This window comes from Agrobacterium sp. OT33 (assembly GCF_017313365.1).
GTDB classification, from domain to species: domain Bacteria; phylum Pseudomonadota; class Alphaproteobacteria; order Rhizobiales; family Rhizobiaceae; genus Agrobacterium; species Agrobacterium rhizogenes_A.
Map to the genome: position 1 here is coordinate 56,716 of NZ_JAFLMZ010000012.1, position 57,671 is coordinate 114,386.

General features: G+C 60.0%; 49 protein-coding genes (1 of these 49 running past the window's edge). 30 read left to right on the forward strand and 19 right to left on the reverse strand.

The window, feature by feature from the left end; translation table 11 throughout:
* The 4 genes from JZX88_RS24085 to JZX88_RS24100 all read left to right on the forward strand — a co-directional run.
* Positions 1-470 carry the 3' portion of an ABC transporter substrate-binding protein gene (locus JZX88_RS24085; protein ID WP_206914976.1) on the forward strand. Its footprint begins 820 nt before the window's first position, so 470 of the gene's 1,290 nt are visible here — the last part of the coding sequence; the start codon falls outside the window, past its left edge; it ends in the stop codon at positions 468-470.
* Between the two features lie 6 nt (positions 471-476).
* Positions 477-1,430 (forward strand): carbohydrate ABC transporter permease, encoded by a 954-nt coding sequence (locus JZX88_RS24090; RefSeq protein WP_161991849.1) that lies wholly within the window; start codon positions 477-479, stop codon positions 1,428-1,430.
* The gene (locus JZX88_RS24095; protein ID WP_206914977.1) at positions 1,423-2,298 is read left to right on the forward strand and encodes a carbohydrate ABC transporter permease; all 876 of its coding nucleotides are present in this window, start codon (positions 1,423-1,425) and stop codon (positions 2,296-2,298) included. The genes JZX88_RS24090 and JZX88_RS24095 overlap by 8 nt, the downstream gene beginning before the upstream one ends.
* Positions 2,299-2,389: 91 nt before the next feature.
* Entirely contained in the window at positions 2,390-3,463 is a 1,074-nt protein-coding gene (locus JZX88_RS24100; RefSeq protein WP_065116511.1) for an ABC transporter ATP-binding protein, read from the forward strand.
* 175 nt (positions 3,464-3,638) lie between these two features.
* Here JZX88_RS24100 and JZX88_RS24105 read toward each other — a convergent pair whose 3' ends face one another.
* From JZX88_RS24105 to JZX88_RS24120, 4 genes are read right to left on the reverse strand one after another with little or no spacing between them, the layout of a single operon-like run.
* The gene (locus JZX88_RS24105) at positions 3,639-4,427 is read right to left on the reverse strand and encodes a sugar phosphate isomerase/epimerase (protein WP_142859457.1); all 789 of its coding nucleotides are present in this window, start codon (positions 4,425-4,427) and stop codon (positions 3,639-3,641) included.
* Positions 4,424-5,440: a hydroxyacid dehydrogenase gene (locus tag JZX88_RS24110; protein WP_206914978.1), complete on the reverse strand. Its 1,017-nt coding sequence runs from the start codon at positions 5,438-5,440 to the stop codon at positions 4,424-4,426. Before JZX88_RS24110 ends, JZX88_RS24105 begins: the two co-directional genes overlap by 4 nt.
* A complete protein-coding gene (locus JZX88_RS24115) occupies positions 5,437-7,314 on the reverse strand; it encodes a DUF2264 domain-containing protein (protein WP_206914979.1) in 1,878 nt (625 codons plus the stop codon). Before JZX88_RS24115 ends, JZX88_RS24110 begins: the two co-directional genes overlap by 4 nt.
* Positions 7,307-8,371 carry a LacI family DNA-binding transcriptional regulator gene (locus JZX88_RS24120; RefSeq protein WP_110760064.1) on the reverse strand — a complete coding sequence of 355 codons (1,065 nt, stop codon included), beginning with the start codon at positions 8,369-8,371 and terminating at the stop codon, positions 7,307-7,309. The genes JZX88_RS24115 and JZX88_RS24120 overlap by 8 nt, the downstream gene beginning before the upstream one ends.
* 111 nt (positions 8,372-8,482) lie before the next feature.
* On the opposite strand from JZX88_RS24120, the gene JZX88_RS24125 reads away from it, so the two are divergent.
* The 7 genes from JZX88_RS24125 (at position 8,483) to JZX88_RS24155 (ending at position 16,700) form a co-directional block, all read left to right on the forward strand.
* A complete protein-coding gene (locus tag JZX88_RS24125; protein ID WP_174029564.1) occupies positions 8,483-9,775 on the forward strand; it encodes an ABC transporter substrate-binding protein in 1,293 nt (430 codons plus the stop codon).
* A gap of 157 nt (positions 9,776-9,932) precedes the next feature.
* Positions 9,933-10,862: a transcriptional regulator gene (locus JZX88_RS24130; protein ID WP_110760066.1), complete on the forward strand. Its 930-nt coding sequence runs from the start codon at positions 9,933-9,935 to the stop codon at positions 10,860-10,862.
* Positions 10,863-10,982: 120 nt separating this feature from the next.
* The gene (locus JZX88_RS24135; RefSeq protein ID WP_206914980.1) at positions 10,983-12,494 is read left to right on the forward strand and encodes an alpha-N-arabinofuranosidase; all 1,512 of its coding nucleotides are present in this window, start codon (positions 10,983-10,985) and stop codon (positions 12,492-12,494) included.
* 7 nt (positions 12,495-12,501) lie between these two features.
* Entirely contained in the window at positions 12,502-13,575 is a 1,074-nt protein-coding gene (locus JZX88_RS24140; RefSeq protein WP_174030946.1) for an ABC transporter ATP-binding protein, read from the forward strand.
* 72 nt (positions 13,576-13,647) lie between these two features.
* Complete coding sequence (locus tag JZX88_RS24145) at positions 13,648-14,922, forward strand: extracellular solute-binding protein (RefSeq protein WP_206914981.1); 1,275 nt, start codon at positions 13,648-13,650, stop codon at positions 14,920-14,922.
* A 69-nt stretch (positions 14,923-14,991) separates the two neighbouring features.
* A complete protein-coding gene (locus JZX88_RS24150) occupies positions 14,992-15,876 on the forward strand; it encodes a carbohydrate ABC transporter permease (protein WP_161991467.1) in 885 nt (294 codons plus the stop codon).
* Positions 15,873-16,700 (forward strand): carbohydrate ABC transporter permease, encoded by an 828-nt coding sequence (locus tag JZX88_RS24155; RefSeq protein WP_046800433.1) that lies wholly within the window; start codon positions 15,873-15,875, stop codon positions 16,698-16,700. Before JZX88_RS24150 ends, JZX88_RS24155 begins: the two co-directional genes overlap by 4 nt.
* Positions 16,701-16,718: 18 nt before the next feature.
* On the opposite strand, the gene JZX88_RS24160 is transcribed toward JZX88_RS24155, so the two are convergent.
* The 6 genes from JZX88_RS24160 to JZX88_RS24185 form a co-directional block, all read right to left on the reverse strand.
* Positions 16,719-17,843, reverse strand: a complete 1,125-nt coding sequence (locus JZX88_RS24160) for a sn-glycerol-3-phosphate import ATP-binding protein UgpC (protein WP_206914982.1) — start codon at positions 17,841-17,843, stop codon at positions 16,719-16,721.
* A 34-nt stretch (positions 17,844-17,877) separates the two neighbouring features.
* Entirely contained in the window at positions 17,878-18,762 is an 885-nt protein-coding gene (locus JZX88_RS24165) for an ABC transporter permease subunit (protein ID WP_174029572.1), read from the reverse strand.
* Positions 18,763-18,769: 7 nt separating this feature from the next.
* Positions 18,770-19,660 (reverse strand): carbohydrate ABC transporter permease, encoded by an 891-nt coding sequence (locus JZX88_RS24170; RefSeq protein WP_046800436.1) that lies wholly within the window; start codon positions 19,658-19,660, stop codon positions 18,770-18,772.
* 87 nt (positions 19,661-19,747) lie between these two features.
* Positions 19,748-21,091 carry an extracellular solute-binding protein gene (locus JZX88_RS24175; protein WP_206914983.1) on the reverse strand — a complete coding sequence of 448 codons (1,344 nt, stop codon included), beginning with the start codon at positions 21,089-21,091 and terminating at the stop codon, positions 19,748-19,750.
* 260 nt (positions 21,092-21,351) lie between these two features.
* Positions 21,352-21,825, reverse strand: a complete 474-nt coding sequence (locus JZX88_RS24180) for a VOC family protein (protein WP_065116496.1) — start codon at positions 21,823-21,825, stop codon at positions 21,352-21,354.
* A gap of 160 nt (positions 21,826-21,985) precedes the next feature.
* The gene (locus tag JZX88_RS24185) at positions 21,986-22,576 is read right to left on the reverse strand and encodes an isoprenylcysteine carboxylmethyltransferase family protein (RefSeq protein ID WP_206914984.1); all 591 of its coding nucleotides are present in this window, start codon (positions 22,574-22,576) and stop codon (positions 21,986-21,988) included.
* A gap of 299 nt (positions 22,577-22,875) precedes the next feature.
* On the opposite strand from JZX88_RS24185, the gene JZX88_RS24190 reads away from it, so the two are divergent.
* From JZX88_RS24190 to JZX88_RS24200, 3 genes are all read left to right on the forward strand, one after another.
* On the forward strand, positions 22,876-24,660 hold the full coding sequence (locus JZX88_RS24190) for a methyl-accepting chemotaxis protein (RefSeq protein WP_206914985.1): 1,785 nt from the start codon (positions 22,876-22,878) through the stop codon (positions 24,658-24,660).
* A gap of 214 nt (positions 24,661-24,874) precedes the next feature.
* Complete coding sequence (locus tag JZX88_RS24195) at positions 24,875-25,792, forward strand: lytic transglycosylase domain-containing protein (protein WP_206914986.1); 918 nt, start codon at positions 24,875-24,877, stop codon at positions 25,790-25,792.
* Positions 25,793-25,966: 174 nt separating this feature from the next.
* Positions 25,967-26,380 (forward strand): hypothetical protein, encoded by a 414-nt coding sequence (locus JZX88_RS24200; RefSeq protein WP_142859478.1) that lies wholly within the window; start codon positions 25,967-25,969, stop codon positions 26,378-26,380.
* Between the two features lie 75 nt (positions 26,381-26,455).
* Here JZX88_RS24200 and JZX88_RS24205 read toward each other — a convergent pair whose 3' ends face one another.
* The 4 genes from JZX88_RS24205 to JZX88_RS24220 form a co-directional block, all read right to left on the reverse strand.
* Positions 26,456-30,034: a TonB-dependent receptor domain-containing protein gene (locus tag JZX88_RS24205; protein ID WP_246753544.1), complete on the reverse strand. Its 3,579-nt coding sequence runs from the start codon at positions 30,032-30,034 to the stop codon at positions 26,456-26,458.
* Positions 30,035-30,190: 156 nt separating this feature from the next.
* Positions 30,191-31,117: a FecR domain-containing protein gene (locus JZX88_RS24210; RefSeq protein ID WP_206914987.1), complete on the reverse strand. Its 927-nt coding sequence runs from the start codon at positions 31,115-31,117 to the stop codon at positions 30,191-30,193.
* Positions 31,118-31,203: 86 nt separating this feature from the next.
* Positions 31,204-31,713: an RNA polymerase sigma factor gene (locus JZX88_RS24215; protein ID WP_065116490.1), complete on the reverse strand. Its 510-nt coding sequence runs from the start codon at positions 31,711-31,713 to the stop codon at positions 31,204-31,206.
* Between the two features lie 160 nt (positions 31,714-31,873).
* A complete protein-coding gene (locus tag JZX88_RS24220) occupies positions 31,874-32,776 on the reverse strand; it encodes a hypothetical protein (RefSeq protein ID WP_206914988.1) in 903 nt (300 codons plus the stop codon).
* 183 nt (positions 32,777-32,959) lie between these two features.
* Between JZX88_RS24220 and JZX88_RS24225 the strand changes: the two genes are divergently transcribed.
* On the forward strand, positions 32,960-33,940 hold the full coding sequence (locus JZX88_RS24225; protein WP_206914989.1) for a 3'-5' exonuclease: 981 nt from the start codon (positions 32,960-32,962) through the stop codon (positions 33,938-33,940).
* Positions 33,941-34,006: 66 nt separating this feature from the next.
* On the opposite strand, the gene JZX88_RS24230 is transcribed toward JZX88_RS24225, so the two are convergent.
* Entirely contained in the window at positions 34,007-34,726 is a 720-nt protein-coding gene (locus JZX88_RS24230) for a GntR family transcriptional regulator (protein ID WP_206914990.1), read from the reverse strand.
* Between the two features lie 235 nt (positions 34,727-34,961).
* Here JZX88_RS24230 and JZX88_RS24235 point away from each other — a divergent pair, with 235 nt between their 5' ends.
* The 6 genes from JZX88_RS24235 (at position 34,962) to chrA (ending at position 41,715) form a co-directional block, all read left to right on the forward strand.
* On the forward strand, positions 34,962-36,047 hold the full coding sequence (locus JZX88_RS24235; protein WP_206914991.1) for an ABC transporter ATP-binding protein: 1,086 nt from the start codon (positions 34,962-34,964) through the stop codon (positions 36,045-36,047).
* A gap of 29 nt (positions 36,048-36,076) precedes the next feature.
* Positions 36,077-37,366 carry a PotD/PotF family extracellular solute-binding protein gene (locus JZX88_RS24240; RefSeq protein WP_206914992.1) on the forward strand — a complete coding sequence of 430 codons (1,290 nt, stop codon included), beginning with the start codon at positions 36,077-36,079 and terminating at the stop codon, positions 37,364-37,366.
* Between the two features lie 67 nt (positions 37,367-37,433).
* Complete coding sequence (locus tag JZX88_RS24245) at positions 37,434-38,345, forward strand: ABC transporter permease (protein ID WP_142859490.1); 912 nt, start codon at positions 37,434-37,436, stop codon at positions 38,343-38,345.
* Between the two features lie 3 nt (positions 38,346-38,348).
* The gene (locus JZX88_RS24250) at positions 38,349-39,167 is read left to right on the forward strand and encodes an ABC transporter permease (protein ID WP_206914993.1); all 819 of its coding nucleotides are present in this window, start codon (positions 38,349-38,351) and stop codon (positions 39,165-39,167) included.
* An 11-nt stretch (positions 39,168-39,178) separates the two neighbouring features.
* Positions 39,179-39,937 carry an aspartate/glutamate racemase family protein gene (locus JZX88_RS24255; RefSeq protein ID WP_110760080.1) on the forward strand — a complete coding sequence of 253 codons (759 nt, stop codon included), beginning with the start codon at positions 39,179-39,181 and terminating at the stop codon, positions 39,935-39,937.
* A gap of 548 nt (positions 39,938-40,485) precedes the next feature.
* On the forward strand, positions 40,486-41,715 hold the full coding sequence (chrA, locus tag JZX88_RS24260; protein ID WP_371741253.1) for a chromate efflux transporter: 1,230 nt from the start codon (positions 40,486-40,488) through the stop codon (positions 41,713-41,715).
* Between the two features lie 6 nt (positions 41,716-41,721).
* On the opposite strand, the gene JZX88_RS24265 is transcribed toward chrA, so the two are convergent.
* Positions 41,722-42,600, reverse strand: coding sequence for a LysR substrate-binding domain-containing protein (locus tag JZX88_RS24265; RefSeq protein WP_174029591.1), 879 nt, complete (start codon positions 42,598-42,600; stop codon positions 41,722-41,724).
* A gap of 133 nt (positions 42,601-42,733) precedes the next feature.
* Between JZX88_RS24265 and ampC the strand changes: the two genes are divergently transcribed.
* The 3 genes from ampC to JZX88_RS24280 all read left to right on the forward strand — a co-directional run bounded on the left by ampC (position 42,734) and on the right by JZX88_RS24280 (position 47,028).
* Complete coding sequence (gene ampC / locus JZX88_RS24270) at positions 42,734-43,891, forward strand: class C beta-lactamase (protein WP_206914994.1); 1,158 nt, start codon at positions 42,734-42,736, stop codon at positions 43,889-43,891.
* Positions 43,892-44,093: 202 nt separating this feature from the next.
* Positions 44,094-45,503, forward strand: a complete 1,410-nt coding sequence (locus JZX88_RS24275; RefSeq protein ID WP_206914995.1) for a diguanylate cyclase domain-containing protein — start codon at positions 44,094-44,096, stop codon at positions 45,501-45,503.
* A 196-nt stretch (positions 45,504-45,699) separates the two neighbouring features.
* Complete coding sequence (locus tag JZX88_RS24280) at positions 45,700-47,028, forward strand: solute carrier family 23 protein (protein WP_206914996.1); 1,329 nt, start codon at positions 45,700-45,702, stop codon at positions 47,026-47,028.
* Here the strand turns inward: JZX88_RS24280 and JZX88_RS24285 are convergent.
* The gene (locus tag JZX88_RS24285) at positions 47,025-47,873 is read right to left on the reverse strand and encodes a LysR family transcriptional regulator (protein ID WP_206914997.1); all 849 of its coding nucleotides are present in this window, start codon (positions 47,871-47,873) and stop codon (positions 47,025-47,027) included. The genes JZX88_RS24280 and JZX88_RS24285 overlap by 4 nt on opposite strands.
* 104 nt (positions 47,874-47,977) lie before the next feature.
* On the opposite strand from JZX88_RS24285, the gene JZX88_RS24290 reads away from it, so the two are divergent.
* Both JZX88_RS24290 and JZX88_RS24295 read left to right on the forward strand, forming a co-directional pair.
* Positions 47,978-49,312, forward strand: coding sequence for an aspartate aminotransferase family protein (locus JZX88_RS24290; RefSeq protein ID WP_206914998.1), 1,335 nt, complete (start codon positions 47,978-47,980; stop codon positions 49,310-49,312).
* A 661-nt stretch (positions 49,313-49,973) separates the two neighbouring features.
* Complete coding sequence (locus tag JZX88_RS24295; RefSeq protein ID WP_206914999.1) at positions 49,974-51,821, forward strand: hypothetical protein; 1,848 nt, start codon at positions 49,974-49,976, stop codon at positions 51,819-51,821.
* 35 nt (positions 51,822-51,856) lie between these two features.
* Here JZX88_RS24295 and JZX88_RS24300 read toward each other — a convergent pair whose 3' ends face one another.
* Entirely contained in the window at positions 51,857-52,753 is an 897-nt protein-coding gene (locus JZX88_RS24300) for a LysR family transcriptional regulator (protein ID WP_206915000.1), read from the reverse strand.
* A gap of 105 nt (positions 52,754-52,858) precedes the next feature.
* Between JZX88_RS24300 and JZX88_RS24305 the strand changes: the two genes are divergently transcribed.
* From JZX88_RS24305 to JZX88_RS24320, 4 genes are all read left to right on the forward strand, one after another.
* Entirely contained in the window at positions 52,859-53,941 is a 1,083-nt protein-coding gene (locus JZX88_RS24305; RefSeq protein WP_206915001.1) for a 4-oxalomesaconate tautomerase, read from the forward strand.
* A gap of 46 nt (positions 53,942-53,987) precedes the next feature.
* Positions 53,988-54,989 carry an ABC transporter substrate-binding protein gene (locus JZX88_RS24310; RefSeq protein ID WP_206915002.1) on the forward strand — a complete coding sequence of 334 codons (1,002 nt, stop codon included), beginning with the start codon at positions 53,988-53,990 and terminating at the stop codon, positions 54,987-54,989.
* 64 nt (positions 54,990-55,053) lie between these two features.
* A complete protein-coding gene (locus JZX88_RS24315; protein WP_161991858.1) occupies positions 55,054-55,821 on the forward strand; it encodes an ABC transporter ATP-binding protein in 768 nt (255 codons plus the stop codon).
* Positions 55,808-56,584, forward strand: a complete 777-nt coding sequence (locus JZX88_RS24320; protein ID WP_052820062.1) for an ABC transporter permease — start codon at positions 55,808-55,810, stop codon at positions 56,582-56,584. The genes JZX88_RS24315 and JZX88_RS24320 overlap by 14 nt, the downstream gene beginning before the upstream one ends.
* 114 nt (positions 56,585-56,698) lie before the next feature.
* Here JZX88_RS24320 and JZX88_RS24325 read toward each other — a convergent pair whose 3' ends face one another.
* Positions 56,699-57,610 (reverse strand): 2-dehydro-3-deoxygalactonokinase, encoded by a 912-nt coding sequence (locus JZX88_RS24325; RefSeq protein WP_206915003.1) that lies wholly within the window; start codon positions 57,608-57,610, stop codon positions 56,699-56,701.
* Positions 57,611-57,671: the final 61 nt, after the last annotated feature.

The following is a 57,671-nucleotide window of genomic DNA, read 5'->3' on the forward strand; positions in this document are numbered from 1 at the left end:
CCAACCAGTTCGTCGGTTATCAGAAGCTCAACAAGGCCAAGCTTGCCATAAGCTCCTATCCGAAGAGCACGAAGGACGGCCCTTCCGGCCACTATCTGAAACCTTCCATGCTCATCAGCGTCGCCAATGGCAGCGCCGGCATCGAGCAGGCGGTTGGGTTCATCAACTTCCTCGTCGCCGAACCACAGGGCATCGATATCCTCGGTGTCGAACGCGGCGTTCCGGCCTCGGAGTCCATGCGTAATGCGCTTACCCCCAAGCTCGATGAGGTCAGCAAGAGCATGGTGGAATATATTGCCGAGATTACCCCCGGCGTCGGCGATCTGCCGCCGGCGCCGCCTCCGGGCGCTGGCGAGTTCGCCTTTGTCCTGAAACGCACGGCGGAGGAAGTCGGCTTCGGCAAAATTTCGCCTGAAGAGGGCGGTGACCGCCTCGTCAAGGAATCTGAAACCGTTATCAAACGGAAGTGATGGCGTATGGCCTTTCGATCTGAAACTCTTGTGGGGGAGAGCCGTGGCGCGGCTCTCCCGAAGCGGGGCAGCGTGAAGCGGATCTTCGACCGCAATATTCACGCCTACCTGTTTCTTCTGCCCTGGCTGATAGGCTTTTTCGGCCTCACGCTGGGCCCGGCGCTCGCGTCGCTTTACCTGTCCTTCACCAATTATGACCTGTTGCAGTCGCCTGACTGGGTGGGGGCGGCAAACTATGTGCGCATCGCCACCAATGATCCGAAATTTGCAGCCGCCATGCAGGTGACGTTTACCTATGTGCTGCTGTCGGTGCCGCTGAAGCTCATCTTCGCCCTGCTGGTGGCGCTTGCCTTCAATCGCGGCATCAAGGGTTTGACGCTCTACCGGGCGATCTTCTATCTGCCGTCGCTGCTGGGTTCCAGCGTGGCCATTGCCGTGCTCTGGCGCCAGCTTTTCGCCTCCGACGGTCTCGTCAACATGATCCTGTGGCAGGCTTTCGGTTATGAAGGACCAAGCTGGATTTCCAACCCGGATTATTCGATCTATACGCTGGTCATCCTGTCGGTCTGGCAGTTCGGTTCGCCGATGATCATCTTCCTCGCGGGTCTGAGACAAATCCCGCAGGATATGTATGAAGCCGCCGAAATCGATGGCGCAAGCAAGGTGCGGCAGTTCTTCCGCATTACCCTGCCGCTCCTGACGCCGGTGATCTTCTTCAACGCCGTGATCCAGACGATCGACGCCTTCAAGGCCTTCACGCCCGCCTTCATCATTTCCGAAGGCACCGGCGGGCCGATCAACTCGACACTGTTCTACACGCTCTACCTCTATCAGGAAGCCTTTGGTTTCTTCCGCATGGGCTATGCCTCGGCGCTTGCCTGGATTTTGGTGATCATCATCTCGCTGTTCACGGCCTTCTCGTTCCTCAGCGCGAAATACTGGGTGCATTACGATGACTGACGCTGTTACCGCCCCTCGGCCCGGACAAGGCCCGCAACGCACGCCGCTGAAATCGGTGATGCTCCACACCGCGCTGATCGTTGCTTCCTTTGCGATGCTCTATCCGATCCTGTGGATGATTTCAGGTTCGTTCCGGCCACAGGATGAGCTGTTCGGTTCTTCCTCGCTCATTCCCTCGTCGGTCGATATTGGCGGTTACATCCGTGGCTGGACCGGGCTGCAGGTGAGTTTCGGGCAGTTCTTCTGGAACTCCTTCTTCATCTCGGTGCTCGCCACCATCGGCAATGTGGTCGGCTGCTCGCTCACCGCGTTCGCCTTTGCAAGGCTGCGGTTCGGTGGGCGCAATTTCTGGTTCGCGCTGATGCTCGGCACCTTGATGTTGCCCTATCATGTCGTGCTCATCCCGCAATATATCCTGTTTCTGGAAATGGGTTGGGTGAACACCTCGCTGCCGCTGATCGTGCCGAAATATCTCGCGACGGATGCCTTCTTCATCTTCCTGATGGTGCAGTTCTTCCGCGGTATCCCGCGTGAACTGGACGAGGCGGCTGTCATGGATGGCTGCTCGCCCTTCCGCATCTACTGGAAGATCATGTTGCCCCTGTCGCTGCCGGTGCTGGCGACGGCCGCCATCTTTTCCTTCATCTGGACCTGGGACGATTTCTTCGGTCCGCTGATCTATCTGAACGACATCAACACCTACACCGTGCAGCTCGGCCTCAGATCCTTCGTGGATTCCACCGGCAGCTCGGACTGGACCTCGCTTTTCGCCATGTCCAACCTGTCACTGGTGCCGGTCTTCCTGTTCTTCCTGTTTTTCCAGCGGCTGCTGATCGAAGGCATCGCCACGACGGGAATGAAACGCTGAACCGAGGAAACCGGACCGAGAACGCATTTTATAAGACCATCAACACTGTCGCGGCCGCCCTTGGCGCGGCGCGACAGTCGGGAGAAACAGCATGGCAAGCAGCATTACTCTGGAAAAAATCGTCAAGCGGTTCGGCGCTTTTCCGGTCGTTCACGGCATTGATCTCAAGATCGAGCCGGGTGAATTCACCGTTTTTGTCGGCCCCTCGGGCTGTGGCAAATCCACGCTTTTGCGCATGATTGCCGGGCTGGAGGAAATCTCCGAGGGCGATCTTCGCATCGATGGCGAAAGGGTCAACGAAACAGCCGCCTCCAAGCGCGGCATCGCCATGGTTTTCCAGTCCTATGCGCTTTATCCGCATATGAGCGTCTACAAGAACCTCGCATTCGGTCTGGAAACGGCGGGCTACAAAAAACCGGAAGTTGAGGCGCGGGTGCAGAAGGCCGCCGACATTCTTCAGATCGGCCCGCTGTTGCAGCGCAAGCCGAAGGCGCTTTCCGGCGGCCAGCGCCAGCGTGTCGCCATCGGCCGGGCCATCGTGCGCGAGCCGAAAATCTTCCTCTTCGACGAGCCTCTGTCCAACCTCGATGCCGAACTGCGCGTGCAGATGCGCGTCGAAATCGCCAAGCTGCACCAGACGCTCGGCAGCACCATGATCTATGTGACGCATGACCAGGTGGAAGCCATGACCATGGCCGACAAGATCGTCGTGCTGCGTGACGGCCGCATCATGCAGGTCGGCCGCCCGCTCGATCTTTACAATAATCCCGCCAACCAGTTCGTGGCCGGTTTCATCGGCTCGCCGAAGATGAACTTCCTCTCCGCCAAAGTGGTTTCAGGCGACAGTTCCAACCGCACCATCGAGGTGGCCGGCCAGCGCATCGTGCTGGAAAAACCGGTTGCGGCCGGCGAAGGCGAACCATTGACCTTCGGCGTGCGTCCCGAACACGTCAACCCGCAGGCGCAATCCTCGCTCGGCGAGGCTTCCATCCAGCTCGTGGAACATCTGGGCGGCTCGACGGTGGTTTACACCAACACCCCGGACGGCCAACCGGCCACCGTTCTGCTGGACGGCCAGCGCCCAATCCGCATCGGCGAGACCATTCCCTTTGCGTTCGATCTGGCGAAAACGCACCTGTTCGGGGCGGATGGGCGGCGGATATGAGAACGAGTGGGGTGGGAACTGCCTCACCACAGGGCGGCTAACGAAGTCCGCAAAGCTTGCGTTCGTCATCCTCGGGCTTGTCCCGAGGATCTGCAACATGTTGATTTTGTTCAACGTGATTAGATCCCCGGCAGAGGGCCGGGGATTACGTCGCGTGTGAGGTTGCAATCGTGCACTAATCGGCCACTCTGTGGCCGGCGAGTATCTCGCTTAGCGTTACCGAATCTTCAGCAAACTGACTGACATCGTCACCTTTGACGAATTCCAGCATCGCATAAGCCCGTTTCGTCCATTCGCTCTGCGGTAACGCCTCGACACACGACCGCCAATAATCCGCGCGGTCGGCAAGCGGCAGGCGGCTGGTGTCGGCAAGCCATGCAAAGACGTGCAGATGGCAGATGCGTGAGCCGATTTCCGATATTTCAGCGAGAGCCTTTTCGAGCGGCAGGCCGGGTGCCGGCTGCCAGTAGAAGAAGAGGTTTGGCATGGCCAAATCCTGCGCCAGTTGCAGTGCCGAGGGCAGGGTGTCCGTCAGTGAGTTGGGGTGATATTCAAGGCCGATCGTCATGCCGTAATCTTGCGCATGGCGGGCGATCTCTGCCAGCGCCTCGGTGGCCCTGCGGCGCTCGGCGGGAGAGTAGTCGGTGGAGGGCCTTTTGCGTTGGCCCGGCCAGATGCGGATATGGCCGGTGCCGAGCGCTTTGGCGGTTTCGAGAACGGCGGTCAAATCTTCCCGCGTAAAATCCGGCGCGAAGATGTAGGAACCGTAGGAAGAGACGGTCAGGCCCGCTTTGGCGGTTCGCTCGGCCACATCCCTTGCATTTTCGAGATCGCCCGGCGGCACATGGATATCTGCGCCCCACTCTATTGCCTTGATGCCGTTTGCGACGGCAAGGTCGATAACGGCCTGCGGCGACAGGGAGCGGAAGGTGACGGAGCAGAGGCCCGGCTCGAAAATTCTCATGCGATCAGTTCCAGATGTTCCGGCCGCACCTGCTGTTCAAGTGCCGCGCCCTGGCAAAAGCGTTCGATTTCCGCGATTGCCATGTCGCCCAGCCTGGCGCGTTCGAGGCCTACGGCGCCGGCGATGTGCGGTGTCAGGAAGACGTTGGGCAGGCTGTAGAAGGCAGAGTCCGGCGGCGGCACTTCCGGATCGGTCACATCGATGACGGCTTCGATACGCCCGGTTTTCAGTTCCGCCAGCAGCGCCTCTTCATCGACGAGCGCACCGCGCGCCGTGTTGATCAGGGTTGCGCCGTCCTTCATCCGGGCAAGCGCTTCCGCGCCGATCATATGCCGGGTCTGCGGCAGCGACGGCGCATGCAGCGAAATGACGTCGCTGATTGCCATCAGCGCATCAAGCGTTACCAGTCGCACACCAAGGCGCTCCGCCTCCGCTGCGCTTAAAAACGGGTCGAAAAGGATGATGTCGAGATCGAAGGGTTTCAGCAGATTGATGACCCGACGCCCGATGCGCGATGCGCCGACCACCCCGACCGTCCGTCCGAGATTGCCGATGGCCTGCGATTGCAGGCGATCGACGTTTTCCCGCACGCGATCGTTTCCATAAAGCCGTCGGAAGCTGAATACGCGCTTGCCGGCAAGCAGGATCATCGCCTGCGTAAATTCGGCAACCGGCTGCGCATTGGCTTCCGCCGCGCTGCACACGGTGATGCCGCGCTCAAAGACCGCCTGCGAGAGGAAATATTTCACCGTGCCGGCGGCATGGGAAATCAGCTTGAGCCGTGGCATCAAAGCCAGTTCCCGCGCGCCGATATCGGGACAGCCCCAGCCGGTCAGGAGAATATCCGTCCGTTCCAGCTGGTCTTTTACCGATGGATCGTGAAAGTCGCGGATCCGGTTGATATCGATGATTTCAACGCTCTGCGACAGCCTTTCGAGCGCCTGTGGTGTCAGCACATGCTGTGTCCGCTCCGGGTCCATGGCAAGGCTGAGACGCGGAAGCGGGCTCGTCATCGTGGCTCTCCCGTCGCCGCCATGCTGCTGACCGGGACGCCGTGCTCTGCAAACAGGCGGTCGAGCGCCTTGATATCCGGGAGCGCTGGAACAGCTGCCAGGGCTTTTTTGCTTTCTGGCCCGGCCAGCCCCACAAAGACGGCGCAGACAAGCAGAGTTTCGCCAGCTGGAATGTCCCCGCGCAATTGTGGCACCGTGGTTTTGGCATTGACGAGGTTGGTATTGGGCAGCGCCTTCAGTGCGATGCCCTGGCGGGATATGACGGAGCCGAGATCGATGATCGCGGAAATGTCGGTGCCGCAATCCACCGATGCATGGCCGGCTGTCTCGGTTACGGCATCGCTGTCGCCGTCGTTGCGATGGATGGCGAAGCCGCCTTCGGTGACGGAAAGCGGCCGGGCGCTGGTGATCCGATGCAGCCGGATGTGCCAGTCGCCGGCGGCAACCAGCGTCGTTTCAACCTCGACATCGGGGAATGGTTTCCATGTCGCCCGCAGATTGTCCCCGGCCAGCAGAACCTTTTCGTTGGTTTCGCGCACGCGGTAATGCAGGCCGTCGTCAGAGAAGGCCAGCATATTGTCAAAACCATTGGTCTTGAAGCCGCGCTCATCCACTTCCACACCAAAACCATAACGGGAGGAATAGGCGAATTTGGCATATTTCTCCGACCCGCCGCGCATGGACAGGGTTTCCTGCCCGCTGGAAAGTGCCGTGACGTTGCCTTTGGTCCGCATTATCACCATGCCGGGGTGAATGAGCGGCCGTGGTTTGGTGGAGGTTTCGGGCAGCTTTTCTTCCGCCTGCCAAAAGGGGTGGCTTTCCGGCAAGGCGAGCGGCAGGAAGGCCTTGAAGGCCCAATAGGGCGAACCGGCCGAATTGTAACTTTCCGACATGGTCAGCTGCGGATAGGCGTAACCGATGGAGAGAACGCCGTCGCGATCGGCGATCGGCTTTTGCGCCCACCAGCGCAGATGCTGCAGATAAAGGCCCTTGATCTCGCCCCAGGGCAGGGCCTCTTCACCGGCAAAGGCAAGGCCGGCCCAGAAGCCGCCGCAGGCGAAACGATAGGTCATGGACCGGCCGAAGGCGAGCGCCCCGCCATCCTCATCGAACCAGCTGGCAAAATCGCCGGCAAACAGTCGGGCGCGTTCACGGTAACGTTCGGCATAAGCGTCGTCAGGCTTGCTGAGTTTCGCGTAGATCAGGCCGTAAAAATGCATGGCGAAGGCGATATAGTGGTCGATGCGGCGATAATCGCCGTCCCGATACCAGCCGTCGGCAATGTAGAAGCCGTCCAGCTCCGCCTTGAAGGTTTCCGTCAGGCTGCGGTCGAAATCTATGCCGAGATGATCGAGCGCCATGTCGACCATCACCCGGAAGAACTTCCAGTTATTATCGGCATAATTGCGCTCGCGCGCCGTCAGCAGATAGCGGCGGACATTGTCTTTCTGCGCGTCGGAGAGAGGTTCCCAAAGATGTTGTGGCGCAAGCCGAAGCGCGAAGCCCAGAGCCGCAAGTTCCACCAGCCGCTGATCCTTCTGGCGCACGTCGCCCCAATAATCGGGATGGGCGGGATCGGTGCCGTTGGCGATGCCTTTCGCCAGAAGCGGCCAATGCTCAAAGCTGTCGCCGCTGAGCGCAAGCGGCGCGATGCCCCAGAGCGGCCGGGCAAATCCTTCCAGATCGGCCGCTGCCCGGTCAAAATGCGCGGCAGTGCCGCTAAGTGTCACCCTTGCGCCGCTTTGCGAAAAATAGGGCAGAAGCGGTGCGAAACTATCATCCAGCGCCTTCCTGACATCGGCGCGGGTTTTGAGCGGATTACCATAGAGCGGATTGAAACGGGTCATTGGATCATTGTTTGCCGCATCATGCATTACGTATCGCCTTTCCCGTCTTTTTCGCCTGTCCGGCGGTCTGTCCTTCCACCAGCTGCACACCCAGCTGCACCTGCCGGGCATTGGCGGAAGGTTCCGTCAGCCGGCGGCGCATCAGTTCCACGGCCTCGCGGGCAATTTCGCGGCGGTCGACGCGGATGGTGCTGAGGCGAGGGGTGGAGAGTTCGGCAAAGGGCAGATCATCGAAACCGATGATGGAAAGATCATCCGGTACGCCAAGGCCAAGCTCCTGCGCTGCCCCCAGCGCGCCGAGCGCAATCGCATCATTCATGCAGAAAATGCCTGTCAGGTCAGGGTTTTTGGCCAGTAGCTGGCGAACCGCGTCGCCCGCCTGTCCAAAGCCGCTATCCACCGTCGTCAGCAGGAACTCCTCATAAATGGCTCCCTCCTGTTCGAGGATGGTGTGGCGGAAGCCGCGCATGCGTTCGCGTATGGTGTGGCGGTGGTGCGGGCCGATATAGGCGACCTTGCGGTGGCCGAGTTCCAGAAGCCGCCGCGCCGCCATCGCACCGCCGTAAAAATTGGAGGGCGAAACACAATCCAGCGTCATCGAGGGGTCGGCGCTATTGACCAGAACCGGCTGCAACACACCCTGCGTGATGCGGTGGATGATTTCCTCTTCAGGGTCGAGGCCGATGGCAAGAAGGCCGTCCGCCTCGCAGACCCGCTGTGTCAGCGCGTCATCCACCTGTTTCTGGTGCAGCAGCCGGATATCGAGTTCAAACCCGTCCGTCTGGGCGAGGCTGCGTAGCATGTCGAAAATATCGTGATAAAAAGCGCCGATATCGCCGGTTGCCCTCTCAGCGGACATCAAGGCGAGAACCTTCTTGCCCTCCAGCGGCACGCCGCCGGCCTGGCTGATGACCGGCCGCAGCGGATAACCGAGTTCCGCCGCAACCCCCAGAACCTTTGTCTGGATCGAAGCGCTGATGCCTTTTTCCCCGGCGAGAACACGAGAGACGGTGCTGATGGAAACACCGGCGCGCTGGGCGATATCCGACTGGCGCGGGCGGCTGATGTCGGGCGTATCGTTCATGTCGTCTCCTGCGCTTGCAAAAAAATCTATTATGATGCAAATATTGCAAATACGGAAAATTTGCAAGAATTAAGTAGTCAGTGAAAAATTTGCAAAACGCGGGAGGAGCAGATGCAAACTATCGACAGACGTGGATTTTTGGTGACGGCGGCGCTGGCCGGTCTTGGGGTTGCGGCGGGCGGTTTTAGCGCGCTGGCGGCCGAGACGCGGCTTCGTTGCGTGTGGTGGGGATCAGCCGATCGCAACAAGCGCACCAATGACGTTATCGCCCTTTACCAGAAGGCCGATCCGCAAACGGTGGTCAGCGGCGAAATGATCGCCGGCTCCGACTACTGGACCAAGCTTGCGACCTCGATGGCCGGACGCAATGTCGCCGATATCTTCCAGCTCGAACCATCCACCATCGCCGATTATTCCGGCCGTGGCGCCTGCATGGAACTGGACAAGTTCGTTGGCTCGGCGCTTGATCTTTCCAGCTTCGGCAAGAGCGAGATCGATCTTTGCCGCATTGACGGTAAGCTTTACGGCGTCGGTCTGGGGCTCAATTCCTTCTGCATGATGTATGATGCCGAGACGCTGAAGGAAGCCGGCGTTTCCATGCCGGAAGGGCAGATCACCTGGACGGCGCTTGCGGAACTGGCGCGCGATTTCAAGAAGAACGGCCCGGCGCGGCGCAATTACTGGGCGGTGCCCTATGGTGCGCGTTACCACTATGTCTTCGATGTCTGGCTTCGCCAGCGCGGCAAGCTGCTGTTTCAGGATGGCACCATCGGCTTCAACAAGGAAGACGCCAAGGAATGGTTCGCCTATTGGGAGAAGCTGCGCGAGGACAAGCTCTGCGTTTCCGCCGATATCCAGACACGTGATGACAACACCATCGAATCCAACGCCTTGACGCTTGGCAATTCCGCCATCGGTTTTGCCTATTCCAACCAGCTTGTGGGTTATCAGGCGCTGAACAAGAAGACGCTGTCCATCGGCATGCTCCCGGGTGAGGGGGCTGGCAAGCCGACCGGGCATTATTACCGGCCGGGGCTCATCTGGTGCATTTCGTCCACCTCCACCAATCCGGAAGCGGCGGCGAAGTTTATCAACTTCTTCGTCAATGATCTCGATGCCGGCAAGGTGCTGGGTGTCGAACGCGGCGTGCCGCCTGCAAAGAAGGTGCGTGAGGCGGTGTTGCCAAGCCTCAACGAGACCGAACGCAAGACGGTGGATTATATCGAGAGCCTGTCCGGCAAACTCGATCCCTATCCCGAGCCCGCCCCCATCGGCGCCAATGAGTTCGACCGCGGCGTGATGCGTCCGATTGCCGATTCGCTCGCCTTTGGTCGCGCCAGCGTGGATGAAGCGGCGCAGAATCTTGTCGACACCGGCACGCGGACCCTGCGCAAGCGCGGTTGACGACAAAGGGGCATCGCCACGCGGTCAAGGCTGCGTGGCGATGCCTTTTTCATGTCTTTAACCTTCAGATATGCCCGAACGATAAACAACACTGGACAAGTATAGGGTATTTAAGCCAGAAATCCTGATCTGGATCGATAAATCTGAAGATTAGAGAATGGCGCCCAATTTCCTCCTGGTTGATGCTGAAAAAGAATTCGATGTCCTGAAAGCGGCCGCATCTTTGATCCGCGTGCAGATATTGAAGCTGCTGCACGAGACGAGCGGTCTGAATGTCAACGAGATCGCGCAGCGGCTGGATCTGCCGCAATCAACGGTATCCGCCGGCGTGGCCGTTCTTGAAGAGGCGGGGCTGCTGCGAACCGAGACGCGCAAGGCGCGCAAGGGCAGCCAGAAAGTCTGCTTTGCCACCTGCGACGAACTCATCGTTTCCTTCCGAAAACCCGAGACGCCGGCGGCCTCCAATTACATTGCGGTGGCCATGCCGCTTGGTCTTTACACCCAGAGTTCGGTAACGGCACCCTGCGGCATCTGTTCGCCTGAGGGTATTATCGGGCTTCTGGATGTGCCCGATACCTTCATGGATCCTGACCGCATGAAGACAGCGCTCTTGTGGCTGACGTCGGGCTTCGTGGAATATCAATTCCCCAATAATGCCAAGATTCAGGGCCGAAACGTCGAAGAAATCGAGTTTTCCATGGAGGTGAGTTCCGAGGTGCCGGGAACGCATAGCAACTGGCCGTCGGACATAACCCTTTCCGTCAATGGCAGGGAGATCGGCGTGTGGACCTCTCCGGGCGACTTCGGGGACAAGCGGGGTGTGTTTACGCCCGATTGGTGGAAACTCTCCGGTTCCCAATATGGCATGCTCAAAACCTGGCGCATCACCGCGCAGGGAACCTATGTCGATGGCACCCGCATTTCGGATGTGACGCTGGCGGATATCGATCTGGTGAGCCATCGTTCCATCCGCCTGCGCATCGAGGTCAAGGCGGATGCGAAACATCCGGGCGGGCTGAATATCTTCGGCCGGGGTTTCGGAAATTACGATCAGGACATTGTCCTGCGCCTGCGCACGGCAGACTGAGCCTTCAAATTTTAAAAGTATGATTTTCGCGGTTGACAGGCGCGGATTCCCTCGGCAACTATATTATCAAATATGGTTCATACCATATTTTAAGATACAAATGCGCAGGGAGGAGAACCTATGAAAGCGCGGGTTTCAGTCCACCGGGACTTCCGGATTGGGCGTATCGACGATCGCCTGTATTCCGCCTTCATCGAACATATGGGGCGTGCGATCTATGGCGGGATTTACGAGCCCGGCCATCCGCAGGCGGATGAGAACGGCTTTCGCAGGGATGTCCTGAAATTCGTGCAGGACCTGAAAATTCCCGCCATCCGTTATCCCGGCGGCAATTTCGTTTCGGCCTATCGCTGGGAAGACGGCATCGGCCCGCGCGACAAGCGGCCTATTCGTCTGGATCTTGCCTGGCGGTCGAAGGAAACCAACCAGATCGGCATCAATGAATTCGCAGACTGGGCCTCGATGGCCGGCATCGAGATGATGCTTGCGGTCAATCTCGGCTCCCGTGGTCTGGATGATGCCCGCAACTTCCTTGAATATGTGAATTTTCCTGGCGGCACCGAGCTTAGCGATCTGCGCCGCAGCCACGGCACCGAGCAACCGCATGGCGTGAAGATGTGGTGCCTCGGCAACGAGATGGACGGCCCCTGGCAGATCGGCCACAAGACGGCGGTGGAATATGGCCGGCTCGCCAATGAAACCGCCAAGGCTTTCAAGGGCTTCGACCCGACAATTGAAGCAATCGTCTGCGGCAGTTCGAATGACGGCATGCCGACCTATCCCGAATGGGAACGCGAGGTGCTGGAGGAATGCTACGAGAATGTCGATCATATCTCGCTGCACAAATATTTCGGCAATAACAGCCGCGACACGCTGAATTATTTCGGCAAGATCGAAGAGACCGGTCGTTATATCCAGACGATTGCCGGCGTCATCGATTATGTGAAAGCCAAGAAGCGCGCCAAGAATGATGTTTCCATCTGCTTTGACGAATGGAACGTCTGGTATCACATCCGCGAAGACGACAGCAAACGCATCAAGAGCTGGGACTGGCCGGAAGCGCCGGCCCTGCTGGAAGAGACCTATAATTTCGAGGATGCGCTTTTCGTTGCCGGTCTGCTCAATGAGTTCATTCGCCGCTCAGACCGGGTGCGCATCGCCTGTATCGCCCAGCTCGTCAACGTCATCGCCCCCATCCGGGCGGAAAAGAACGGGCCGGCCTGGCGCCAGACGATCTATTACCCCTATCAGTTCGCCTCGCTTTATGGCCGTGGCGTTGCGCTGAATGTCGCGGTCGATTGCCCGACCTACGATTGCAACGCGGCTGACGACGTCAAATATCTCGATGTTGCCGGGGTCTTCAGCGAGGAAGAAGGCGTGGTGACGCTGTTTGTCCTCAACCGCCATCTCACCGAGGCGGCGGAGATCAATGTCCGCCTCACCGGATTTTCATCCGCCACCCTCAGCCTGCATCTTGCGATGGCGGGATATGACCTGCGGGTCGGAAACGGCCCCGACCAGCCAGACCGCGTCGTGCCGGTGCCGGGCAGTGGCGTCGCTGTCGAGGATGGGGCACTCAAAGGCTCCGTGCCGGCCCTGTCCTACCATGTGCTGCGCCTGAAGGTTCAGTGAGGCGGCGATGGGTGTCCGTCTCAACAATATCGCCAAGTCCTTCGGATCGTTCGCAGCGATCCGGGACGTCTCGATGGAAATCCCGACCGGCAGCTTCGCGGTGTTCGTGGGGCCTTCCGGTTGCGGAAAATCCACCCTGTTGCGCATGATCGCCGGGCTTGAGGAAACCAGTGGCGGCCGCATCGCCATTGACGACCGTGATGTCACCGCGGTCGAACCGGCCGATCGCGGCGTGGCCATGGTCTTCCAGAATTATGCGCTCTATCCGCATCTGACGGTGTTCGAGAACATGGCTTTCAGCCTGCGGCTTGCCCGCCGGCCGAAGGCGGAGGTGAATGAGAGGGTGGGTGAGGCCTCCCGTATCCTGCAGCTTGACGAGCATCTGCACAAAAGGCCCTCGCAGCTTTCGGGCGGCCAGAGACAGCGTGTCGCCATCGGCCGCGCCATCGTGCGGCAGCCGAAGGTGTTCCTGTTCGACGAACCCCTGTCCAATCTGGACGCCGAGTTGCGCGTGCAGATGCGGCTGGAACTGACGCGGCTTCACCGCAAGCTTGGCGCGACCATGATCTATGTCACGCATGATCAGGTGGAGGCGATGACGCTTGCCGACAGGATTTTCGTGCTGAAGGGCGGCATCGTGCAGCAGGCGGGCGCACCGCTCACGCTTTATGACGATCCCGACAATCGTTTCGTGGCGGGCTTTATCGGATCGCCGGCGATGAATTTCCTGCAGGCCGATGTGGTGGAGCAGCGTGATGGCCGCGTGACGCTTGCGCTCGAAGGCGGCGAGCGGCCTCTCGAAGCGCGGTTGTCGCAGCCGGTGTCGCCCGGCCAGCGGCTGGAGATCGGCATCAGGCCCGAACATCTGGCGATCACGGATGAAGGCGTCTTGCCTGTCATCGTCGAGGTGGCCGAGGAGCTTGGCGATCTGTCTTACCTCTACACCCGCACCGGGGCGGGAAAGGAGCTAATCGTGCAGCGGCAGGGCTCCCGCGAGCAGCTGGATGGCCGCTCCGTCTCGCTCAGCGCCTCGCCCGACCGGATTCTGGTTTTCGACAGCGACGGCAAAAGGTTGCGATAGGCGCGAGGAGGCGCCTTTCGATGCAGCAAACCATCCCCTGACGGGGTGTTTCAAGAAACGGGAGGAATGACGATGCGATTGATCAAGACATTGCTTATCGGCACGGTTCTGGGTTTGACCGCCATGCCGGCGCTTGCCAAGCAGGATATCATCTGGTGGGACTTTCTGGCCGGTGGTGACGGCGTGCGCATGAAAGCGCTGATCGAGGCCTTCAACAAGGAACATCCCGATATCCAGATCAAGGGCACGACGCTGGAATGGGGCGTTCCCTTTTACACCAAGGTCAGAACGGCCTCTGCGGTGGGTTCAGGGCCGGATATCATGACCTATCACCTGTCGCGCGCGCCGCTTGGCCTTGAAGAAAAAGTGCTGAGCGAAATCACCGCGAAGGATCTTGAGGATGCCGGGCTGAAGACGGAAGACTTCTTCAGCGCGCCGGTGGAGGCGGCCACCCAGGATGGCAAGCTTTATGCCGTGCCGTTCGATATTCACGCGCTTGTTCTGTATTACAACGCCGATCTTCTGAAGGGCTCTCCCTATCTCGATGCCGAAGGCAAGCTGACGGGCATCGAGACGATTGAGGATTTCGAAAAGGCGCTCGCCTGGGCGAAGGAAAATGGCGTTGAGACGCCGATCACCTATCAGTCGGGCGGTGAGGGCGGGGTCTGGCGGGTGTTTTACACGCTGCTGTCGCAGCAGGGTGGCGAACTCGTCACCGGCAAGGAGGTTCTGGCCGGCGACAATGCCGAAAAGGCCGCCAAAGCCATCGACACAATGTCCAGATGGCGGGAAAACGGCTGGGCGCCGGAACAGGCGGAATATGAGGCCTCGGTGGCGCTGTTTTCCGCCGGCAAATCCGCTTTCCAGCTGAATGGCGTCTGGGAAGTGCCGACCTACAAGGATCTGGAAAAGAACGGCAAGCTCGGTTTCAAATGGAGTGCGGTGGAAGTGCCGCCTTTGATGGGCAAACGCGCCACCTGGGCGGATTCCCACGCTTTCGCCATCCCCAATGAAGGCGACAAAACGGTTTCCGGCGAAAAACGCGCCGCCGTCATGACGGTGATCGGCTGGATGGAAAAACACGCCATCAGCTGGGCCGATGCCGGGCATATTCCAGCCTATAAATCGATTACCGAAAGTCCCGAATATAAGGCCATGCAGCCCAACGCCACCTATGCCACGCTGGCGGAGGCGGCGGTGTTTGACCCCAAGACGACGATTACCGGGGTTGCCTCTCCGGCCTATGACGCGGCACTCAACGTCATCGCGCCGGCCATCCAGGGTTTTGTCGGCAGCGCGGAAGCCGTCGAGCAGATCCAGTCCGAACTTCAGGGCAAACTCAAATAATCCACGCCTGCCCTCCGGCCCCAATGGCTGGAGGGCATCGCGCAATGCGCAGAGGCCCGGAGGCATTCCATGGCAATGATTGAAAACCGGCGGAAGAAGTCGCTGATCGCGCTGTCGATGGTGACGCCATTCATCGTCGTCTTCGCCACCTTCTTCCTTTATCCGCTGATCGAGATGGTGCGCATCAGCTTTACCGATGCGCCGCTGATCGGTGAGGGAAACTGGGTCGGGTTTGAAAACTACGCGAAACTGCTGGGCGACCGGCTGTTTGTCACCTCGCTGAAGAACAACGGTTATTTCGTCCTTTTGACCGTGGTGCCGACCACCATCATCGCGCTGATGATTTCGCTCGCCGTCAGCCGGCTGTCGGGCATCGGGCAGACAATCGCCATGAGCCTGTTTTTCCTGCCTTACGTGCTGCCGGTTTCTGTGGTGACGGAGATCTGGGCCTGGATGCTCGATCTGCAGTTCGGTGTTCTGCAGCCGGTCATTTCGCTGCTGGCGGGCAAGCCGGTCGCCGTCTTCAAGAACCCCTATTGGGTGATGCCGATGGTCGCTGTCGTCACCATCTGGTGGACCAACGGTTTTAACGTGCTGCTGTTCATTGCCGGCCTGCGCAATATTCCGGCCGAGCTCTATGAAGCGGCGGCGCTGGATGGCGCGACGACCTGGCAACGTTTCCGCCGCGTCACCTGGCCGCTTCTGTGGCCCGTGACAGCCCTTGTCCTGACGCTGCAACTGATCCTGCAACTGAAGATATTCGACCAGATTTATCTTCTAAGCGGCGGCGGCCCGTTCAATTCCAGCTTCGTGCTTCTCCTCAAGGTTTATCGGGAAGCGTTTCAGATGAATAATGGCGGTTATGCCTCGGCCGTCGCGACCGTGCTTTTCCTGTTGATCGTCATCGTTTCCGTTCTTCAGTTCCAGCTGCTGCGCATCCGGAGGAACTCATGAGCCCGACCCGAAAACTCGAGAATATCGTTCTCACCCTTTTGACCTTTTCGGCAGCGCTGGTGTGGATTTTTCCGCTCTACTGGAGTTTCGTCACGTCGCTTCGCTCTGATGAAAATGTTGCCGGCAACACATCGCTGCTGCCGGATGAGTTCCAGCTGGGCGCCTATGTGAATGCCATCTTCAACACGCGGCTGCTGACCTGGTATGTCAATTCCATCGGTACCGCTGTCATCGTCACGGTCTCCGTCCTGTTCATTTCGATGCTGTGCGCCTATGCGCTGTCGCAAATCCGCTTTCCCGGCCGGCGGCTGCTCTATGGCATCGTGCTGGCAAGTTTCATGGTGCCGGCACAAACGCTTGTCGTCACGCAGTTCATCCTGATGAAGAACCTCAACCTCATCAACACCTGGGCCGGCATCATCCTGCCGCAACTCATCACCCCCATCGTCATCATCGTCTACAAGCAGTTCTTCGACAGCGTGCCGAAGGAGATGCGCGAAGCGGTGGTGCTGGATGGCGGCGGCGAATACACGATCCTGTTCCGGGTCTATCTGCCGCTCAACTGGGGGATCACGACCGCCATGGCGATCGTGACCTTCATTTCAGTGTGGAACGCCTTCTTCTGGCCTTTCCTCGTCGTCACCTCGGAAAACATGATGACGATCCCCGTCGGCATCACCCAGGTCAATGACGCCTTCGGTGTCGCTTATGCGCGCCTGATGGCCGTTGCAATGCTCGCAGCACTACCGGTCATCATCGCTTACGTCATCTTCCAGCGCCGCGTGACGGAGGCCATCATGATTTCGTCAGGCGTGAAGGGGTAAGCCGAAAGGCCTTGTCTTTTAGACCGCCAGCAATGCCTCCTTGCCGACGTTATTGGCCTCGGCTGCTCCTTCTGTTTCGATCCGCTTACCGGTGGCCGGGTCGAAGAAATGCAGGTGCGCAGGCGGCATGGTGAGGTGGATACGCTGGCCGGGTTTGACCGAAAGGTCTTCGCCGATTGCGGCGGAGAAGGTTTCGCCGGCGATCTCGGCATGCACGATGCGGCCGGAGCCGAGCTCTTCGACGAAATCGACGATCGCCGGTACGCCCGTGCCTTCTTCCGTGCTGACAAGGCACTGTTCCGGGCGAATGCCCACCGTCACGTCGCGGCCGCGCAGTTCGAGACCGGTCTCCGGGAAGAGCCTAACCGCCGCGCCGCCCAGCATCACGGCTGGTGATTCAACTTCGACCCTTGTCGTGAACAGGTTCATCGCCGGGGAGCCGATGAAGGATGCGACGAAGGTGGTGGCCGGGCGATGATAGATGTCGAGCGGATGGCCGACCTGTTCGACATTGCCCTTGTTCATCACCACCAGCCGGTCGGCCAGCGTCATCGCCTCCACCTGGTCATGGGTGACGAAAACGGAGGTGGCGGACAGGCGCTGATGCAGCTTGCGGATCTCGGCGCGCATGGTGACACGCAGCTTGGCATCGAGGTTGGAGAGCGGCTCGTCGAACAGGAACACCTGCGGTTCGCGGATGATCGCGCGGGCCATGGCGACGCGCTGGCGCTGGCCACCGGAAAGGGCGGCGGGTTTGCGCTCCAGATAGTCGGAAAGGCCGACGATCTTTGCGGTTTCCTCGATGCGGCGCAGGCGCTCGGCCTTGGCGACGCCGGCAACCTTCAGCGCATAACCGATATTGCCGGCGACCGACATATGCGGATAAAGCGCATAATTCTGGAACACCATGGCGCAGCCGCGTTCACGCGGCTCGAGCCTGTTGACGACGCGCCCGCCAATGGCGATTTCACCTGATGTAATGTCTTCCAGCCCGGCGATCATGCGCAGAAGTGTGGATTTGCCGCAGCCCGAGGGGCCGAGGATGACGACGAATTCGCCGGATTGGAAAGAGAGATCCACGCCATGCAGGGTGGGTGTCTTGCCGTAGGATTTGCGGACCTGGCGGATATCGATCTGAGCCATGATGGGAAACCTTGTTGTTGAAAACCGCGCGCCGTCACTTGTCGGACGAAACGAGACCGCGGACGAACCAGCGTTGCAGGAAGGCCACGACGAGAAGCGGCGGTGTGATGATGATGAGCGAGCCGGCGAGCGTGACGTTCCAGTCCGGTGTGCCGTCTTCGGCGGGCAACAGCGCCCGCAGCGACATCATCACCGTCTTGTAGGAAGGGTCGGTGACCATCAGCAGCGGCCAGAGATACTGGTTCCAGGCATAAACGAACATGATGGTGGTGAGCGCCGCCATGTTGGTGCGTGACAATGGCAGGAGCATTTCCACGAAGAAACGTATCGCGCCCGAGCCGTCCATGCGTGCGGCTTCCGCCAGCTCGTCCGGGATGGTCATGAAGAACTGCCGGTAGAGGAAGGTGCCGGTGGCGGTGGCGACCAGCGGCAGGGTGAGCCCGGCATAGGAGTTGAGAAGGTTCCACTCCACCGTCACCTCGATGCCGAACAGGCCGAGAATGGAACGGAACGGCTGGAACAGATCGGCGGCCACCGAATAGGTCGGCACGACGCGCACTTCGAGCGGCAGCATCAGGGTGATGAACACCGTCCAGAAGAACAGATGTTTGAGCGGCGAACGGAAAAAGACAATGGCGAAGGCGGTACACGCCGAAAGGGCTACCTTGCCGATCGTGACGAGCGTTGCCATGATCATGCTGTTCCACAACGCGTTGCCGAGATTGGCACGTTTCCAGGCCGTCTCGGCATTGGCGAAAAACTCGCCCTGCGGCATGAAGTTGAACGGTACGCTGTTGACCTGGGTTATCGTCTGGCTCGCTCCGGCGATGATGACGACGAAGGGGCCGATGAGCAGAAGGAAACCGGCGACCATCAGGATATAGGTCAGGGCGTCGGCATAGGGGGTGCGCTGGATCATCGCCGCCTCACTTGTAATGGACCTGCCGCTCGACGAAGCGGAACTGGATGAAGGTGAAAACCATGATGAGGCCGATGAGGACGAGGCTCTGCGCCGAAGCGCCGGAATAGTTCAGCCCCTCGAAGGCTTCGCTGACGATGCGGTAGACCATCACTTCCGTGGCGCGGTTGGGGCCGCCCTCGGTGGTGGTGGCGACGATGCCGAACGTATCCGCCCCGACAAAGCCTTCGGTCATCATGATCACGGTCAAAAAGAACAGTGTGGGCGCAAGCAGCGGCACCTGGATATCGATGGCGCGGCGGATGGGGCCGGAACCGTCCATGGCGGCGGCTTCCGTCAGCGAGCGTGGCACGGATTGCAGGCCGGCAAACAGGAAGATGAAGGTGTATCCGGCCCATTTCCAGATGAAGATGACGATGACGAGGATCAGCGCATGTTCGCCGTATTTGGCCGGGTTCCAGATATCCGGCCACCAGGCGTTGAGGGAGGCGGCGAGACCACGCTCCGGTGACAGGATGAAGCGGAAGGCCATGCCGGCGGCAGGACCCGCGATGGCATAGGGCAGGATATAAAGCACCCGGAAGAAACCGGAGCCGGGCAGGGCGCGGTCGACGCAGAGCGCCAGCACGAGGCCGATGAGGATGGTGAAGAACGGGCCGGCAATGGCGAAAACCATGCTGACGAGCACCGATTGCCAATAAAGCGGATCGAGGAAGGTCTCCTCGAAATTGGCGAGACCGACGAATTCCGCGGCGCCGCCAAAGGGCGGTTCGAGCGTGAAGGCCCAGTTGATGACCGCCGCCACGGGCCAATAGAAGAACAGGAAGATCAGCAGAAGCTGCGGCAGGGCGAACAGCACGGGCAACCACGTGCTTTTGAAGACGGCGCGCTTTTCCATGAAAAAACCGGCAATACTGGAGAGATGGGCGAACTTGCCCGCAATGCGCGAGGCAGTGCGGGCAAGTCCCTCGAAGGCGACGCGAGCTTAGTTCAGCTTGGCGCCGGCATAGGTCTTTTCGAAGCGGCGCAGGCCGGCATTGGAGCGCTCGACAGCCTTGTCGAGTTCAGCCTGAACATCGGCATTCTGCATGAAGATGGCTTCGAGCGAGGTGGCGACTTCCTTGCGGATCTGCGTGAAACCGCCAAGGCGGATACCGCGGGTATATTCCGAAGGCGGCGTGAAGGTCAGGCTTTCGATCGCCTTTTCGCGGCCCTTATAGGGAGCCTTGTCGTAGAAACCGTTGGCCTTCATGGCGTCGAAGCCGGTCTTGGTGACCGGGATGTAACCGGTGACCGTCGACCACCACTGAACCATCTCCGGCTGGGCGATGAAGTTCAGGAACGCGGCTGCACCCTTGTATTCGGCGTCCGGACGACCGGCCATGACCCACAGCGACGCGCCGCCGACCAGCGAGTTATGACGTTCGGTGCCCTTCCAGACCGGCAGCATGGCGACATCCCACTTCACGCCTTCCGGCATGGTCTTGGCGACGGTGCCGTGATTGGCGATCGAGGTCATGAACATCTGGCAGGTCTGTGAGGTGAAGGCGGGCAGGATGTCCATGCCGAGCTGCTTGGTCTTGACGACGAACAGCTTCTCGTCCTGCATCTTCTTGAAGAATTTCACGTGATCGACGAATTTCGTCTTGTTGATCGTCAGTTCGGCGTCGAGGCCCTGGTAACCGTTGCCCTTGGTGGCGATCGGCTGGTTGTGGATGGCGGAGAACTGCTCCATCAGCATCCAGGTGTCGAAGTTGAAGGCCAGCGGGCATTCAAAGCCGGCGGCCTTGAGCTTCGTGGCGGCTTCCTGAACCTGTTCCCAGGTGTCGGGCTTGAAGGTGATGCCGGCCTTCTCGAAAGCGTCGACATTATAATAGAACATCGCGGTGGAGGAGTTATAGGGGAAGGAGTTCAGCTCGCCCGAAGCGGTGGCATAATAATTGGCGATGCCGGGGAAATAATTGTCCCAGTCGATCTTGTAGCCGTTGTCGGCCATCAGCTTCTTGGCGGGAACGAAAGCCTTGGACAGCATCATGTCCAGCGTGCCGGCATCATAGATCTGGGTGATGGCGGGCTGCTTCTTGGCGCGATAGGCGGCAATGGTGTTCTGCAGCGTGGCGTCGTAATCGTTCTGCGAGGTGCAGACGATCTCGAATTCGGCCTGCGAGTCGTTGAACTTCTTGCAGGTATCCTGAACGCGGTCGCCAAGGTCGCCGGAAAGGCCGTACCAGAATTCGAACTTGGTCTTTTCTGCGTGGGCGGCTGTTGCGCCGAGAGCGGCGGCAATGGCGACGCCGGCCGCGAAAGAAGTCAGAGCGGAAGATTTCATGAGTTGAGCCCCGTTGATGGAATGATGGCCTGACCGGCAGGGACGTCATATCCTCAGCACGAAGCCACGGGCTCTGCTAACAGCCGTCTTTGACGGATGGCTTACACTTTGTTGAACGTTTTATGATGACTGGCCGCGCAGGACGATCTGCGCGGCAAAGCGAAAGGCAGAAAGGCTGAGAACCGGAATTTCTCTTTATCTTTCAGGTTATTACGGGGTTTCGACCGTTTCTCTACTTGCTGCTGAACAGCCTGCCCGCATCAACCTCGACGTGCTGCCTCGATGGTGGCGACGTCGATCTTCTTCATGTCCATCATCGCGTCGAAGGCGCGTTTGGCCTCCGCGCCGCCGGCCGCCATGGCATCCATCAGCACGCGCGGGGTGATCTGCCAGGAGACACCCCACTTGTCCTTGCACCAGCCGCAGGCGCTTTCCTCTCCGCCATTGCCGACGATGGCGTTCCAGTAACGGTCGGTTTCTTCCTGGTCTTCGGTCGATATCTGGAACGAGAAAGCCTCGGTCTGCTTGAAGACCGGGCCGCCATTGAGGCCGATGCACGACACGCCGGCAACAGTGAACTGCACCGTCAGCACATCGCCCTTCTTGCCGGAGGGATAGTCGCTCGGCGCGTGGTGAACCGCGGTCACGGCGCTGTCGGGAAAGGTCTCGGCGTAAAATCTGGCGGCGGCCTCGGCGTCCTTGTCGTACCAGATACAGATCGTGTTCTTTTTCATCTGCGTGCTCCTCCACGTTGGAACTGATTTTCGTATTGCCCCCGAAAGGGCAAGAAAATTCGCCAGTCACGGCCGGCCCCCCATCCGGCATAAAATGCCTGCGGGGGATGAATGTTCCGAAAAAGCCGAAGAGCCGCGGTCGGTCCCGGTCAGACGGCCGCTACAGCCAGCGCCTTACCCTGCGCCGATAGGCGTCATATTCCGGGCCAAGCTCTTTCGTCAGCACCCGTTCTTCAATAGTCACCTGCAGCGACACCGCGATGACAAGGGCGATGGCGACGGCAAGCTGCAGAACCGATGGAAACACCAGCACCAGCCCGGCAAACAGCACGATCTGGCCGACAAAGACCGGATTTCTGGAGAAGCCGAAAGGACCGCTATCCACGATCGTGCCGAGATGGCCCTCGGCCGCCCCGATGCGCCATGACCTGCCCATATGGTTCTGCGCATAAAGTGCGATCAGGCCGCCCGCCAGCACCATTACCATGCCGCCGATACGGATTGTCGCGCCGGGATTGCCGCGGCTCAGAAGCCAGACCGTCCCCTGCGGCTCCAGCCACAGGGTAACGAGAGGCAGAAGAGCGCCGAGCAGAAAGGCAAGGCGAAAGAGCGTGGCGGGCAGGGTTTGCCGCTCGCGGCCTTTTGCGAAAAGCCAGATCGGCTCTCCCGTCTTTCTTGCCAGCCGCGCCGTCAGAAACAGAAATCCGGCAATATAGGCCCACACGGCAAGCGCGGTCGCGGCATCAATCATGGTTCCTCCCGAAGATAATGACAGGCCGGATCGTCTCGACGAAGGACAGCCCTATCCGATTCGTCCGGCGCCTGAAGTATAAACAGCAATAATGCGTGATTGTTACGCTGCGTCTTCGCGCTTTATGCCGGCTGGATAAAACTGCGGAAAGAAATGCAATACGGTTTGACACTGGAACTCGTCTGTCGAACAAGTTTGCGAATGTCAACTTTGTCATTAAATATTGTTTAACGATGTAATCGTAATATTATTGAATGATTTTCAACAGAAATCATTTATATGTCATCGGAGAATTGCTCGTGAGTTTCATTGATCGTGGTGCCAATGCTTTTGCGGTTCTTGCCGCGCTTTCCAAGTCGCAAGCCATCATAGAATTTGACCTTTCGGGGAAAATTCTCACCGCCAACGAGAATTTCTGTCGCGCACTCGGTTATGAGCTTTCGGAAATCGTCGGCAGGCATCACAGCATGTTCGTTGAACCTGCTGTTGTGTCTTCGCAGGATTACAAGGCCTTCTGGGCAAAGCTTTCGGCCGGTCAGTTCGATCAGCAGCAATACAAGCGCATCGGCAAGGGCGGCAGGGAAGTCTGGATCGAGGCTTCCTATAATCCGGTATTTCGCCGTGGCAAGCCGGTAAAGGTCATCAAGATCGCCACCGATATCACCGGGCGCAAGCTGAAGGCGGCGGAAGATGCGGGCAAGATCGACGCCCTCTCGCGGGCGCAGGCCATCATTGAATTTTCTCCCGATGGCGAGGTCCTGACGGCCAACGAGAATTTTCTGGCGGCGCTGGGTTATTCGCTGGCGGAAGTGCAGGGCAGGCACCATTCGATGTTCTGCGAACCGGCCTATACGCAGTCCGTGCAATACAGGCAGTTCTGGGAAAGGCTCGCCGGCGGCGATCTCGTGGCAGATGAATTCATGCGTCTGGGCAAGGGCGGCCGCAAGGTCTTCATCCAGGCCTCCTACAATCCGATCTTCGATCTCAACGGCAGGGTGTTCAAGGTCGTCAAATTCGCGACAGATGTGACCGGCCGTGTCGAGAATGTCGAGAAGCTCGCGCAATGCCTCACCGATCTCGCCGAGGGTGATCTGTCGCAGAGCATCGACAAGCCATTCATCCCCTCGCTTGAGAGATTGCGGACGGATTTCAACGCGGCCTCGGAAAAGCTGAAGAGAGCGATGACGCTGGTCTCGGAAAATGCCGGCGCGATTTCCTCCGGCTCGAACGAGATACGCTCCGCTGCCGATGATCTCGCCAAACGCACGGAACAGCAGGCCTCCTCGATCGAGGAGACGGCCGCCGCGCTGGAGGAAATCACCACGGCCGTCAACGATTCCAGCCGCCGTGCGGAAGAGGCCGGCAAGATCGTCGCCCGGGCCCGCGACCATGCCGAACATTCGGGCCAGGTGGTGCGCGATGCGATTGGCGCCATGGACCAGATCGAAAAATCATCGCGGGAAATCTCCAACATCATCGGTGTGATCGACGAGATCGCCTTCCAGACCAACCTCCTGGCGCTGAATGCCGGCGTGGAAGCGGCGCGAGCCGGCGAGGCGGGCAAGGGCTTTGCCGTCGTGGCGCAGGAAGTACGCGAACTGGCGCAGCGTTCGGCAACGGCAGCGAAGGAAATCAAGAGCCTCATCAACGCCTCGGGGTCGCAGGTGGAAAACGGCGTCGGTCTGGTCACCAGAGCGGGATCGGCCCTGCAGGAAATCGCGGAGCAGGTGCGCGATATCAACACCAATGTCGTGGCGATCGTCGAAGCCGCGCGTGAGCAGTCCACGGCGCTTGCGGAAATCAATCAGGCGGTCAACACGGTCGATCAGGGCACGCAGCAGAATGCTGCGATGGTGGAGGAGCAGACCGCCGCCAGCCACAGCCTTGCCCGGGAAGCCACCGCCCTGTTCGAGCTTCTGGGGCAATTCAGGTTCGATGAGGCGCCGCGTTCGGCTTCGTCTTCGCGAAGCGTCCCGGAGGCGCGGCCGGCGCCGGTCCACCCGCGCCGTCCGGTATCCCGCCCCGTCGCGTCGCGTGGATCCGCCGCGCTGGCGGTCAATCATGACGAGTGGCAGGAATTCTAGAAGATTTCCTGTTAAAGCGGGTAAACCAGCGCTTCCAGCCAGTCCGGCAGCCGGGCTGGCTGGTTTTCTGTGACGAGGCCTACAATTGGTGCGGATGTCCGTTGATGGCGCCCGAAACCGAAACTTCCATTGAACAAGACCAAAGGTGCGGGCATATTTTCGCAATTGCCCGATAATCGGTGCTTCGCGTCAGGAATTTGCGGGGGTCGTTCGCTTGGCAGGGATATGGACAGGCCGTGTCGCTCTTGCCTTCTGCCTGCTGGCGACAGCCGGCGGCGGCGCTAGGGCCGGGGATCCGGCGGAGGCGAAGAACGCCTGTGCCTACAGTCATGCCATTGCGCCGGAACTGTGCATTCGGGCGGGCAGCTACAATAATGACCTGTGCCACGCGATCGAGGTTCTGGCCGCCCGCCATTCCGTTCCGCCGGATTATTTCGCCCGGCTCATCTGGCGCGAAAGCCTGTTTCGGGCCGATGCGGTCAGTCCGAAGGGTGCCGAAGGCATCGCCCAGTTCATGCCCGGAACGGCAAGGTTGCGTGGTCTCGAAGACAGCTTCAACATCATTGCCGCCCTTGAGGCATCGTCGCGTTATCTTTCCGAGTTGAATGCCCAGTTCGGCAATTTCGGCCTTGCCGCCGCAGCCTATAATGCCGGCGAGGCGGGCTTGCGGACGTTCATCGCCACCGGCCGCCTGCCAATGGAAACCCGCGATTACGTGTTTGCCATCACCGGATATCCCGTTGAAAACTGGAAGGACAATCCGCCGGAAAAGGCCGCCCCGGCGCTGGATGACAGCCGGTCCTTCATCGATGCCTGTCTGCGTCTGGCAGACACCCGCACCATGAACGATCCCGTCCTCATCTCCTCGGCCGACTGGGCACCCTGGGGGGTGCAGCTCGCCGCGCATTACAATCCGGCGGTGGCGAACCGGCTGTTTACCCGCGCGATCGGCGGGTTATCGGAGCCGCTCAATGCGGAGCGGGCCCTCATCATCAGGCAAAGAGGCGGGAATTTCGGTTCACGCCCGCGTTATGCCGCCCGCATCGGCCGCGAGACCCGCGCCGAAGCCAACCGGCTTTGCGGGGAGATCCGGCAGGCGGGCGTGCCGTGCACGGTGTTCCGCAACCGGTAGCGGAGGGCCAATGTCCGGCGTGGACCACCACCGCCCCGTGCAAGCCGATCATAACAAGTTGATCGGCATTTCGTCCGCCGCTTCTTTCGGCGCAAAACGATCATGCCTAGATTTGCGCTTTCGTGACGGTCGCAACGCCTGTGGCCGGCAATCTTTATGAGGGGATGACGTGGCATGAAATGGGTTGAAACTGGATGTCTGGCTGCCGTGCTTGGTATTGTTGCGGCGTGCACCAGCGCTGGGGAAACCGAGATTTCCCGCACTGTCGCCGGCTTCGTGGGCCAGCCCCGTGATGCCGCCATCGCAAGGCTAGGCCGCCCCAACAAGGTCATCATCGAAAACGGCGCGACCGAATCCTACTGGCTGAAGGTCGATGTGGAGACCTATGCCGGCCTCAGCAACCGGCGCGAATACAAGACGGTGAACGGCGAGACCCGCATGACGGAAACGGAGGGCATGAAAATCAAGGAGCATCGCCGCGATTGCATCATCAAGATCACCGCGGATACGGGCTCCATCATCAGGACGAGCGAGATCATCGGCAATCCCGCGAGCTGCGAAACTATTCTCAATCGTCCGGCTTCGTGAGCGACCTTATGTGCCTGTGGGACACGAGCCGCGCACCCGGCAGGCGCACGGCTCGAAAGATCGCGGAGATTGTCCTTAGAACCGATAGTTCAGCCCGACCTTGATTGCATGCAGGTTCAGCGAGTTGGAAGCGTTGCGGCCATTGGTAATTCCGGAAGTCCCGACATGATCGACATATTCGTAGATCGGCGATTCATAGGGCTCGCAGACTTCCGGCATGGAATCGCAAAGCCAGGCCATGTTCGGATCGCCCTTTAAGCCGGGATCGACCATCTCCGTGCCCGTCTGCTCACTGGTGCGATAATCCTTGCCGGTGCCAGCGCGGGCGTCCTTGAACTTGAACGATTTGGCGCGGAAATGGCTGTAGCTGTAATCCGCACGGATCGACCAATTGTCGTTCAGCGCATATTCCGCACCGAGGCCGATGGTGAAGCCGGCACGGGTTCCGGAAGCCTTTTCCACGAAGAATGCCGTCGTTTCGGAGCCGAGAGGATTGGTCGCGCTCGCGCCGTCTGAAATATACTGGTCGCGCCACTGGGTTTCTTTCGCCAGCGCCAGGCCGGCGGTAGAGTAAACGAGCAGCCTGTCATTCACGGCATAACCGAGCTTCGCCCGCAGACCGGCCGTCCAGTCGATATCGTAGCTGGTTGTTGCGTCCACATGGCCGCTCTTTGCCAGCACCGGATCGGTGGAACCGAACTTTTCAAGGCCACGAAGATAGGTCCTGGTGTAATCGGCCTCGACGCCGACGACAAAGCCGTTTTCCAGCTGCCGGTCATAACCGGCCTGCAGTCCGAACGCGCCGCCCCGCAGGTTGAAATCGGCCGATTCCCGTGCGGCCGCATCGTTGAATGTGCCATCCAGCGAGGTCGTATTTCCGGCAAAATTCAGGAAATCGCCGCCGGCATGGGCACCCACATGGAAGCCGGTCCAGTCGCGCACGAAGGATGCGTCCGTCGAGCTGCTGAAGGGGGAAAGGCCGGGCAGGGCCTCGCCGCCGCCGATCGTCGCGGTAAGGCTCGCATAGATCGTGCGGCCGGGACCGGGCTGCGTGACGAGGCCGAGCGGATCGACATAAAAACGGTCGAACAGGTTCTCCACCCGCAGGCTCGCGGTCATATTGTCGTTGATCTTGTATTCGGTAAACAGATCGACCAGCGTATAGGGCTCCCAGTCGACAAGTGCGATGAATTGCGACGCGCCCTGTGCGGTGACGTCGCCGTGGCCGATGGCGCGCGGGCCGACATAGGAGACGCGGCCGCCGACCGTCAGCCGGTCCTCGAGGAATTTCTGCGAAAGCGTCAGGTCGACCGTATATTCCGGCTGAACATGATTCGTCGCATAGTCGCCATAGAGAGACTTGCTGTCGCAGGTCTGGGTCGTGCGGCAATATTCGACATTCAGGAAGTAGTTGGCGGAAAGATCGGCCGAAAATCCGCCATTGGTGTAACGGCCGGAAAGTTCGAGACCGGAAAATTTGGCGCGCGGAATATTGCCGATATTCAGCGTCAGCTGCGGTTCGGTCACGACGGTGCGCGAGATGTAATTCTTCACATCCCAGTTGAAATAACCGAACTTGATCATGGCGGTATCATCATCGGAGAAGATGCCGTCGCGAATGATGTTGGTGCCGATTTCCCAGTTGCTGGAGCGTTCCGGCAGGACCCCGGCATTTGCGATGACGCTGTTAAAGGCCGAGACGGATTCAATGATGGATGGCGAGCGCAGCGTATTCGAATAATTGACGTAGAACTGGGTGTTGTCGAAGGGTTCCAGCGTCACTCCGGCAGATGGGCTGAACCCGCCGTCATCCACTTTCAGGCCAACCGGCTTGTCCCGCGCCTGATAACGCTCATAGGGATCAAATCGGTCTTCAACCCAATAATGGGAATATCGCAGGCCGCCATTAAGGGTAAGCCAGTCCACCGGCTTGTAAGCTGCCTTGGCAAAGGCTGCACCTTCATGGCGGATGGCGTCGCGCGGGGTCAGCCAGCCCTCCAGAACGGCGGTGTGGTTGCTGCCCTTGGTGTCTTCGGCGCGGTAGGAAAATCCGTAATTCAGGTCGAAATCGCCGTAATCCAGGCTGAACTGCGAGCGGTTGGTAATCTCCGCTCCCCACATATTGGTATCGGTGCCGACCCGGAAGCCTGATGGCAGGCCGATCTTCTCCGGCGTCAGGCCACGCCCGCCGCGCACGGGGTTGCGGACTTCGAGATGGTTGAAATAGAAATTCGACTTGAAGTCGATGAGGTCATTGTCTTCGGGGTTCCAGTTGTATCTGGCGGTAAATGTGTCGAGGCTGGTGCTGACGGTCTGTTCCTGCTGCTGCGCCTGTCCGGTATTCGAGGTCAGCCGCGAGGCAAGCCTGTCTCCGGCCTCGCTTCTGTATCCCATGTAACCGATCTGGAATGTCTGGTCGTCTGACAGACGCGCCGTGACCTTCGCCAGAAGCGATTGCGTTTCCAGCTCGGTATTGAGGATTTCCTCGCCGCCGCGATAATTGGCCAGACCTTCATTGATCATCGTGTTGGGCAGAGTGCCGCCCCAATATTTCGTGTCGCCGATGTTTTTCGGGAACGCGACAGAGCCATGGCTGCCGGCGTGATAATTGCCCTGACGGCGATGCGCATATCCGGCGACGACATCTATGTCCTCGCCCTTGTAAGCGCCGATGACGCTGCCGGAACCGGTCGTCGGCTTGAGGAAGGCGGGTCTGTCCATGCCATCGGCAGACGGGGTCGCGGTGCCTGCGCCAGACTGGTAGCTGTAGCCGCTCAATGCGCCTTCCGTCGGGCTTGATGAATTGGTGCCGAAGCCGCCCTTGACCTTCAGCCCCCATTTCTCGCCCGGCTTGACGATGTCGTCGGCGCCGACCGTTCGCATCGCCACCGATCCGGCATTACCGAAGGAAGCGGCATCGGCTCCCTTGGTAATGTCGACACCGGCGATGAAATCGGGATCGACATAGGTGCGGTTCGAGACGCCCTGATACCCCTGATAGACCGTCACGGAATTTTCAGCGCCGTCGACCGTCGTGGCGACGCGGCCCATTCCCTGCATGCCCCGAATGTTGACGTCGATGGCACCGGCGCCGTTTCGCGCTTCGCCGGACATCACGCCGGCCGTGCCGCGAAACATGTCGGCCGGGCTTGAGCCGCGGAAGCGCTCGATATCCTCGCCCGAAATGAAGGCGGTCGGGGCATCGTTGCCATAAGGTGCGTCCGGGCTGCCATATCGTCCGGTCTTGCCGGTGACGGTGATTGTTTCGAGAACGAGCGAGCCATCCGCAGAGGTTGCTTCCGGTGCCTGTGAGGCGTTGGAAACCGTTACGCGATCGGGCGCGGTGAAGCGGAAGCTGAGGCCAGTGCCGTCAAGCAGCTTGCCGAGCGCTTCCCGCGGCGGCAGGGAGCCGGCCGCGCCGGAGGTCTTGAGCCCTCTCGTCAAGGATGCGTCGTAGAAAATCTGGATGCCGCTTGCGGCGCCAAAGCGCGTCAGCGCCACATCGAGGGACCCGGCTGGAATGGAAAACTGGCGCAGTTCCTGCGCAACGGCCTGGGCATGGGCAACCAAGGATACGGAGCAGGCCAGTGATGCGCAGAATGCTGCAAGCCTCAAACGCCGTTCGCGACCACCGGATTTATGTCCCGTCGCCAATAAAGTCATCCCCGTATTCCCTTCCATTTCGCCGCCTTGCTGCGGCCTCTGATAGGGAAAACGACCGAGGTGCATGAACCCGAAAAGATTTGTGGAGTTTTTTTGTAATATTTTCGGATCGTCCGGAATCCAGCGTTGTTTCCGGTTCGAAAGGCTTCAGACGAGCAGCAGGATTCCGCCTGCGCCGACCGCATGAAGATGCAGGGTTTCTTCAAGATGGGCGATAATGTCCTGCGGCCGGTTGAGCTGAAAGACGCCCGAGACGTGAAGGGAGCGCAGGCTTTGACGGGTGATGATGATCCTGCCGCGCCGGTGGCGGTTCAGGCTCGCAACGATGTCTTCCAGCGGACGGTTGTTGAAGACCAGCATGCCTTCACGCCATGCCGATGCCGTCTCAAGGTCGATCGCGGATTTTTCCCCAAGGCCAGCGTCCGAATAGACGATTGCCTCTCCGGGAAGTAGCTGCGCATCGCCGAGACAGTGGACGCTGAGGGGGCCGGACAGGCATTCCACGGTTACGCCGCTGGCATTATGGGTGACGCTGAAGGCGCCGCCGGAGGCCTGCACGCGGCCATTGCCGGCTTTGACCACAAAAGGAATATTCGCCGCCTGCTGGACGGTGAAGACCGCAGCACCTGCGGTGAGATCGAACTGCCGTTCGCCACGCTCCAGCGACAGGGCGGAGCCGCCATCGAGAAAGGCGGTCGATCCATCCGGCAGGCTGACATTCTGCTGCTCGCCGACATCAGTTGAAAAATCCGCAAGCATTGCGCCAATGGAGGGCAGGTAACCGAGTTCCGGCAGCGCGACGGCAATACCGGCAAGGCCGGCGGCAAGGCTGCCGCCCACCAGAAAGGATCGTCTGGATGTGGCTTTGGCGCGGGTCTGCGCCTGCGCTTCCAGGGCGGGGCCAAGATCGCGCCAGAGCGCCGACGCCTCGACGAAGGCGCGTTCGTGATCGGCGCTGAGGCTGCGCCAGTGGCGGAGCGCCTCCGTATCCTCAACCGTGGCCGCGCCGGAGCGCAGCCTGACGATAAAGGTCGTGGCCTTTCTTCTGAGCGCATCGGATCCTTCGTTCAACACGCAACCCCTATCAAAAAACCGTCTGGATGCCGGAATTTCACATGAACCTCATTAGCTCTAACGATCACAAACGGTAAATCCGAAAATTATCTGCGCCGCTCATGTCCCATTTTCTCGATGCAGTAGTTGAGGGCGCGATTGATCTCCATTTCCACCGTGCGGGTGGAGACATGGAACTCTTCCGCGATCTCGGCATAGGGACGAAATTCCAGCCGCGCCGCGACCAGCATCTTTCTCTGTCGATCCGGCAGTTCACCGATGACCCGCATGAGCTGCCGGATCTGGTCACGGTCGATCACCTGCTGGTCCGGACCCGGGCGCTCGTCGCGAATGGAAAGGGCATCCTCGATCTGTTCGGTCGTGGCGCGGTGCCTGCGGCCCCGCCCGTGATCGATGGCCAGCGACCTGGCGATGCGCTTGAGATAAGGCACCGGCGCGGCGGATGCGTTCGAGCTGTTTCTCGCCAGCTTGATCCATGCCTCATGGGCAAGATCCTCGGCATCCTCGCGCGAGCCCGTCATCCGCGTCAGGTATCGCTTGATATCCGACTGGGTTTTCAGGAATGCCGAAAGGAATTTGTCGTCGCGCTGCGTCATGACCGACCTGGAGATTGGACTTCAGGCGATACCCCGTGGCAGATGCGAATTCAATACTTAACTTAAATAATCATGTTAAGGCGCATGATCGATGATGGCGGCAGCGTGATGATACCGATGCCCATGCGGGGCGACGGGTCGCCCCCGGCTTCGGAATGCGTCACAGCTGCATCTTGATCGTCAGCATATATTCGGTGCCCTTTGCCCGGTCGCGGGTGCGGGACACTTCCAGGGTGATCTTTTCCAGCTTGTGTTCGAGGCTTTCCTTGATCGTTCCGCCGGGCGTGTCCTCACGGCGCAACGAGGTGTCGCCATAACCAAGGCCGATTTTGCGCGTGATGGCATTTTCCGTATAGGTTCTTCCGAACATGGCAGAGGCCTGTCCGCTGCGGACGGTGGCTTCGAAACCACGGGTATCGATATCCCGGTAGGCCGAGCCGCTGATCGAATTGTCCGACTGGCTATAGCTGCCGCCCGCGCTTATTCTGGCAAGCCGGTGTCCGTCGTGCTCAAGCGAGACATTGCCGTCGGCCGAAGGTCCGAAAAGGCCGCCGTTCATGCTGTCCTTGTAGGTGAAGCGGAAGCGGCCGCTGCGGGCATCGACCTGATAATTGTAGGAGGCGTCGCCGCTGCGCACCTGAATGCCGGGGGCCGGTTCGCTGCCGAGGATCGGCGAAACCTTGTCGGCGAAATTAAAGAGGGGTTTGGTGACCTGTTCGAATTCCGTCTGCGACAGCTGCACGGTCTTGCCTTCCGCATCGAAACCGCCGACGGCGAGGCATGGGCGCTGATTGATGACGCTTTTGAGGGCAAACAGCGTGCAATTGTCGCTGGTCATGCCGGCAATGGCGGCGTGGACGGAGTTGCGCAGCGTATAGCTGCCGCAGCAGGAGAAGGCGTCGTTGTCCGCGCTCGCATCCCTCGTATAGCCGGTGAAAACGATGCCGCTCGCCCCGGTGGAGATATTTACATTGGCGAATTGCGGGCCGCTTTGCAGCGGAAACAGCTTCAACCGGCTCTGGTCAGCAAGCGTCTTCGGGTTGGAAAGCGATGGAATCGGCATTCTTCTTCTCTCCTGAAACACGGAACGGTATTTCCCTTCTATCATCGCAACGTGAAGGTGCAACCCGCAACCTGTGTGGGTCAGTTTCTGTGGATGAGAGCAACCGCTGTTGTTACCGTGAGCCTCTGCACATATGCTGGAGTACTTAAATCTCGATTTCCGGGCACGACGGACAGGCGCATAATGACCTCCCAGTTGGATTTTTTCGCTTCCGCGACAGCACGGCTTCCCCAGGGTGAACGCGGGCGAAAAGCGGCTGGTCGCGATACGGCAAAGACGAGTGTTGCGGATGACGAGACGCTTGCCGGGTATCTTGAATCCACCGGCAATTACCGTGTCTTACGCAGGCTCATGCCACGACCGGTCATCGAGCGGCCGCGGCCGGAGTTCCCGCGTCAGGGGATCATCCTCGATACCGAAACCACGGGCCTCAATCATCGGACCGACGAGATCATCGAGATCGGTGTCATCGCCTTCACATTCGACGATCACGGCGCGATCGGCGATGTTACCGGCGTTTATGGCGGCCTGCGGCAACCCGGTGTCGCCATCCCGGAAGAGATCACGCGCCTGACCGGGATTACCGACGAGATGGTCGCCGGACAGGCAATAGACATGGACCGGCTGAGCGCGCTTGTTGGCCGGGCGGATCTGATCATCGCCCATAATGCCGGCTTTGACCGCCCGTTCTGCGAGGCTTTTTCACCGATTTTCCGCGAAAAGGCATGGGCCTGTTCAGTGTCCGAGATCGACTGGCGGGCACGGGGTTTTGAGGGCAGCAAACTTGCCTATCTGATCGGGCAGTCCGGCTATTTTCACGACGGCCATCGCGCTGTCGATGATTGTTTCGCGCTTCTGGAGGTGCTGGGGCACGCGCGCCCGGGGCAGGGCGAAGCGCCCTTCGCGGAACTGCATCAGGCCAGCCAGCGCTCCCGGGCCCGCATTTATGCGGAAAACAGCCCCTTCGATATGAAGGATCACCTGAAAAAGCGCGGTTACCGCTGGTCGGATGGTTCCGATGGCCGGCCAAAAGCCTGGTGGGTGGAAATACCGGAGGAAAAGCTGGACGAGGAACTGCATTTCCTGCGGACCGAGATTTACCGCTGGGAGGCTGATCCCCCGGTCAAGCACCTTACGGCCTTTGACCGGTTCAGGGCCAGCTGATCTGCCCGTATCGGGCCGGTGACGACAACAGGTGCCGTCTTACGTCGACATGCGGTGACTAAATGGTCACGATAGCGGTGTCAGAGCATTTTTCAGGCTGACGCCCTGCTTCGGCTGCAGGTCGAGATCGGCCTCGATATGGTCGAGATGATGGAGCATGAGGTCTGAGGCGCTTTTCGCGTCGCCCTTTGCGACGAGCTCGAGAATGGCGAGGTGCTCGTTATGGCCGCAGCTCGAAACGCCCGAGCGGCCATAAAGGGCCACGACCAGTGAAGAGCGGGCGACCAGTTCGTCCATGAAACGCTGGAGGATGACATTGCCGGACAGCGCCGCCAGCATGAGATGGAAATCGCCCGAGGCCTTGATTTCCGCCCGGCGCGCGGCCGGCCCGCGCTCATTCATATATTGCGCTTCTTCGACCAGATGGTCCCGGAACCGCGCAATATCGGCAGGCGCGATGCGCCCTACCGCCGCTGCGATGATGCCCGGCTCGATCAGGCGGCGCGACGCGAAAATCTGACGCGCCTCTTCTGGCGAAGGTGTGGAAACGAAGGCGCCACGGTTGCGCTCGGTCTTCACCAGCCCCTCGAAGGCGAGGATTTGCAAAGCGGCGCGCGCCACCGTGCGGCTGACATTAAAGAGCGCACCAACCTCGGCTTCCGACAGTTTGGTTCCCGGCGCCAGCCGCCGGTCGATGATGGCATTGCGCAGGGATTCTCGGATCACAAGCGAACGATCTTCGATTGTGGCATCCACGGCGGCAGAGGTTGTTTCTAGCAAGGTCATGTCACGGATCCGGTGTCGCTTCTTCTAACCCGGCGACGCCCATTTTCCTAGGGCGATATTTCGCAATCGATTGTTTAGATCGCATACAATTTGGCCAATAAATCGAAAACAATCGATGTAAATTTGAGCAGCTGTTTGCTGCCTTTCGCAAGCGTTTCAAAAATACTCTTTTATATCAATGGCAAAGCCGATTGGCACGCCGCCTGCATGACAAAGTCGTCGCAGGAGAGTGTTCATGAGCAAAGCCGCAGCAATCGACATCGCTTCCGTTTCCAAGGTTTATGGCGCCACCACTGCCGTCCATGCCATAAGCCTCAAGATACCGGCGGGAAGCTATTGCTGCCTGCTTGGCCCTTCGGGTTGTGGCAAGACTTCAACGCTCCGAATGATTGCCGGCCACGAGAGCATTTCCAGCGGTGATATCAGGCTTGGCAATCTGGTGGTTACCGATCTGCCGCCCGCAAAACGCGGCACGGCGATGATGTTCCAGTCCTACGCCCTGTTTCCGCATCTCGATCTCATCGACAATGTCGCTTTCAGCCTCAAGATGAAGGGCGTGGACAAGGAAGCGCGCCGCGCCAAGGCGCTTGAGATGCTGCAACTGATGCAGCTTGAGCCCTATGCCAGCCGTCGTCCCGCCCAGCTTTCCGGCGGGCAGCAGCAGCGTGTGGCGCTGGCGCGCGCTTTGATCACCGATCCCGAAGCCCTTTTGCTGGATGAGCCGCTGTCGGCGCTCGATCCCTTTCTCAAGATCCGCATGCGCGCCGAGTTGAAGAAGCTGCAGACGTCGCTGGGCATCACCTTCGTTCACGTCACCCACAGCCAGCAAGAGGCCATGGCGCTGGCTGACGTCATCGTCGTCATGAATGACGGCCGCATCGAACAGGCGGCGACGCCGCGTGAGGTTTTCGAACGCCCGGCCACCGCTTTCGTTGCCCGTTTCATGGGTGACCACAATGTCATTTCCGGACGCTATCGGGAAAAATCGGGGGGCCTTGTTACGCTGGAAGTGGCGGGCGGTGGCACCTTCACCGCAAGTGGCGATGCCCCCGATGACGGTGCGGTCGATATTGCGGTGCGAACCGACCGTGTGCGGGTGGGCGAGGCGGATCAGCCGGGGCTCGGTTTCACCGGCATCGTCTCGAATGTCGAATATCGCGGCGCGAGCGTGAAGATCGCTGTGACCGGCGCGGGCATCGAGGATTTCAATGTCATCCTCAGCGACGCCGCCTTTTTTGAAAAGCCGGTCAAAACCGGTGACGCCATACCGCTTTCATGGAATGCGGCCGATGCCATCGTGCTCGGCCGGGTAGAGAAGTGACCCCAAAATAACCAGAGGAGAACTTTGCAATGACCGATAACTCCAAGAACATGAAGGGCCTGTCCCGTCGCGGCCTGCTAAAAGCCGGCGCGGCCGCCACGGGCGCGGCGATAGGTTCCGGCCTCATCACCGGTTTCCCGACCATCTGGGCGCAGAACCCGATCACCATCCGCCAGTTCGGCACCGGTGTTTCGAACCTCAACGCCATTGCCGAAAAGTGCAAGGCCGACCTCGGCATCACGCTGGAGATGACGGCGACGGATTCCGATGCCGCCGCCCAGCGTGCCGTGACCCAGCCGAATTCCTACGATATCGCCGACATCGAATACTGGATCCTGAAGAAGGTCTATCCGGCGGGCGTCATCCAGCCGATGGAAATCAAGAAGCTCAAATATTACGACAAGATCGTGCCGCTATTTAAAAACGGCAAGCTGGCGCCGGACAGCGTCGTGGCGCAGGGCACCGCCCCGCATACGGTCGGTTTCGTCGAAAAGCCCGGCGACAAGACATTTGCGAAGGGCGAGACCGATTATTTCACCATGGTTCCGACCATCTATAACGCCGATACGCTCGGCATCCGCCCCGATCTCGTCGGCCGCGACATCACCAGCTGGGCCGATATCATGGACCCCAAGTTCAAGGGCAAGACCTCGATCCTCAACATCCCGTCCATCGGCATCATGGATGCGGCGATGATCATGGAAGCCATGGGCAACATCAAATATGCCGACAAGGGCAACATGACCAAGGAGGAGATCGACAAGACCATCGACTTCCTCATCAAGGCCAAGAAAGACGGCCAGTTCCGTGCTTTCTGGAAGAGCTTCGACGAAAGCGTCAACCTCATGGCCTCGGGTGAAGTCATCATCCAGTCCATGTGGTCGCCCGCCGTTGCCGCCGTCCGCTCCAAGGGCATTGCCTGCAAATACCAGCCGCTGAAGGAAGGTTATCGCTCCTGGGGCGGTGGCCTTGGCCTTGCCAAGCACCTTTCCGGCGCCAAGCTCGATGCGGCCTACGAGTACATCAACTGGTACACCTCCGGCTGGGTCGGCGCCTACCTCAACCGGCAGGGCTATTATTCCGCCGCCATGGAAACGGCGAAGGAACATATGTCCGCCGACGAGTGGGGTTACTGGGTCGAAGGCAAGCCCGCGCAGGGCGATATCATCGCTCCGGATGGCAAGATCATGGAAAAGGCCGGCGCGGTGCGTGATGGCGGCTCCTTCGAGGAGCGCATGGGCAAGGTCGCGTGCTGGAACTCCGTCATGGACGAGGACCGCTACATGGTTCGCCGCTGGAACGAATTCATCGCGGCCTGATGCCTCACGGACAAAGCCGGCGGCCTTTGCCGCCGGTGCTTCAGCAAATCCAGCGAAAGGCATAACCATGGTGACGGTCAGACTCATCGGTGTCAGCGACAAAAAGGACAGGCCGCCCCGCAGCTTCGCGCTGCCGCAAAAGCTTGTATCCTATGTTCAGGCCACGCCGCTTTTCCTGATCCTCGGCTTTTTCTTGGCTCTGCCGATCGTCATGATCGCCATCGTCAGTTTCTGGGATTATGACTTCGCCCAGATGTATCCTGATTTCGTGACCTTCAACTATCTGGAAACGCTCGGTTCCTGGGTCACGTGGCAAACTTATGTCAATACCCTGAAATACGCCGCCATCGTCTGGGCGATCACGCTGTTCTGCGGTTTCTGGGTCGCGTATTTCCTGGCTTTCCATATTCGCACTACGACAATGCAGATGATCCTGTTTCTCGTCTGCACCGTGCCGTTCCTGACATCGAACATCATCCGCATGATTTCGTGGATACCGGTTCTGGGGCGCAACGGGCTGGTCAACGGCGCGCTGGTCAATGCCGGCATCGTGCCCGCGCCCGTCGAGTGGCTGCTCTACTCGGATTTCGCCGTGGTGCTGGCCATGGTGCATCTCTACACGCTGTTCATGGTGACGCCGATCTTCAACACGCTGATGCGTATCGATAAATCGCTGATCGAGGCGGCGCGCGACGCTGGCGCGACGGGCTGGCAGACGCTCTCAAACGTCATCATTCCGCTTGCCAAGCCCGGCATGGCCATCGGCAGCATTTTCGTGGTGACGCTGGTCATGGCCGATTTCTCCACCGTTCAGGTCATGTCCGGCGGGCAGAGCGCTTCCGTGGCGCTGATGATGAAGAACCAGATGTCGCTGCTGCAATATCCGGCAGCCGCCGCAAATGCGGTCATCCTGCTCGTCCTCGTTCTTCTGATGGTCGCGGGCATCCTGCGCATCGTCGATATTCGCAAGGAGTTGTGAGCCATGCATCAGGAAAAACGCGGCCGCGAATTCTACGTCCTCGCCTTCTTTTTTCTTCTCTTCGTGCTGTTCCTTTACGGGCCGCTGTCGGCGATCCTCATCCTTGCGTTTCAGGGGCCGAATGGCGGGCTGACCTTTCCGCTGAACGGCGTTTCGCTACATTGGTTCGGCAATCTTTTCGAACAGCAGGCGGTGGGTGATTTCGGCGGATCGTTCCGCCGCTCTTTCGGGCTCGGCCTGATGGTCATGGCGGTCACCGTCATCGTTTCGCTGCTGGCCGGCCTTGCCTTCCGGCGAAAATTCATCGGTGCGACGCCGCTATTTTATCTCTCGGTCGCCAGCCTCGTGGTGCCGTCGATTATCATATCGCTCGGCATTGGCGTTATTTTTCAGCAGCTTGGGTTTGAACCTTCATGGTATACATCAGCTTTCGGGGCGCACCTCACCTGGACATTGCCCTTCGGCGTGCTGATCATGCTGGCCGTTTTTAATCGCTTTTCACCTTCCTACGAGGAGGCGGCCCGCGATCTCGGCGCATCGTCCTGGCAGACCTTCGCCCATGTGGTGCTGCCGATGATCGCGCCAAGCCTCATCGGTGTCGGCCTTTTCGGTTTCACGCTCTCTTATGACGAGTTCGCCCGCACTTTGATGACGGCGGGCACCTACAACACCCTGCCGCTGGAAATCTACGGCATGACCACCAATGTCACGACGCCGGTGCTTTATGCGCTCGGGGCTGTGACGACCCTGTTTTCCTTCCTGGTGATCGCGGCCACGCTTGGCCTGATCGTTACCCTGAACCGCCGCCATTCCCGCGGCTGAAGAAGCTGAACATGCGCATCCTCATCATCAATCCCAATACGACGCAATCCATGACGGCAACCATTGCCGATGCCGCAACACGGGTGGCCAACGCCGATACGCAAATCCTCGCCGTCACCTCGTCCATGGGTCCCGTCTCCATCGAAGGATATTACGACGAGGTTTTCGCCGTGCCCGGCCTTCTGCTGGAACTTGCCAAGGCCCCGGCGCTTGGTGCAGATGCCGCTGTCATCGCCTGTTTCGACGATACCGGGCTCGATGCCGCCCGGGCGCTCGCCGATATTCCTGTCATCGGCCTCTGTGAGGCCGGGGTTTCGAGCGCCGCTTTCATCGCGCAGAAGTTCACCATCGTGACGACCATGGAACGGTCGCGCCTGCCGCTGGAGCATCTCGTCCATCGTTATGGCATGTCCGCCCGCTGCAATGTGCGGGCCGCCGATATTCCCGTTCTGTCACTGGAAGATCCCGCTTCGAATGCCGGTGAAAGGCTGCGCGAAGAAATCTCGATGGCGCTGAGGCAGGATCGCGCCGAGGCGATCGTGCTCGGCTGTGCCGGCATGGCGGACCTTGCCGCCGAGCTTGGCGACGAATTCGGCGTGCCCGTCATCGACGGCGTCGCGGCCGCCGTGAAACAGGCCGAGTCGCTGGTGAGGATGGGGCTTTCGACCGCCAAACGCGGCGCTTATGCCGCGCCACTCTCCAAGCCCTATCGTGGATTGCTGGAAGCGTTCCAGCCGGACAGGCTTGCCGGGGCATCCGCAAGCCCCTGATACCGTCAGGTCCTCAAAGCCTCCAGCCACAGGACGACAAATGCCAGCTGGCAGGCCAGATCACGCCGCACATCGTGAAGCGCGACCCCACTCGAAATTATCCTCGCTCCGTTTCTCCTGGGGATATCCAGCCGCTCGGCCCTGGCCAATATGCCCGTGGCGTGCGCGCGACTGACCCCATAGGCCCGCGCGGCCGCTTTGCGGGAAAACTCGACACTCGCCGCATCGACGTCGCTGGTTTTGACCGCAAACACCCGCCCACAGCCCCGATGAGGCCCCTTACCGCGATGCACGCTTGCTCCGGCCCATCCGCTGCCGGCTTCTCCGGCGGCACAGGTGAGCGGGGATGGATATCCCATTTCTCTGAATTGCTGCCTCTGAAATAAGCTGTTCCCGTCGCATCACAGCGCGCCGGAAAGTCAGAACGACCATCTGGCGTTCATGCAGCCAGCCCCTTCATATCCCTGTCGTAATAGTGTCTGATATCGAGATCGTTTTTCGAGGCATATGTGTTGACGAACAGCCGTTGCACGCTCAGGGAGTTTGTCGTGAAGCCGTCAACGCAGGCGATAGGGACTGAAGTGGAAAACCGCGGGAACGGCACGCCGGGCGAAGTCTTTGCCGCCTTCCTGAAGCTCGGCGTCAGCTCGTTCGGCGGTCCCATCGCCCATCTCGGTTATTTTCGCGATGAGCTTGTCGTGCGGCGCAAATGGATCGATGAGGCCGGTTACGCCGATCTCGTGGCGCTGTGCCAGTTTCTTCCCGGCCCGGCTTCCAGCCAGGTGGGGTTTGCGCTGGGGCTCCTGAGGGCGGGGCCGCTTGGCGCTCTGGCGGCCTGGACGGCTTTTACCCTGCCATCCGCCATTTTGCTTTTGCTGTTCGCCACCGTTGCCGCTTCGATCGAGGGGCCGGTCGGCACCGGACTGCTGCATGGCCTCAAGATCGTCGCCGTCGCTGTGGTGGCGCAGGCAGTCTGGGGCATGGCGAAAAGCCTTGCGCCGGATCGGCAGCGGGCCAGCATCGCACTTGCCGGCATTGTCTGCGTGGTTTTTCTGGCCGGAGCATTCGGACAAATCCTGGCGCTTGCCGTCGGTGCCATCGCCGGGCTTGTCTTCTGTCGCGACGGTGCGGCGCGGGAAGCTGCCCATCTTCAGTTCCGTGTGCCAAAAAGCCTCGGATATATCGCGCTCGCCGCCTTCATCCTGCTTCTCGGCCTGCTGCCGCTGCTTGCGGCGGTGGCGGGATCGCAGGGCCTCTCCTTGTTCGATGCGTTTTATCGTGCCGGCGCGCTGGTCTTCGGCGGCGGGCATGTGGTTCTGCCGCTGCTGCAATCCGAAGTCGTCGCCACCGGCTGGGTGACGGAGGATGCATTTATTGCCGGATATGGCGCGACACAGGCCGTTCCCGGCCCGCTATTCACATTCGCCGCCTATCTCGGCGCGGTGGTGGGGCCGCAGCCGAACGGCGTTTTCGGTGCGGCCATCGCCCTTGTCGCGATCTTCCTGCCGGGCATGTTGCTTCTCGTCGGCGCCCTTCCTTTCTGGGAAGGGTTTCGCCGGCATCTTCCGGCGCAGGCGGCCATGCGGGGTGCAAATGCCGCCGTCGTCGGCATTCTTGGCGCCGCACTTTATGACCCGGTGTGGACGAGCGCCATCTTCACGTCGAAGGATTTCACGCTGGCGCTTGCGGGTTTCATCCTGTTGACGGTGTGGAAGACGCCGCCATGGGTCGTTGTTGTGATCTGCGCTGCGGGCGGCGTTCTGCTGGCGCTGTTTTAAGCCATTTCAGGCAGAGTCCGCATGGGCAAAAATCCAGTCCGAGAAGGCCTGCATGGCGGATGTCTGCGGTTTTGATTGCAGCCGGGTCAGCCAGTAGCTTCCAAGCGATATGGTGACGGGGAAGGGCTGAATGATTGCCCCGGACGCCAGATGCCGCGAAAACATCGATGGCGGCGCCAGCGCCACGCCCAGCCCCTGCAGCGCGGCCTCCATCATGCCAAGCGAGGTGTCGAAAACGATCCCGGCATTCACCTGCGCTGCCGGGGTCACGCCGGCCGCCGCAAACCATGTGCTCCATTCATCGGACCGGTAGCTGCGCAAAAGCATCGCCTCGACAAGATCGGCGGGCGTTTTTAAAGTCTCCGCCAACTTGGGCGTGCAGAGGGGTGAAAGTGGCGCATCGAAAAGCCGGAAGGCATCGGTGCCGTGCCACGAGCCCTGACCGAAACGAATGGCGAAATCCAGCCCTTCGGCCGCCATGTCCACCCGGTTATTGTTGGTGGAAACCCTGATATCGATGAAGGGATGCTGCTTTTGAAACTCCTGCAATCGCGGCAGGAGCCAGCCGACGGCAAATGTGCCGACGACCCCCAGAAAAAGCAATTCGCGCACCTGTCCGGCCTCGATCCTGTCGAGCGTGGTCGCCATCTGGTCGAAGGAACTGGTGACGGTGGGCAGAAGCGCTTCACCCTCGGCGGTGATTTTCAGCCCGCGCGGAAGCCGTTGAAACAGTGAGACACCCAGCCGCTTTTCCAGCACCTTCACCTGCTGGCTCACCGCCGCCTGCGTGACGCAGAGTTCGATGGCCGCGCGCGTGAAGCTGAGGTGTCTTGCCGATGCCTCGAAGGCCCGAAGACCGTTCAGGGGAAGAAATTGCCGAACCATTTGAGACCTAGATTTTCTTGTATCTCTTCCGAGATATCATGGTTTGTTCGTGCAATGTAGGGCAGCTAAAGCTCTTTCGCTGGGGACGGCGCAAATGCCGGTCATCTACCTGAGGTTTTGGAGAATGCGAAAAATGAAACTCAATCACGGATATATCGCCCTTGCAGCACTGCTCTCGGCCGGCCTGTTCACACAGGCTTCTGCCGCCGATGAAGCGAAGCTGAAGGCGATAACGGATGCCGCGATAAAGCCGGTCATGCAGAAAAACGGCATTCCGGGCCTCGCCGTCGCCATCAGTGTCAATGGCGAAAATCACGTCTTCACCTATGGCGTCATGTCCAAAAGCACCGGCCAGCCCGTCACGCCACAGACCTTGTTCGAGCTCGGCTCGATCAGCAAGACATTCACGGTTGCTCTCAGCACCTATGCCGAGATGAACGGCCAGCTGTCGCTGTCCGGCAAGGTCGCGGATTATCTTCCGTCGATGAAAGGCAAGCCGTTCGGCGATGTCGCGCTGATGCATCTCGGCACCCACACCGCAGGCGGATTCCCGCTGCAGGTGCCGGACAATGTCAAGACGGAACAGCAGCTGCTGACCTATCTCAAGGCCTGGAAACCCTCATACAAGGCCGGAACCCACCGCACCTATGCCAATCCCAGTATCGGAATGCTGGGTTACGTCACCGCAAAGGCCATGGGCCAGAGCTTTGATGACGCCATGCAAGGCACGCTGCTGCCCGGGCTGGGGCTGACGAACACCTTCACCGTGGTGCCCAAGGCAAAGATGGCGGATTATGCCCAGGGCTATAAAAGAAATGGCGACCCGGCCCGCGTGACACCGGCCATCCTTTCTTCGGAGGCCTACGGCGTCAAATCATCGGCAAGCGACATGATCCGTTTCGTCAATGCCAATATGGGTCTTGAAACACTGGACGGAAAACTGCAGCAGGCGCTTCTCAACACCCATACGGGCTATTTCAGTGTCGGCGCGATGGTGCAGGACATGATCTGGGAACAATATGCCTATCCGGTTGCCCTGAAGACGCTAGTGGATATGAACTCCGGCGCCCTTTTAAAAACGGTTCCGGTCTCCGAAATCGCGCCGCCGATGAAGCCGCGTCAGGATGTCCTCATCAACAAGACGGGTTCCACCAATGGTTTCGGGGCCTATGTGGCCTTCATACCGAAGCAGAAACACGGCGTCGTCCTTCTGGCCAACAAAAACTATCCCAATGAGGATCGTGTCGCCCTGGCCTATGAGATTTTGACGGCGCTAGACAGGGCGGAATAATACCCGTTGGCCGGTCTGCTGTCCGCCACCCCGACGTGGGAGCTGAATTGCTCCCGCGTCAAGGTGGAGTACGCTTTCGTCGAAAACGCCTGCCGGCCCTGGGAACCATGCGTTAACCGACCCATCCGAAATTCCGGGTGTGGTAACTGCGGTGAAACGTGGCGTGTCGAAAATGACATCCGACAAATAATCGGAACATAAAATGACGACGCGCTTCACCCAACTCAGGCTTGCCGGACCTGCCGCAGTGCTTATCGCCATATTGCTGGCGGGGCTGGCGGCCATTCCCTATTACGGCGTTGCGCGTCTTGATGCTGAAATCCGCCAGCGACAGGAAACGCTGGTCGGCCGCAACATCTCGATATGGATATCGGATGTGGAATTTGCGCTGACCGCGTGGACGATCTGGGATGAATCCATCGCCAAGATCGACAATTCATTCGATCTGGAATGGACCGACCGGAACATCGGACGGTCGCTCATCGGCACTTCGCGCACGCGTTTCGTCAGCATTCTCAACGGCGACGGCGATCTGATCTATTCGAAGACGGATGACGAGGTACTGCAACGCCCGTTTTTTGCCCGGAGGGCAGAGGTGATTGCGCAGGACGCTCGCTCACTTGTGGATGCCGTTCGCGAAAGGGAAGGTGGCGAAAGGCCCGAGGGTATTCCGCAGCCGATCGCCTTCAGCAAGATTGAGGTAATCGGTGACGACGCCGTCCTTCTGACGGCAAGCCTTTTTCAGCCCGATTTCAGGACGGCAATGCCTCGCGGTGAACGCGCGCCGGTACTGGTGTCCGCAATCCCCATTGCCGGCAGCCTGCAGGAATTCCTCGGAAACCGCTTCCTTCTGGACGATGCTTCCGTTGGGCCGGCCGGCAGCGTTCCGGCGGATCGTGCAAGGGTGGAAATCGCCATGGGGCCAAACGGTCAGGCGCAGGCGCTGTCCTGGCAGCCGCTGACCCCGGCGCGGGATCTGCTCCGTCAGTCCCTGCCGCTTGCCGTCACGGTTCTTGTCGTGCTCATAGCCGGTGGCATCTTCGCGGTGCGGATTTCCCGCCGCGCGGTTCATTCGCTTGTCGAGGCGGAAAAACAGATGCGGCACGCTGCCACCCATGATTTCCTCACCGGGCTGGCCAACAGGTCGCTCGTCGCATCCGAATTCTCAAGGTTGTCGCAGCAGGGAAGCCTGACTGTCGCCTGTCTTGATCTCGACGGTTTCAAGGCCATCAATGACAGCCACGGGCACGCCGCCGGGGATGCCTTGCTCAAGGCGGTCGCCACCCGCCTTCGCGCTGCCTGTCAGGAGCGCGACGTGGTGTTCCGCTTGGGCGGTGACGAGTTTGCCGTGCTGATGCCCGCCGTTTCCCTTGCCGAAGCCGAGATGCGCTGCCGGCAGCTGTGCCTGCTTCTCTCCGAGCCCTATGTTGTCGATGACAGCATGATGATCATCGGTGCGTCCTTCGGATTGAGCAGCGTCATCGGGGCGGAAACGTCCTGCGACGAGGCCTTCCGCTGCGCTGACGAAGCGCTTTACCGCGCCAAGGGTGAAGGGCGCGGCAAGGTGATGACATCGATCTGTGAGATTGAACCCGTTCGCCGGTTTGGCTGAACTGAGGGGTGGGTAACCCCTCGATGCCCGATGACAGCAGCCAGCAATCGCGCTACCGAAGACAGGATGCGCCGCCACCGATTCGGCCCGGAACGACGGTCGCATATCACATAAAGACAAATCTTTTATGCGGCTGCGATCTGCAACGGGGACGTTCGCCAAATCGCGCCGGCCGCTTTCTGGGGGACAGACGACGATGAGCGATACAGGTGGCTATTTTCCGCGCTGGCGACTGAAAACCGAAGGGCGCATCATGCCGGATGAGCGGTTGCCCGCCGGGCAGACCGCGGTTCTCGGTTTGCAGCATGTTGTCGCCATGTTCGGCTCCACGGTGCTTGCGCCACTGATCATGGGGTTCGATCCGAACGTCTCCATCCTGTTTTCGGGCATCTCGACGCTGATCTTCTTCATCGCCGTCGGTGGCCGCGTGCCGAGCTATCTCGGTTCGTCTTTTGCCTTCATCGGTCCCGTGCTGGTGGCAACCGGTGCCGCTGCCGGTGCGGCGAGCCCGAATATCGCGCTTGCCCTTGGCGGCATCATTGCCGCGGGCGTGCTTTATGCCCTGATCGGCGTCATCGTCATGATTGCCGGCCATAACTGGATTGAACGGCTGATGCCGCCGGTTCTGACCGGTGCCATCGTTGCGGCGATCGGTCTGGTGCTTGCGCCGATTGCCATTGCCAGCGCCTCCGGCACCGGCCCCGGTAATCCCGATGGCGACCAGCTGTCGCGCTGGATTGCGATTTTGACAGTCACATCCGTCGGTGCAATCGCGGTCTATGCGCCCGGCATGGCGCGACGCCTGCCCATCCTTCTCGGTGGCGCCATTGCCTACATCGCCTATCTGGTGCTGGCCAACGGCCTCGGTCTCGGCAAGCCCGTCGATTTTTCAGGCGTTGCGGCCGCATCCTGGTTTGGACTGCCGACATTTACCACGCCGGTATTTTCCGCCTCGGCAATCGCGCTGATCGCGCCTGTCGTCGTCATTCTGGTGGCGGAAAATCTCGGACATATCAAGGCGATCGGCGCAATGACCGGCCGCAACCTCGATCCTTATCTCGGCCGCGCCTTCATCGGTGATGGCATCGCCACCATCTTTTCCGGCGCTTTTGGCGGAACCGGGATGACGACCTATGCCGAAAACATGGGCGTCATGGCGATTACCCGCATTTTCTCGACGCTGGTTTTCATCGTTGCGGCGCTGGTTGCCATCATTCTCGGTTTCTCGCCGAAATTCGGTGCGCTGATCCAGACGATACCGGGACCCGTCATCGGCGGCCTGTCCGTCGTGGTGTTCGGTCTGATCGCTGCGACCGCCGGGCGCATCTGGGTTGAGAACAAGGTCGATTTTTCCGAGCCGCGCAATCTCATCACCGTGGGCATCGCGCTGGTGCTGGGTGCCGGCAACTTCAAGCTCAATGTCGGCGGTTTCACGCTGGATGGTATCGGCACGGCGACGATCGGCGCCATTGTCTTTTACCATCTGCTCAGCCTTGGCGCCTCGGCCCAGGGGAAATCCCGCTAAAGACTGAGGCCCGGAAGAACCGCACGAATGTGATCGCCAAGCGCCCTGGCCGCCGATGATGTCTGGGGATCGGAAAATGCGATGGCTATTCCGATCGTCGGCAGCGGCGGCAGGCCATCCCTGACGATATGAAGGTCGGGCGGAACGGCTGTTTTCGTCAGCACGCTGATGGCGTGGCCGGAGCGGGCGATGGCGATGAGACCGGCAAGGCTGGTGCTGGCAAAGGCGACCCGGTAGCGGCGATTGGCGCTTTCCATGGCATCGCAGGCCGCGCGGTGATCCAGCGTCGCCGGTGCCGAGAGCGCCAGCGGCAGCACGTCCTTGGCCAGCAGGTCGGGTTCCGGCCTGTCCGCCACCCAGACGAAACTCTCCCTGCGCAGAACCTCGGGATGATCAGGATCGGCCTGTGAGACCAGCGCCATGTCGATCTGGCGGCGGCGCAGCAGCGGATGCAGCTCTATGGTTGGCGCGCAGACCATCCGCAGGTCAACTTTCGGGTAGGTTGCGCAGAAGCCCCGCAGCAGTTCCGGCAGGAAGGCGATGGAATAATCCTCCGGACATCCAAGGCTGACGGTTCCCTGAAGGATCGCCTCGCTCATATCCGCAAGGATTTCATCGTGCCGGGCAAGCAGCGCATTGGCATGCGCAAGCAGCTTTTCTCCCGCCGCAGTCACCCGCACCCCCGAACCCGTTCGTTGCAGCAGGCTGTGGCCCACCTGTTCTTCAAGCCGCTGCATCTGCGTGCTGAGCGCCGATTGCGTGCGCCCGACCTGCATGGCGGCGACGCTGATGGAGCCGGCGCGGGCGACGATGACGAAGTTCTTGAGAAGCGTAAGGTCGAGCATGGAGATATCAAAATTATCGATATCTGCTTCAGATACTATCAATTGGACTGCCTGCGCAAGGGCCTGTTACCGTTCTTCAGGATCACCTCTTTGGGGAACGTGTCATGGACAACATTTCGAAAAACGCCATTTCGCTGAACGATGAACCGGCCTTCTGGGCTGCCGCCAATAAACACCTGACCCGCTATGGGCCGGCCTTCGAGGAAATCATCGTCGAACGCGCCGCGGGAAGTTTTGTTTATGATGCGGATGACCGCGCCATTCTCGATTTCACCTCCGGCCAGATGAGCGCCCTGATTGGGCACACCCACCCGGATATTGTCGCCACCGTCAACCGGCAGATGGCCTCGGTTGCGCATCTCTTCTCCGGCATGCTGTCGCGCCCCGTCGTCGAACTTGCGGCACGGCTGGCGGCGCTGGCGCCCGGTCTCGACCGCGTGCAATTGCTGACGACAGGGGCGGAATCCAATGAAGCGGCGATCCGCATGGCAAAGCTTGTCACCGGCGGCCACGAGGTCGTGGCGTTTGCCCAGAGCTGGCATGGCATGACCGGCGCTGCGGCATCTGCCACCTATAGTGCCGGCCGCAGGGGTTACGGCCCGGCGACGGCCGGTTCGCTGGTCATTCCGGCCCCGAATGCCTATCGCCCACGCTTCCGCAATCCGGATGGATCGAATGACTGGCAGGCCGAACTTGACGATGCCTTCGAACTGATCGACCGCCAGTCGACCGGCAATCTCGCCGCCTTCATTGCCGAGCCTATCCTCTCAAGCGGTGGCATTCTCGAACTGCCGCCCGGTTATCTCGCTGCCCTGAAGAAGAAATGCGAGGAGCGCGGCATGCTGCTCATCCTCGACGAAGCCCAGACCGGCGTCGGCCGGACGGGGCACATGTTCGCCTTCCAGCGCGATGGCGTGACGCCCGACATCATGACGCTCTCCAAGACGCTCGGCGCCGGCCTGCCGCTCGCAGCCGTGATGACAAGCGCCGAAGTGGAGCAAAAGGCCTTCGAGAGGGGCTTCCTGTTCTATACGACGCATGTGTCCGATCCGCTGCCGGCGGCTGTGGGTGTGACGGTCCTTGACGTGGTTGCGCGTGACGGTCTGGTGGAACAGGCGATTGCCCGCGGAAAGCGCCTGAAGGACGGGCTTTTATCCCTGCAGCAGCGGTTCGAATGCGTCGGCGACGTGCGCGGTCGCGGGCTGCTGCTGGGACTGGAAGTCGTGGCCGACCGGCATACGAAGGCCCCGGGTTTCGAACTCGGTGCGCGCATCATGCAGGAGGCGATACTGCGCGGCATGAGCATGAATATCGTCAAGCTGCCCGGCATGGGCGGCGTTTTCCGCATCGCCCCGGCTCTGACCGTGTCGGATGCCGAAATCGACCTTGGGCTGGATATTCTGGCGGATTCCATCGAATCCGCGCAGGCCGCGCGATAGGGCAGTGACGCCACGTATCTTTGCACCCGCCTGAAGGTGAAAATTCAGGCGGGTGGCTGCGGCGTGACCACTGCTTTCAGGAGTGAGCGACATCTGACGTCCCCATGGAAAAATCAGGGTTACGGGACATTGCTCAGTCCAGCCATTCTTGGCCAGGTCTCATTGTCCGCCGCCTCCGTCGGATTCTCATATCAAATCACGCTCGTGGCTCCGGCGGCTCTTCAGCAAATCGTTGCTGACGAGAATTGCAGATACTCTTGCGGCATGATCTTTCGCGATGCCGGCCGGTGAGCCGGCTTTCCTGTCGCATAGGCCTCCGTGGTTCTCCCCACACCGGGAAACGGAACGTGCAAACTTTCCCTCTTAGTCTAGACGAGCAGGATTTGCTTTTTGGGACCCTGCCATGGAAAAAGCATTGCGATGGCGAGCAGCGCTGGTAGATCGCGGGCAAAATTTGTTCAGCCGAATCGTCGGTTTTTTTTTAGCGTTGTGAGCAGTTTATGTGTCGGTGCTGCGTGGACTGGGAAGCATGATGAATGTGACTGGTCGTAGCGAAAATATTGGTTAGCCTTATGAATGTCGGGCGGTCGGATTTTACAGAGGATCCTGTTTCGGGGAGCAGTCATCGGTGGAGCGGAAACAGGCGGAGCGGAATACATCCATGAACATCTCGCCATTGCGGTGCGTGCATGTGGCCGTCCTGTCGCTTCTGTTCACGTCTCTCCTCTTCGGCGCGGCGCGGGCGCAAGGGCCGTCGGCGGCGCAGAAAGCGGTTGCCGCTTCCGACATCGCCGCCTTGAGGGCGGCATTGCATGAGGATGCCGGCGTGACGGACGGTGCCACCTTGTCGGCGCTTCTGAGGCAGGCCATCAGGCGGCTGGCGGAGAGCGACTCCTCAGACAAGGAAGAGGCGCGTGAAATCATTCGCGTTCTGGCGGCGTCCGGCGCTCCGCTCGACAGAGCTTTTGAAACCGTTCTGGGAGACCGGATTGGTATGCCGGCCACGTGGATTGCCAGAATCCCCGGGGAGCGTCGATTGGCTGTCGAGCTGATCGGCACCGTGCCGGAGGATCTGCGTTGCCCGATGATCGTCGATATGGCCGGGGACGGGAATAAGGGGCAGTGGGAAAATGCCGTTGCCGCGCTCGACACCTTACCCTCGCAAAAAAGGGCGTCGCCTGAATGCCTCGACCTGTTTCGTATTGGAATCCGGGCCGCCGACCCTTCGACCGTCGCACTGCGTATGAAATCACTTCTCGCGTCTGGCATGGTGCCTCGGGCGCAGGAGGCCGCCCGCATACTGGCGGTTCTTCCCGCCGACAGGGCCGGGGCGGATGTCGCCGAGAACATACTGAAAAGCGTTGATCCGGATGCTCCATTGCCGCTGGAAACCTTTGACGGATATCCCTATCGGCCGGCGAGCCTCTTTGCCTATCTCGTGAATGTATCGCTCGGCCGTTTCAGCACGCCGCTTCAGCAGAATCTCGCATCCATGCCGGCCTGGGTGGAGGTTCTCACCCGACATGACCGGCGCGAGGAAACATGCGTCGACCAGAATATTCAGGAAGCCGCCGGCGCCTGGCAGAATGCCGATCCTGAAGACAGAAGCCTGCCGGAAGACAGGAGGCTTATCCTTTTGAGAGCGGCGACAGGCTGGCTCATTCGCCATTGTGCGGTGGGCTCCGTCCAGAAGATTCCATGGACGGATATGGTCCGGCGCGGCGGCCGTGATCTGGTTGTCGCGGCGATGGATCGTGGCGCGGTCTTTTCCGATCCCGCTTCCATCATAAATACCGCCATATGCGAACGCGATGCCGAACTCGCCATCGGCCTGATGCGGCGCGACGGGTTGAATGTCGGTCTTTCCGCATTCCTTGCCTGCCTCACCCCGGCGCAACTGACGCGGAATGGGGCTGGGGACCTTCGGATGCTGTCGTGGCTGATACGGCACGGAGCCGATCCCGATGAAACGATCGCCGATGCTTCGCCGCTCGCCGTCGCCGAGCTGTATGATCGCAGGGAGGTGGCGGAAGCACTCAAGGAAGCAGGTGCCGGATCAACGGCATTCACGGGGGAGGGACGGCGTCTCTGGCTGGGCCGCCTGTTGCGGCTTGTCGCCGGTTTTCCGCCGGATCTCCTTCCTTTCGAAGATGGTTATCAGGACACGCCTTGGAGCATGAATGTCGATGAAAAGGATCTCGATGGCGACGGGCGGCCGGAATATATCGTCTGGGACAATTGCGGATCGGCGGTATGTGATTTCGCCGTTCTGATGAAGGCCGGGCATCAATGGCGCGTGCTGCTGAACGACGCGGGGAATTTGGAGCAACTGGCGACGAAGCATCTGGGATGGTCCGACCTTCGCGTCAGCGGACGCGTTGCCGCGGCTGAATATCAGATGACGGTCTACCGCTTCGATGGTGTGTCATATCTTCCGTTACAATGTGAAACAGCCACCTATGAGGGCGACGGCGATCCTGTTGTCAGGCCGGTGCCGTGTGCCCGTTGAGGCGGTCAGTCGCCCGACCCGTCGCGCGGCGGGGATTATTGCGTTTTCCAGGTCTCAAGCAGCATTCCGACAAATTTTTCCGCGGCCGGTGACAGCGTGCTGCTTCGCCTTTGCACGATGCCGATCGTACGGGAGACGACGGGATTGACGATCGGCCGGGTGACGAGAAACGGGTGATCGTCCTGCGGTGTCGCCAGTCGCGGCAGTACCGAAATCCCCAGTCCCGCCTCCACCAGCCCAAGCGAGGTGTTGAGGTGGGTCACCTCGTAAAACCAGTTCAGCTTGAGGTTGTGCCTCGCAAGCGCGCCGTCGAGCAGCGTCCTGTTGCCGCTGGAACGGTCCACGACAACAAGCGGATAGGCCTCCAGCTGGTTCCACTGGATCGTTTCGAAAGCCGCAAGAGGGTGATCTTTCCGCATCGCCAGCACGAAGGGGTCGTCGATGAGCGGTTCGAACGACAGATCGGGATCGGAATTGCCCATCAGATTGATGCCGAACTCAACCTCGCCTCTGGCGACCGCCTGCAGCCCCTCATTGGCCGTTAGATCCCGGATACGCAGCCTTATATGCGGATATTGCCGGCTGAAGGTCTTGATGACGGCGGGGAGAAAATAGAACGCCGCTGTCGGAACACATGCCATCGTAATGAGGCCGCGTCGCTGGGCGCCGTCCTTCATCGCGAAAAGCGATCCGTCGAACTCCTCCAGCATACGCCGGACAAGCGGTATGACTTCCTGACCCATGGCCGTCGGCGCGACATGGCGGGTGGTTCTTTCCAGCAGCGGCGCACCAATGGCCTGTTCCAGTTTCTGGATACGCCGGGTCAATGCCGGCTGTGAAATATGGAGCGCTTCCGCGGCTCTGTGAAAGCTCTCCATTTCAACCACGGCTTGAAAGGCGCGCAGGTCCAGAATTTCGCAATTAATGCTCATAACGCAATAATACCTCCGAACATTGCATTTAACAGATTAGCGTCTTTTGCCCATATTGCAACAACAAGGCGGATTGATCCGCTAAATGCAAGATTGAGGCGACTGATGAATGATCTGCTCAAGATACCCTGTGTGCTGATGCGCGGCGGAACCTCACGTGGACCGTTCTTTCTCGCATCCGACCTTCCGCGTGATCCGGTAGAGAGGGATGCCGCCCTCCTGTCCATCATGGGCTCGGGCCATCCGCTGCAGATCGACGGCATCGGCGGGGGTAATCCGGTGACGTCGAAAGTCGCCATCATCGGCCCTGCAACCGTCGAAGGGGCCGATATCGATTACCTGTTCGCGCAGGTCCGGACCGACAGGCAATATGTGGACTATTCGCCCAACTGCGGCAACATGCTGGCCGCCGTCGGGCCTTTTGCGATCGAAGCAGGGCTTGTTGCCGCTCATCGGAACGATACAGTGGTGCGCATCCACAATGTGAATACCGGAAAGCTGATCGAGGCAAAGGTGCCGACGCGCGGCAGCGAGGTGATTTATCTTGGCGATGCCTCCATTGACGGGGTTCCGGGTCTGGCCGCGCCGATTGCCCTGACCTTCGTGGATGCCGCCGGGGCGAAGACAGGCAGACTGTTGCCCACTGGAGCCCCCCTCGACACGATCGACGGTGTGGATGTGACGGCCATCGACTGTGCGATCCCGATGGTTCTCATGCGCGCAGCCGATCTCGGTGTCAGCGGATATGAGGACCCGCAAACCCTGAGCGGCAACAGGGACCTTATGGAGCGGATGGGCAGCATACGTGTTCAGGCCGGTCGGCGGATGGGCATGGGGGAGGTGAAGGACATGGTAATACCGAAGCCCGTGCTGGTCGCTCCCGCACGCAATGGCGGCACCCTTTCGGTGCGTTATTTCATGCCCAGCGAATGTCATCCCGCACTGGCGACGACGGGCGCTGTCGGGATTGCCAGGGCAGCCGTGACGGAGGGCTCCATTGCATACGAGCTCGCCGGACGCCCATCCGTGCCGACCCAGATCCGCCTCGAGCATCCAGCCGGTCGCCTCGACGTGCAGTTGGAGATGCGAAACGGGGCGATAACAGCGGGCCTCGTGAGGACGGCGCGCAGGCTTTTCGAGGGTTTTGCCTTCGCCAAGCCAATCGCTGCAATCAACGACGCGGCTTAGACAACAGTCAGTCATTCAAAACATAGCAAACCGGGAGGAGACCCATATGCGTAAATACCTGTTAGCAACCGCAGCGCTCTGTGCGCTGGCGGCATCTGCAAATGCCGAATCCGTCAGAATGAGCGTTGGCTCGTACAATCTCAACAACCTGCCTTTTCCTGTCGCCGCCAGCCTCGGCTTCTACAAGGATGAAGGTCTTGACGTGACGACAGAGAATTTTGCCCAGGGCGGCTCGAAGGTCCTGCAGGCGCTGGTCGCCGGCTCGACGGATGTCGCCGTCGGCTTTTACGATCATACCATCCAGATGCAGTCCCAGAACAAGCACGTCATCGGCTTTGTCCAGCTTGCCCGCAATTCGGGTCTGGTGCTTGCGGGAAAGAACGATACCGACTTCGATCCGGTAAAGCCGGAAACCATCAAGGGCAAGAAGGTCGGTATCACGTCTCCCGGCTCGTCCTCGGATTTCTTCATCCGTTATTACATGAAGCAGCACAATCTCAGCGACAATGACATCTCCATCATCGGTGTGGGTTCCGGTGCTGCGGCGGTGGCCGCGCTGCAGCAGGAAAAAATCGACCTGCTCGTCAATTACGATCCGGCCGCGACGATCGTGGTCGAGCGCGGGCTGGGCAAGATCCTCATCGATGCGCGAAGCGACAAGGGCGCCAGGGATGTTTATGGCGGCATTTACCCCACCTCGGTGCTGTATGCGACGCAGGAATATATCGATGCCCATCCGGAGGTGATCCAGAAAGTCACCAATGCCACCGTGCGGGCATTGCACTGGATGAAGCAGCATTCGGCCGAGGAAATCGTCGACAGGCTGCCGGATGATTTCGTCTCCGGCGACAAGAAGACCTACATCAAGGCTGTCGAAGCGGCCAAGGCGATCTTCTCCGAAGACGGCAGGTTTGAGCCGGCCGATCTGGAAACGCCTCTGGCGGTTCTCAAAAGCTTCAACGACGCGGTCGCCAAGGCAACGATTGACCTCAACACCACCTATACCAACAAGTTCGTCGAGGCCGCCGCCTCGAAGGCTGCAAACTGAGGGGGCCGCGATGTCATCGCCAGTCAGGAAGTTAGAGCCCGTGACCGAATTCAAACCCCAGCCCATGGTGACAATCGATAACGTAACCATGGCTTTCGGTTCGTTCGTTGCCGTTCAGGACGTGAACCTCGAGGTGGGCGATGGAGAGTTTCTCTCCATCGTAGGCCCGACGGGATGCGGAAAATCCACCATCCTCAACGCCATTGCGGGGCTGCTGAAGCCGGCGCAGGGGAAAGTGGCCATCGATGATGTTCCGGTTCAGGGTGTGCAGAACACCATCGGATATCTTTTCCAGCAGGATGCGCTGCTTCCCTGGAAGACGGCATATCAGAATGTCGAGCTTGGCCTGCTGTTCCGCGGCGTTCCCGAAAATGAACGGCGCCAGAAGGTTCTGGCCTGGCTCGAAAAGGTCGGGCTGAAGGGCTTCGAAGGTCGTTTTCCGCACCAGCTTTCGGGCGGGCAGCGCAAACGTGTGCAGATGGCGCAGGCGCTCATCACCGAGCCGAAGGTCATCCTGATGGACGAACCCTTTTCGGCGCTGGATATCCACACCCGCCATCTGATGCAGAATGAGCTGCTTCGGTTATGGCAGGAAGACCGTCGGGCGGTGGTCATGATCACCCATGATCTCGAAGAGGCGATTGCGCTCGGAGACCGCGTCGTCGTTCTCGCTGCCGGTCCGAAAAGCCGGGTCATCGAAAGCTTCCCCGTCGATCTGGAACGGCCGCGCAACGTTGCGGAAATCAAACTCGATCCGAAATTCATGACCCTGTATCGCGACATATGGGCATCGCTGCGCGGTGAAGTGGAGAAAAGCTATGCAAGCCGTTAATGTTCGTATCATTCAGGTCGTGCTTCTGGTGGTGCTTCTGGGCGGCTGGCAGCTCGGCGTCACCTCGGGAGCGATCGACCGCTTCTTCTTTCCGGCGCCCTATGACATCGTCATGCAGGTGGTCACCTGGGTTGCCGATGCCGGCTTTTACAAACATGTCGGCATCACGCTCAGCGAAACGGTGCTCGGTTATCTCATCGGTACGGGCCTTGGCGTCGGCGCCGGCGTATGGCTGGGGCTAAGCCCCTTTGTCGCCCGCGTGCTGGATCCCTTCATCAAGGCGGTGAATGCCATTCCGCGTGTCGTTCTGGCGCCGATTTTTGTCCTGTGGCTGGGTCTTGGCCTGTGGTCCAAGGTTGCGCTTGCGGTGACGCTCGTCTTCTTCGTCACCTTCTTTAACGCCATGCAGGGCGTACGCGAGGTGAACCCCGTCGTGCTTTCCAATTCCCGCATTCTTGGCGCCAAGCGTTCGGATCTGCTGCGCCACGTCTATTTCCCGGCAGCGGCCAGCTGGATATTGTCGTCGCTGCGCACATCCGTGGGCTTTGCGGTGGTTGGCGCCATCATCGGTGAATATCTGGGGGCTTCGGCAGGCCTTGGCTATCTGATCGCCCGCTCCGAAGGAAATTTCGACGCGGTGGGTGTCTTCGCAGGCATCATCATTCTTGCCGTCTTCGTTCTCATCATCGACCTTATTCTCGATATTGCCGAGAAGAGGCTGATCACCTGGCGGCCGAATGCGGGTGAAGAACGACCTGCCTGAGGTCTGGCTTGTGCTGATACCAAACGAGGCGGCCCATACCGCCTCGTTTCATGAAAGGAACAGGCTCTGCCTGAAGCCTGATCTGTCGGGATTGCACCCGGCGATGGTCGGCGCTCAGGAAAGCGTCTGTTTGAGGACGGCCAGCGCCCCTTTCGTCAGGATGTCGTCCGCGCCGATCGATGTCCTGAGCCCGAACACATCCGCGGCAATCAGATAGAGATCGTTCAGCCCATCATTGCCGACGATAGCTGCCTCGTCGCCCTCCGCATACCATCCGGCATCGCGGGCCTGCCGAAATTCCTGCCCGATGACCAGTCCCCGCACATAGGAGCGCAGCTGATCCGGCGAAAGCCGGCCGGCAAGCCCGCCGGTGCGCGCCGAAAACATGAGCGACAACATGGCGGCGGATCGTTTTGCCTCTTTCAGACCCCAGCGATATGCCTCGGGATCGTCGACCGGCGGCTGCGTTGAACCGCGCGCGATGAAGGAATGATTGATGAGCAGGTTGAAAATTTCACCGGTCACGAATGTCTGGAAACCGTCGATCCGCCCCGCCTTCACCCGCGCCCATTTGCTATGGGTTCCGGGGATGATGAGGGTGGCGTCTTCGCCAAGGCCGTGGCCGACGATCTGGGTTTCTTCGCCGCGCATCACATCCGGAAAGGGCTGGCGGGCGGGGTCGTTGAGACCCGGCAGGAAGACGAGGTCGGAGCCGTTCGGCAGCGTCCTGCACACCGTACCGGCGGCAAGTTCAGCCGGGCCTGCCGGGCACGGCACGTAAGCGACCTCGACCCAGCCATTGCGGCTGGTGATCATGCCGAGTGCGGCGACGGGCAGGGCCCCGTGGCGCGAGAACCAGGGTGCGAGTGCCGCCATCAGCGCCGCCTCATGCTCACCCTTGCCAAGGCTCGAAATACCGTCGGCGGTTTCCAGATGAGCGAGTTCTTCGCCGCCTTCACCAACGAGCGCCGCCCTCAGTGATGTCGTTCCCCAATCGACGATGATCGATGTCGCCGCTGCTGCCATGTCTTGAACCTCCTCGTTCATTTCATCTTGGGGCTTGTCATAGGGTGCGAGTCTATGTAGT

Bases quoted from the DNA above. Each gene is read 5' to 3' on its own strand.
- JZX88_RS24310 (WP_206915002.1), top strand. From the start codon at position 53,988: ATGCGTAAATACCTGTTAGCAACCGCAGCGCTCTGTGCGCTGGCGGCA.
- JZX88_RS24240 (WP_206914992.1), top strand. From the start codon at position 36,077: ATGACCGATAACTCCAAGAACATGAAGGGCCTGTCCCGTCGCGGCCTG.
- JZX88_RS24100 (WP_065116511.1), top strand. From the start codon at position 2,390: ATGGCAAGCAGCATTACTCTGGAAAAAATCGTCAAGCGGTTCGGCGCT.
- JZX88_RS24180 (WP_065116496.1), bottom strand. From the start codon at position 21,825: ATGAAAAAGAACACGATCTGTATCTGGTACGACAAGGACGCCGAGGCC.
- JZX88_RS24125 (WP_174029564.1), top strand. From the start codon at position 8,483: ATGCAAACTATCGACAGACGTGGATTTTTGGTGACGGCGGCGCTGGCC.
- JZX88_RS24090 (WP_161991849.1), top strand. From the start codon at position 477: ATGGCCTTTCGATCTGAAACTCTTGTGGGGGAGAGCCGTGGCGCGGCT.
- JZX88_RS24280 (WP_206914996.1), top strand. From the start codon at position 45,700: ATGAGCGATACAGGTGGCTATTTTCCGCGCTGGCGACTGAAAACCGAA.
- ampC (WP_206914994.1), top strand. From the start codon at position 42,734: ATGAAACTCAATCACGGATATATCGCCCTTGCAGCACTGCTCTCGGCC.
- JZX88_RS24230 (WP_206914990.1), bottom strand. From the start codon at position 34,726: ATGACCTTGCTAGAAACAACCTCTGCCGCCGTGGATGCCACAATCGAA.
- JZX88_RS24110 (WP_206914978.1), bottom strand. From the start codon at position 5,440: ATGACGAGCCCGCTTCCGCGTCTCAGCCTTGCCATGGACCCGGAGCGG.
- JZX88_RS24175 (WP_206914983.1), bottom strand. From the start codon at position 21,091: ATGAAATCTTCCGCTCTGACTTCTTTCGCGGCCGGCGTCGCCATTGCC.
- JZX88_RS24120 (WP_110760064.1), bottom strand. From the start codon at position 8,371: ATGAACGATACGCCCGACATCAGCCGCCCGCGCCAGTCGGATATCGCC.
- JZX88_RS24135 (WP_206914980.1), top strand. From the start codon at position 10,983: ATGAAAGCGCGGGTTTCAGTCCACCGGGACTTCCGGATTGGGCGTATC.
- JZX88_RS24265 (WP_174029591.1), bottom strand. From the start codon at position 42,600: ATGGTTCGGCAATTTCTTCCCCTGAACGGTCTTCGGGCCTTCGAGGCA.
- JZX88_RS24220 (WP_206914988.1), bottom strand. From the start codon at position 32,776: ATGCCGATTCCATCGCTTTCCAACCCGAAGACGCTTGCTGACCAGAGC.
- JZX88_RS24275 (WP_206914995.1), top strand. From the start codon at position 44,094: ATGACGACGCGCTTCACCCAACTCAGGCTTGCCGGACCTGCCGCAGTG.
- JZX88_RS24300 (WP_206915000.1), bottom strand. From the start codon at position 52,753: ATGAGCATTAATTGCGAAATTCTGGACCTGCGCGCCTTTCAAGCCGTG.
- JZX88_RS24170 (WP_046800436.1), bottom strand. From the start codon at position 19,660: ATGGAAAAGCGCGCCGTCTTCAAAAGCACGTGGTTGCCCGTGCTGTTC.
- JZX88_RS24235 (WP_206914991.1), top strand. From the start codon at position 34,962: ATGAGCAAAGCCGCAGCAATCGACATCGCTTCCGTTTCCAAGGTTTAT.
- JZX88_RS24225 (WP_206914989.1), top strand. From the start codon at position 32,960: ATGACCTCCCAGTTGGATTTTTTCGCTTCCGCGACAGCACGGCTTCCC.
- JZX88_RS24245 (WP_142859490.1), top strand. From the start codon at position 37,434: ATGGTGACGGTCAGACTCATCGGTGTCAGCGACAAAAAGGACAGGCCG.
- JZX88_RS24185 (WP_206914984.1), bottom strand. From the start codon at position 22,576: ATGATTGATGCCGCGACCGCGCTTGCCGTGTGGGCCTATATTGCCGGA.
- JZX88_RS24295 (WP_206914999.1), top strand. From the start codon at position 49,974: ATGAACATCTCGCCATTGCGGTGCGTGCATGTGGCCGTCCTGTCGCTT.
- JZX88_RS24095 (WP_206914977.1), top strand. From the start codon at position 1,423: ATGACTGACGCTGTTACCGCCCCTCGGCCCGGACAAGGCCCGCAACGC.
- JZX88_RS24305 (WP_206915001.1), top strand. From the start codon at position 52,859: ATGAATGATCTGCTCAAGATACCCTGTGTGCTGATGCGCGGCGGAACC.
- JZX88_RS24115 (WP_206914979.1), bottom strand. From the start codon at position 7,314: ATGCATGATGCGGCAAACAATGATCCAATGACCCGTTTCAATCCGCTC.
- JZX88_RS24285 (WP_206914997.1), bottom strand. From the start codon at position 47,873: ATGCTCGACCTTACGCTTCTCAAGAACTTCGTCATCGTCGCCCGCGCC.
- JZX88_RS24315 (WP_161991858.1), top strand. From the start codon at position 55,054: ATGGTGACAATCGATAACGTAACCATGGCTTTCGGTTCGTTCGTTGCC.
- JZX88_RS24250 (WP_206914993.1), top strand. From the start codon at position 38,349: ATGCATCAGGAAAAACGCGGCCGCGAATTCTACGTCCTCGCCTTCTTT.
- JZX88_RS24145 (WP_206914981.1), top strand. From the start codon at position 13,648: ATGCGATTGATCAAGACATTGCTTATCGGCACGGTTCTGGGTTTGACC.
- JZX88_RS24255 (WP_110760080.1), top strand. From the start codon at position 39,179: ATGCGCATCCTCATCATCAATCCCAATACGACGCAATCCATGACGGCA.
- JZX88_RS24105 (WP_142859457.1), bottom strand. From the start codon at position 4,427: ATGAGAATTTTCGAGCCGGGCCTCTGCTCCGTCACCTTCCGCTCCCTG.
- JZX88_RS24290 (WP_206914998.1), top strand. From the start codon at position 47,978: ATGGACAACATTTCGAAAAACGCCATTTCGCTGAACGATGAACCGGCC.
- JZX88_RS24140 (WP_174030946.1), top strand. From the start codon at position 12,502: ATGGGTGTCCGTCTCAACAATATCGCCAAGTCCTTCGGATCGTTCGCA.
- JZX88_RS24320 (WP_052820062.1), top strand. From the start codon at position 55,808: ATGCAAGCCGTTAATGTTCGTATCATTCAGGTCGTGCTTCTGGTGGTG.
- JZX88_RS24150 (WP_161991467.1), top strand. From the start codon at position 14,992: ATGGCAATGATTGAAAACCGGCGGAAGAAGTCGCTGATCGCGCTGTCG.
- JZX88_RS24160 (WP_206914982.1), bottom strand. From the start codon at position 17,843: ATGGCTCAGATCGATATCCGCCAGGTCCGCAAATCCTACGGCAAGACA.
- JZX88_RS24200 (WP_142859478.1), top strand. From the start codon at position 25,967: ATGAAATGGGTTGAAACTGGATGTCTGGCTGCCGTGCTTGGTATTGTT.
- JZX88_RS24130 (WP_110760066.1), top strand. From the start codon at position 9,933: ATGGCGCCCAATTTCCTCCTGGTTGATGCTGAAAAAGAATTCGATGTC.
- JZX88_RS24325 (WP_206915003.1), bottom strand. From the start codon at position 57,610: ATGGCAGCAGCGGCGACATCGATCATCGTCGATTGGGGAACGACATCA.
- JZX88_RS24155 (WP_046800433.1), top strand. From the start codon at position 15,873: ATGAGCCCGACCCGAAAACTCGAGAATATCGTTCTCACCCTTTTGACC.
- JZX88_RS24165 (WP_174029572.1), bottom strand. From the start codon at position 18,762: ATGATCCAGCGCACCCCCTATGCCGACGCCCTGACCTATATCCTGATG.
- JZX88_RS24215 (WP_065116490.1), bottom strand. From the start codon at position 31,713: ATGACGCAGCGCGACGACAAATTCCTTTCGGCATTCCTGAAAACCCAG.